Origin of the sequence: Mesorhizobium sp. WSM4898 (assembly GCF_029625845.1) — a bacterium.
Lineage (GTDB): Bacteria > Pseudomonadota > Alphaproteobacteria > Rhizobiales > Rhizobiaceae > Mesorhizobium.
In genome coordinates this window covers 333035-388644 of record NZ_JARTVQ010000001.1, presented here as the reverse complement: position 1 = coordinate 388644, position 55610 = coordinate 333035, and the positions used below count along the sequence as shown (strand labels likewise).

Genomic DNA, 55610 nt, shown 5'->3' with positions numbered 1-55610 from the left:
CGGGCGGCGCCTGCCAAGATGGCGCCGATCGGGGCAGGCACGGTGACGTATGGCGCCTCGATCCAGCCCTGGCGGGAACCCGCCATGCCGCAGATGATGACCGGCAGGGACTCCGGCGCGCCCATGGCGGCGAGATGGCCTTCCAGCACCGTCGCAAAACCCTTTTCGCGCGCGGTGATCAGGCCGTCGTCGCCGCGCCGCTCGGCGAGCACCTGACCCGCGCCGTCAAGCAGCCAGGCCCTGAGCCTGGTCGTGCCCCAGTCGAGGGCGGCGACCGCAGGCGCGCCGCTCACAGCACGCCTCCGTCGACGATCAGCATTTGCGCGGTCAGCATGCGCGAGGCGTCCGACGCCAGGAACAGCACCGTACCGACAATGTCGTCGGGCTGCATGGGCTGCTTGATGCATTGCTTGGCGACATGGGCGTCAAGCGCCTGCTCGGTGACCCAAAGCTCGCGCTGGCGTTCGGTGATCACCCAGCCGGGCGCAACCGCGTTGACGCGGATGCCGTCGGCGCCGAGCTTGCCGGCAAGACCTTTGGTGAGGCCGAGGATACCGGCCTTGGCGGCGGTATAAGCCGGCAGGTCGGGATGGTTGATGAGGTAGGACGTGGAGCTGAAATTGATGATCGAGCCGCGGCCGGCGCGCTTCATGCCCGGCGCCACCGCCTGGGCGGTGAAGAAATGCGGCCGCAGGTTGATGGCCAGGTTGTTGTCCCAGAACTCGACCGTGACATCCTTCACCTCATGGCGATCGTCGAGCGCGGCGTTGTTGACCAGCGCCGTGACATCGCCATGCGCTTTCGCCGCCTTCGCTGCCGCGGCGCGCAGCGCCTCGACGTCGCGCAGATCGGTCTTGAGATAGAGCGGACGCCGGCCAAGCTCCCTCTCCAGACGGTCGGCCAGCGCCGTGCTGGGCTTGTCGGCGATGTCGATGAAGGCGACCTTGGCGCCTTGCCGCATGAAGCCCTCGGTCAGCGCCGCGCCGATGCCGGAACCGCCGCCGGTGATCAACACCGAGGCGCCGTCGAGGTCGGCGAAACGCGCCGATGGCATCATGATTTCTGTCTCCCTTTGGCCGGCGCGCATCCTAGCCATGCCGGCCCCGGGAGCAAGGGTGAAAAGGCGATTTCGGCGGCAATATGTCTGACAAAATAGCAGCCGCGCTTCCGTGAGGCGCAGACGGGTCGGCTTGGATCGCAGGTTGGTCGATCAGATCGCCTTGGCGCGCAGCGCGCCGCGATAGGAATCGCGCAGATAGCCAAGCGTGGCGTCGGCATCGACGGGCTTGCCGAACAGATACCCCTGGCCACCCGCGCAGCCGAACTGGACGAGGCGGTCGGCCTGCGCTTCCTCCTCTATGCCTTCGGCCACAACGTCCATGCCGAGTCCTTCGCACATGGCGAGAATGGCACGGATGATGTGTTCCGAGGGGCGGTCTTCGAGGATCGAGGAAACGAAGGCGCGATCGATCTTCAGCTTGTCGAAATGGAATTCGCGCAGGCGTCCGAGCGACGACTGGCCGGTGCCGAAATCGTCGAGCGAGACGCGGATGCCGACGCGGCGCAGATCCTCGACGATCTTCTCGGCCGAAGCCGGGTCGGTCATCAGGCCGGTTTCGGTGATCTCGATCTCCAGCCGGCGCGGATCGAAGCCGGTGCGGTCGAGGATCGCCAGGATATGCAGGCCGGTGTTCTGGTCGACAAGCTGCGAGGGCGACAGGTTGAAGGACAGGAACAGGTCCTTCGGCCAGTTGCGCGCCGCCTCGGTCGCCTTGCGCAGCACCAGCTGCGACAGCGGGCCGATGATGCCGCGCTCCTCGGCGATGGGAATGAACACGCTCGGCGGCACCATGCCGAGATCGCGGTCGGTCCAGCGAGCCAGCGTCTCGAAGCCGATGGTGCGGCGACTGGTGAGGTCGACGATCGGCTGGAAATGCGGCTCGACCTCGCCGGCCGAGACGGCGCGGCGCAGCGCCTGCTCGATGCGGGTGACGCGCTTGGCGGCCTCCTCCATCTCGCGGGTGTAGACGACGACGCGGCCGCGGCCCGAGCGCTTGGCGTGGTAGAGCGCGGTCTCGGCCTTGTTGATCAGGATCTCTGTGGTCTCGTCGCCGGAATAAAACAGCGAGCAGCCGACCGAAGCCGACAATCTGGCGGTGCGCTCGCCGACATCATAGGGTGCCGACAGGATCTCGATCAGCATGCGCGACTTCTCGGCCGCCTGCTCCTCGCTGAACACCATCGGGTAGAGGAAGGCGAACTCGTCGGCGCCGATGCGACAGACGGTGGAATAGCCATCCATCGAGGCACGCAAGCGCATAGCCACCTGGATCAGGATGTCGTCGCCGGCCTTGTGGCCGAACAGGTCGTTGATCGGCTTGAAGCCGTCGAGGTCGAGGATGCCGACGGTGAATGGCGCGGGATCGTCGGCGCGATCGCTGATCAGGCGATCGACCTTGTCGTAAAAGCGACGATGGTTGCCAAGCCCGGTCAGCGGATCGGTGAAGGCCAGATCCGCGTTTTCCCTGCCTGGCTGCCCGGTGCCAAACGTCGTTTGCATCATGTCCCTGTTCTGATGGGGAATTTGTAACCAGACTGGCAGCAAAGCGTTTAGGAAAGGTATCGGAAAATCGATTTTCTGAAGTTGCGGAAAGGGTCTTGGCGCCACGCCTAGCGGTCCAGGGTCTTTGGCGATGGAGGCTTAAACCGGGTATTAACAGCTTCAATAAATAGTCAAGCGGCCCGGAGACGCCGGCATTGGCGCGGCTGGTCGGCTGGGCCCGGGCACCGGAGACAGGCATGCCGCACGAGGTCCGCAACGAGCCGGCGATCGCCGTGCTCCTGCCCTGCTACAATGAGGAGCTGACAATCGGCGAGGTCGTGCGGCGCTTCCGCGAGACGCTGCCCTCCGCGACTATCTATGTCTACGACAACAATTCGAAGGACATGACCGCGCTCAGGGCTCGGGCGGCCGGCGCGGTCGTCGTGCGCGAACCGCGTCAGGGCAAGGGCAATGTCGTGCGCCGCATGTTCGCCGACATCGACGCCGACATCTATGTGATGGCGGACGGCGACGGCACCTACGCGCCGGAAGATGCGCCGGAGCTGATCAACACACTCTTGACCGAGCGCTCGGACATGGTGGTGGGCACCCGGCGGGGCGTCACCGACGACGCCGGCCGCTCCGGCCACGCCTTCGGCAACCGCATCTTCAACCGGCTCTACAAGGGCCTGTTCGGCGCCGATTTCACCGATATCTTTTCCGGCTACCGGGTCTTTTCGCGGCGCTTCGTCAAGAGCTTCCCGGCGGTTTCCGGCGGCTTCGAGATCGAGACCGAGATGTCGGTCCATGCCTCGCAGCTCAAGCTGCCGGTGAACGAGATGGCGCTCGACTACGGCCGCCGCCCGGAAGGCTCATCGTCGAAGCTGTCGACTTTCCGCGACGGCGCCAGGATCCTGTGGATGTTCGCCATGTTGGTGAAGGAGACGCAGCCGCTGCGTTTCTTCGGCACGTTTGCCCTGTTCTTCCTGGCGGCCAGCATCGGGCTGATGATCCCGGTGCTGATCGAGTTCGCCGAGACAGGACTTGTTCCGCGCATGCCGACCTGGGTGCTGTCGGTTGGCCTGCTCCTCTTGTCCATGCTGGCGATGGTCACCGGGCTGATCCTCGATTCGGTGTCGCGCGGCCGGGCCGAACAGAAGCGCATCTTCTATCTTTCCATCCCTGCCGGCCGCATCGAGCGACGCGCGGGCTTCAACGGCGAGGCCTCCCCGAAGAGGGAGCCGGGCAAGGCCTCGCGAGCCGCCTGATGGTCCGGCTTGCCCGCTTCGTGCTTGCCGGCGGCATCGGCTTCGTTGCCGATGCGGCCGCGCTCTGGCTGCTGCTTTCCGTCACGCCGCTCGGACCGCTGGCGGCGCGCGTGCTGTCGATCGGCTTCGCGCTCACCGTCACCTGGCAGATCAACCGGCATCTGACCTTTGCGCCGTCGAGCCGAGGCATCGCGCAGGAAGGCGCGCGTTACGGCGGCGTCGGCGTCGCCACCAGCATCGTCAATTATCTCGTCTATTGTGCCCTTCTGTTCGCGCTGCCCTCCCTGCCGCCGCTGGCGGCGCTGACGGTCGCCTCGCTGGTCGCGATGGCGCTGTCCTTCGTCGGCTATTCCCGGCTGGTCTTCGACCGATAATCTCTGGCCGATTGGCAGAAGCCGCCGATTTCCCTATATCGGCGGCAGAGATTGCCGGAGACCCGAGATGCCGTTGAAAATCGCCGTCCAGATGGACCATGTCTCGACGGTGTCGATCGCCGGCGACACCACGTTCGCGCTGTCGCTGGAAGCGCAGCGGCGCGGCCACCAGCTTTTCCACTACACGCCCGACCGGCTGTCGATGCGGGACGGCAAGGTGTTCGCGCGCGCCGAGGAGATGCAGGTGCGCGACGAGAAGGGCAGCCATTATTCGCTAGGCGAGCCGGTGCGCACCGATCTGTCGGAGATGGACGTGGTGCTGCTCAGGCAGGACCCGCCCTTCGACATGAACTACATCACCACCACCCACATTTTGGAACGCATCCATCCGAAGACACTGGTGATCAACGACCCGGCCTGGGTGCGCAACAGCCCGGAAAAGATCTTCGTCACCGAATTCCCGGACCTGATGCCGGAAACGCTGATCACCAAGGACCCCCAGGAGGTGGCCGCCTTCCGCAAGGAGTTCGGCGATATCATCGTCAAGCCGCTCTACGGCAATGGCGGGGCGGGGATCTTCCATCTGCACGAGGCCGACCGCAACCTTGCCTCGCTGCTCGAAATGTTCGGCCAACTGTTTCGCGAGCCCTATATCGTTCAGCGCTATCTCAAGGACGTGCGCAAGGGCGACAAGCGCATCATCCTGATCGACGGCGAGCCGGTGGGCGCCATCAACCGCGTGCCGGCCGAGCACGATTCGCGCTCCAACATGCATGTCGGCGGCCGCGCCGAGAAGACCGAGCTGACGGAGCGCGAACGCGAGATTTGCGCCCGCATCGGGCCGGCGCTCAGGGAACGCGGCTTCATCCTCGTCGGCATCGATGTCATCGGCGACTACATGACCGAGATCAACGTCACCTCGCCGACCGGCGTGCGCGAGGTGCGGCGCTTCGGCGGCGCGGACATTGCTGCCCTGTTCTGGGACTGCGTGGAAGGAAAGCGGAAGTAGCGCCCCTCAGCTGCCCCTGAGCGGGACCGTATGTTCCCGTAATGTTCTTGCTTAAGCTGCAAATCTGTGGTTGTCTAACCTGATCCCGCTCGCCGCCTGATCGCAGGACCGGCGAGCGAGCCGGTTCCGGGGGCTTGAGACAAGATGGTAGCGCGGGTTCGCACGGTGGCTTTCCAGGGCATCGAGGCCGTGCCGGTCGATGTCCAGGTGATGATCGCGCCGGGCAAGGTCGGCATGCAGATCGTCGGCCTGCCGGATAAGGCGGTGGCAGAGAGCCGGGAACGCGTGCAGGCGGCGCTTCATGCCTCCGGCCTGTCGATGCCGTCGAAGAAGGTGACGGTGAATCTCGCGCCGGCGGACCTGCCCAAGGAAGGCAGCCATTACGACCTGCCGATCGCGCTCGGATTGATGGCCGCACTCGGCGCCATTCCGGGCGATATGCTGGCCGGCTATGTCGTGCTCGGCGAATTGTCGCTCGACGGCACCATCGCCGCTGTCGCCGGCGCGCTGCCGGCGGCGATCGGCGCCAACGCCGAAGGCAAAGGCCTGATCTGTCCGTTCGCCTGCGGGCCGGAGGCAGCCTGGGCCGGCAAGGATTTCGATATCCTGGCGCCGCGCAGCCTGATCGCCATCGCCAACCATTTTCGCGGCACCCAGGTGCTGTCGCGTCCCGAGGCAGGCATCCAGGTCGCCGCGCGCGATCTGCCGGACCTTGCCGACATCAAGGGCCAGGAAAGCGCCAAGCGGGCGCTGGAAGCGGCGGCGGCGGGCGGCCACAATCTCCTGATGGTCGGACCGCCGGGCTCGGGCAAGTCGATGCTGGCGCAAAGGCTGCCCTCGATCTTGCCGCCGCTGGCGCCGAAGGAGCTGCTCGAAGTCTCGATGATCGCGTCGGTGGCGGGCGAGCTCGGCGAAGGCAAGCTGACAGACCGACGGCCGTTCCGCGCGCCGCATCATTCGGCGTCGATGGCGGCAATGGTGGGCGGCGGCTTGCGCGTGCGGCCGGGCGAAGTGTCGCTTGCGCATCACGGCGTGCTGTTCCTCGACGAGTTCCCGGAATTCACGCCGCAGACGTTGGACGCGCTGCGCCAGCCGCTGGAGACCGGCGACTGCGTGATCGCGCGCGCCAACCACCGCGTCACCTATCCGGCGCGCATCCAGCTGGTGGCGGCGATGAACCCGTGCCGCTGCGGCATGTCGGGCGAGCCCGGCTATCGCTGCCTGCGCGGCGAGCGCTGCCGCACCGAATACCAGGCGCGCATTTCCGGCCCGCTGCTCGACCGCATCGATCTCAGGATCGAAGTGCCGGCAGTCTCGGCAAGCGACCTGATCCGGCCGGACAAGGCCGAGGCCAGTGCCGCTGTGGCGCAGCGCGTGGCGCGCGCCCGGGCCATGCAGCGCGAGCGGCTGGAAAGGCTGGGTGCGGCGGCCACCACCAACGCGCACTGCCCGCCTTCGGTCGTCGAGGCGATCGCCAGGCCCGACGCCGCCGGGCTGACGCTGCTCAAGGACGCCAGCGAAAAGCTCGCCTTCTCGGCGCGAGCCTATCACCGCGTGCTGAAGGTCGCGCGGACGCTCGCCGATCTCGACGCCAGCGAAACCGTCGGCCGCATCCATCTCGCCGAGGCGATCTCCTACCGCATGAGCGCGGAGCGCATGGCGCAGGCGGCGTAAGGTCCCTGGCGAGCTTCGCGGCGCTACCCCGCCCGGTCCTTCGCCTTCAGCTCCAGCCTGCGCGCATGCAGCACCGGCTCGGTGTAGCCGTTGGGCTGGACTGTCCCCTTGAACACCAGGTCGCAGGCGGCCTGGAAGGCGATCGACTTGTCGAAGTCGGGCGCCATCGGCCGGTAGAGCGGGTCGCCGACATTCTGGCGGTCGACGATCGCCGCCATGCGCTGCAGCGAATCCCGGACCTGGATCTCCGAGCACACCTTGTGGCGCAGCCAGTTGGCGATGTGCTGCGAGGAAATGCGCAGCGTGGCGCGGTCCTCCATCAGGCCGACATCGTTGATATCGGGCACTTTCGAGCAGCCGACGCCCTGATCGATCCAGCGCACGACATAGCCGAGAATGCCTTGCGCGTTGTTGTCGAGCTCGCGCTGGATCTCGTCCGGCGTCCAGTTCGGCCGCACCGCCACGGGCACCGACAGGATGTCGTCGAGCCTGGCCTTCGGCCGGCTCCTCAGCGCCGCCTGCACGGCGTGCACATCCACTTTATGATAGTGCGTGGCGTGCAGCGTCGCCGCGGTCGGCGAGGGCACCCAGGCGGTGTTGGCGCCGGCCTTGGGGTGCGCGATCTTTTGCTCGAGCATCGCCGCCATCAAATCCGGCATCGCCCACATGCCCTTGCCGATCTGGGCGTGGCCGGCGAGGCCGCATTCCAGGCCCGTATCGACGTTCCACGCCTCATAGGCGGAAATCCAGGCCGCCTGCTTCATGTCGCCCTTGCGGATCATCGGGCCGGCTTCCATCGAGGTGTGGATCTCGTCGCCGGTGCGGTCGAGGAAGCCGGTGTTGATGAACACGACGCGCTCCCTTGCGGCGCGGATCGCTTCCTTGAGGTTGACGGTGGTCCGCCGCTCCTCGTCCATGATGCCCATCTTGATGGTGTTCTTGGCCATGCCGAGCAGGGCCTCGACGCGATCGAAGATTTCCACGGCGAAGCCGACTTCCTCCGGCCCGTGCATCTTGGGCTTCACCACATACATCGAGCCGGCGCGGGAGTTGGCGCGGCGGCCGTTGTCGCCGACATCGTGCAGCGCGATCAGCGCGGTGAGCGCCGCGTCCATGATGCCTTCCGGCACCTCGTTGGCGTCGCGGTCGAGGATCGCCGGATTGGTCATCAGGTGGCCGACATTGCGCACCAGCATCAGCGAGCGTCCGGGCAGCAGCAGCTGGCCGCCATTCGGCGCCGTGTAGCGGCGGTCCGGATTGAGCTTGCGGACAAAGCACTTGCCGGCCTTGGTGATCTCTTCCGCCAGATCGCCCTTCATCAGGCCGAGCCAGTTGCGATAGACGACGACCTTGTCCTCGGCATCGACCGCGGCGACCGAATCCTCGCAATCCTGAATGGTGGTCAGGGCGGCCTCGAGGACGACGTCGGCAATGCCGGCCGCATCGGTCTTGCCGATCTGACTGGCATGGTCGACGACGATCTCGATATGCAGGCCGTTCTTTACCAGAAGCACGGCTTCCGGCGTGGCGGCGTCGCCGCGGTAGCCGACGAACTGCTTCGGGTCGGCAAGCGTGGTGGCGCCGGCGCCTTCGCCGACCTTCAGCGCGCCGTTCGCCACCGAGAGCCCGTTGATGCCGGCCCATTTGCCGGTGGTGAGCGGCACGGACTGGTCGAGGAAGTCCCTGACCCAGGCGATCACCTTGGCGCCGCGCGTGGGATTGAACGCCTTGGCTCTTTCGGCACCTGCGGTCTCGGGAATGGCGTCGGTGCCGTAGAGCGCGTCATAAAGCGAGCCCCAGCGCGCATTGGCGGCATTGAGCGCATAGCGCGCGTTCATCACCGGCACGACCAGCTGCGGCCCGGCGACGACCGCGATCTCCGGATCGACATTTTCGGTCGAGACGCTGAAGGCCGGGCCTTCCGGCACCAGATAGCCGATCTCCTCGAGGAAAGTTCTGTACACCTCCATGTCGACCGGCGCGCCGTTGGCGCGGTACCAGTCGTCCAGCCTCTCCTGCATGGCGTCGCGCTTGGCGAGCAGCGCGCGGTTCTTCGGCGCGAGGTCGTGGACGATGGCGGAAAAGCCCTCCCAGAACTTTTCCGGATCGATGCCGGTGCCGACTGCTGCCTCCTCGGCGACGAAGTCATGGAGCTCCCGGGCAATCTGCAACCCGGCGATCTCGATGCGGTCGGTCATCAGCACGTCTCCAGATGGGTAGGCTTTGCCGGGGCTTTGACATGTTTGGGGTTCAAGGGTCAATTCGGCTTAGGGTGAAGGTGCGGCGCGGTTTCCCTTCTCCCCTTGTGGGAGAAGGTGGATCGGCGCGCAAGCGCCGAGACGGATGAGGGGTGTTCCAGCGGAATGCGGCGCTGGTGTTCCCTGGAGCACCCCTCATCCGTCGCCTCCGGCGACACCTTCTCCCACAAGGGGAGAAGGGGGAAGGCGCGCTCACACCGCAATCCTTGGGCGCCCTGAGGCCACCGCCACCACATGCGCCTCGATGAACATGCGCTGGTTCTCGACCGTCGAGACCTTGAATTCGGTGGAAACGTCGATTTCGGCGCTGTCGGTGCCGGCATTTTTCGCGCGTTCGGCAACGATCGCCCGCACGTCGGCTTCCGCCGCGGCGATCGCCTTCTCCTCCTCGGTGAAGTCGCGCACCGTCTGCCCCGAGGCGAGCCGGAAAAGCCCTTCCCTGGGCTGGCTGACGCGGGCTTCGGCCGAGACCCGCACCTGGCCGACGACCGCGCCGAGCGCGTTGGCGACGTCGGTGTCCTCCGGCACGATGCAGCCATTGCCGATCAGCGGCGGCAGGCCGGCATAATGCAGCGGCGCCGAGGCGCCGAGGCCGATCACCGGCCGGTCGAGCGCGACGCTGAAGCGGGCGATGCCGGGATGCGCGTCGACGGCGCGCTGCACCAGCGCATGCGCGACCGTCGCGGCGCCGTCCAGCCCGTCCTCGGCGAAGGCGGTTTCGAGAATATATTCGGCCGACCAGCGCGTCAGCGTGACGAGCACGCGCTGGGCGAGCGCTTCCGGCGTCGCGGCGATCGCCTGGCCGCGGCCGTCGCGGCGGCGGGAAAACAGCTCGGCGCCGAGGCGGGCGGCGGCGGGATCCCAGTTCGACTGCTTGCCGAGCACATGGGCGGCGTCGGACGGCGTGAAGCCGCAAATGTGCACCAGGCCGCGCGCCACCAGCCGGTTGAGCGTGGCGTTCTGGGCGTTGGAGCTGAGCAGCCGGTCAAGCGCCAGCGGGGTGGCGCCGATCGCGTCGTAGAGTTTCGCTTCCGGCGCGGTGAGGCCGGCGGCGAGGCGATCCGGCACGCCGGTGCGCACGGCAAAGCGCCCGTCCATGCGGCCGGGATTCGGCGCGCGCAGCTGCCGCTCCAGCTCGGCGGTGACCGCCTCGCCATGCGCCAAGCCGGCCAGCGCCAGCGGCACCAGGCGGCGCGGCCCGAGCAGGATCTTGGGGTCGAGCGCGCCGTCCTCCAGCGCTACTTCGGAGTCGCCGCCGAGGCCGAAGGTGCGCATGGCGACGGCTTCGACCATGGTGCGGAAGCCGCCGACGGTGGCGCCTTCCGGATCGAGCCGCGGCCGGCCGCTATCCAGCACGGCGACGTCGGTGGTGGTGCCGCCGATGTCGGAGACCATGGCGTCGTCGAGCCCGGTCATGTGGCGGGCGCCGACCAGGCTGGCGGCCGGGCCGGAGAGGATCGTCTCGATCGGCCGCTGGCGGGCGAAGGCCGCCGACACCAGCGCGCCGTCGCCGCGCACCACCATCAAAGGTGCGGCGATGCCGCGCTGGCCAAGAAAGCCTTCGGTCGCCGCGACCAGCCGGTCGATCATCGAGATCAGCCGGGCGTTGAGCAAAGTGGTGAGCGCGCGGCGCGGACCGCCGAGCTTGGCCGAAAGCTCGTGGCTGGCGGTGACCGGCAGGCCGGTTTTTTCGCGGATCAGGTCGCGCGCGGCGAGCTCATGCGCCGGATTGCGGGTGGCGAAATAGGCGCAGACGGCGAAGCCCGACACCGAACCCCCAAGCTCCGGCAAGGCCGCCTCGAGGCCGGAAAGATCGAGCTTGGCGGCATTGCCGTGCACGTCGTGGCCGCCGGGGCAGAACACCACCGGATCGCTGCCGAGAGCCGTCTTCAGCCCGTCGCGGGCAAGGTCGGCCTCGGAAAAGCCGATCATCACCAGCGCCACGCGCCCGCCCTGGCCCTCGACCAGCGCGTTGGTGGCCAGCGTGGTCGACATCGACACCAGCTTGATCGCGGCCGGGTCGGTGCCGGATTTCTCCAGCACCGCGTCGACCGCGCCGGAAATGCCGACGGCGAGGTCGTGGCGCGTGGTCAGCGCCTTGGCCTTGGCCAGCACCTTGCCCTTATCTGGGTTGTCCAGGGGCCCGCCCTCCTCCGACCACAGCACGGCATCGGTATAGGTGCCGCCTGTGTCGATGCCGAGGAAGAGCGGTTTTGGCTTGGCGGTCATTTGGCGGTGGCAAGTCCGGGCAAGAGGTTTGGTGCCTGCCCCTTAGCCGATACGGGCCGGCGGATAAAGGCGGGAGCGATGGGCCAAGGAAGGGGCAAGCTCCCTTCTCCCCCTGTGGGAGAAGGTGGATCGGCGCGCAGCGCCGAGACGGATGAGGGGTGCTCCAGCTTGGCAAATACGCCCATCGGCATCATCGCCAAGGCTGCAGATCTTCGTCCCGCACATAGGCAATGATGGTATCGCAGACAGCATCGAGGTCCTTCAGAACGTCGTCATTCCAGAACCTCAACACGCGAAATCCCTTTGCCTTCAATTCGGCGTCGCGCTCCTGGTCGTGGGGCGAGCCCGCATGCTGACTGCCATCGATTTCGATGATAAGCCGAGCCTCGGCGCAAACGAAGTCGGCGACGAATCTACCCACTGGCACCTGCCGGCGGAACTTGATCTTGTCGAGACGGCGGCCGCGCAGCTCCTGCCACAGACGGTCCTCCCCCTCTGTCGACTCGCGGCGCATCCGACGAGCGAAATTGCGCTTGGCCGGGGTTACGGGTTGATGCGGCATGGCGGAAGACTCGGCCTCATTTCGTCCAATTCTCCAACATCGCACTCCGTCCAACACCCCTCATCCCGTCTCGGCGCTGCGCGCCGAGCCACCTTCTCCCACAAGGGGAGAAGGGAGGTGCCCTACTCCGCCAGATCCACCGTCTCCGTCGAATGCTCGACGCAGATGAAGCAGCAGGTGTCGCAGGGCTGGTCGTTGTCGGGGCCGACGCCGGCGGTGACGGAATCGTTGCCGACCACCCAGGCGCCCCAGCAGATGTGCTCGCCGGGCTCGCAGGAGATCGGCACGGATTTGCGCGCCTGCGGGCGGATGAGGAAGACCTTGTCGCCGCCCGGCCAGACTTTCTTGCTGTCGCGGCTGAACAGCTCCAGCGCGACGCCGTCCGAACGCTGGTTGCGGACAAAGACCGACATGTCGGCGGCGAAGGCCGGCGCGGTGAGGAGAAGAGCGGCGAGCAGAGCGCGAATCATGGCGAGGGTTCCCGAGGGAGAGTAGAGCACGGGAAGCACCGGTAATCTCCCCCTCGAGGGGAAATGGCCGCGAAGCGGTCAGAGGGAGTCCTTGCGCGTAGAACGCCGACCTCATCTCGTGCCGCACGGCGTTGGCGCTCCACGCGCGGCGACCCCCTCTGTCGCCTTTGGCGACATCTCCCCCTCGAGGGGGGAGATCAGCGCCTCACCACCACGTGCGGCGCGAATGTCTTCACCGCCTCGATCAAGTCCTGGTCGTGGATGTCGAGCGAGGAGATCTCCATGTGCACGGTGGTCTTGCCGAAGGGCATCAGGCCGAAGGCATTGGCGGCGGCGTATTTGATCGCGTCGGGCGGCTCCTCGGTGAGCTCGAAATTGAGCATCGCCGCACCCTTGCCGCCGGAGGCGAGGCGCACGCTCCGCACCTTGTTCCACGGCACCAGCACGTCGCCGGCGCGAGCATCGCGGAAGCCGCGCTGATCGAGGGTGACCTTGACCGAATTGTCGAAGGCGCCGCGCGAAATGAAGACGCCGAGCGCCAGGAAGGCGACGCCGAGCAGCCCGATCCACAGCACATGGCCGCCGGAGGTCCCCGAGGCGACGCCCTGCAGCGCCCCGAAGCCAAAGATACCGCCGATCAGGAACGGTCCCACCGCCGGCAGGATCTTGCCGGAGGCGCTGTTGCGGATTTCAAGCGGCGCGGCCATTTTTCGGCCGCTCACCGTTCCGGTTTCAGCAGCGTCGAGATCCACCCGATGAAGGTGAGGACCAGGAACGGATAGCCGGCGGCGGGCAAAGGCGCCGATGTGGGCAAAAGCGGCGCGCCCCAGAGCATCATCACCGCCGACACGACGAAGAGCACGGCCGCGACGAAAGCGGTGAGTCGCATCCACAGCGCGAAGGTTTTTGGCGCGCTGACCATGACCAGCCCCGCCGCCCAGAGGCAAATGCCGCCGACATAGGACGGCACGCTGGCCTCAAGGCCCGCCGCATTGCCGGCCAGAAGCAGGCTTTCGCCGGCAAGGAAAGTGAGGAAGCCGGCCGCGACAAGGTCATTGCCGAGCCGCTGGTATTTCACCACGAGCAGTGCCGCCGCCACGACGACACCCACGCCGTCGATGGTCCACAGCGTCTCGCGCAGCGCATCGCTGGCAACGAAGGTACCCGCCATGCCCAACGCGCCGCCGATGGCGAGGCCGATCGCGGCAATGGTGTCCGAGGTGGAGCGCATGTGATGTCTCCCCAAGCTGGGGAGGCAGGATACGTCAAGGTGGGAGGATCTCCAACGGTCTAGAGTTTTTGCAGCAACCTCGCGGCCAACGATTTTACGCGAGCCTTCTTCCCTTCATATGTTGCCACTACTAAAAGACCAACATCAGCCTGCTCTAGAGAAATCGAACTTAAATTGATGTCGGAAAATACGTCAATCCACCGATCAATCATCACATCATTCAGGAGTTTCACAAGAATTAACTTGTCCTCCGAAAGACGGCCATCTAAATAAAACTTCCATCTGTCGGCAGAAATTCCATTTATTACCTGATCTGCGTATGGTTGAGCGCTCCAACTAACTCCATACTGATTGCCGATCTTTACACAGAGAGCCGCAGTAACACATTGGGCAACCGCAGGGCCAGGAATCGATGTGCCTAAGTTCGCAAGTTCGCGCATAGGAGCCGGTTCGTTGTAGAAGTTATTTGGCCCGTTATGCGCAGCGATTACGCTACTAGCAATCCTTATGAAGGTGTTTGAACGCAGGTTTTCAGGAACATAGTCAAAACCTTTCACCGCCACCAAAACACTATGAAGACCTGATATCGTCTGTCTTTTTCCTTCGTTAAATTGCTCAGCATAGGCTTGACCGACTTGCCATTTCTCCGGACTTTTGAGTTGCGGCCAAAGTTCAGGGATTAATACTTGTGCATTCCTTACGGTATGCTCAAGCTCAGCGCCCTTAGCCGACTTAAATAGCGATAGCAAGACGCCGATAGCAGTTTTTATAAAGAAATAGGGAGAAGACTTTAACTTCAACAACTGATGGGAGGTTCCAGTCAAAGTTTCGGCGGTGAGAGTATCTCTGAAGGCTTTAAAATCTTCCGCGGCTGAAATTTTCTCATGGGCGAGGACGCCTTGAACGCATATCCTAAGGCATGAAATGGCGTCCTCTTTCGTCATTTCTTCCGTTATTTCGTTTCCATCCGCATCTGCGGAGCTAGCAAAATAGTTGACAATTGTTTGTGACTGGAGAAGCCGCGTTGTTTGCAACTTGCTAAGCATGCCAATATCGCGAGCTAGAGAAATTGCCTCGGCGTCCGAGACTTCGGTGGCAACATCTGAAAACTCATCGATATCAGGGCGCTGCAACAATTCCCCTATGAACGATACGCCAAATGTACGAGGCAGCAATCTCATAATTCCCAGCGTTGAAATTCATCGCGATCTGTGCGCGTTCTTTCGATTTCAGCTGCAGAGCGTGGCCCGCCAGAGTCGGGGCATCCGAGATGCCATCCAACGCGATCGTCGGGTTGGCCTCTTTCCAAAGTTGAACGCTGCCGTCGCTCATACAGGGGCACCCTCATAAATCGTGAAGCCGTCTTGCGACTGAAATAGTGCGCATACGAACGCTGATCCAACAAGCTGTTTGACGCCCTCAAAAGCCCGACGTCTGGCACCCCCAACCACGGTTGGAAGGGGCGATGCGCTTCGATAGAACCCTCGGTAAGCTACCACCCCACCACTGGTATCAAAGACCACGATGCCGTCACATGATAGAAAGCCAGCGAGTAGCTCCTCAAGCCGATTTAGCTGTGTGATTGACTCAGCGCTCCCGATTGTCAGGTAACTGCGAAACGCATCCATAAAATCGAGGCTCGGCTCTATCAAAACCACGTCCGCAATCTCGGGCGGCTTCTTCTCATTGAAATTCTCGCAACATACGACAATCGTCCCATGAGAGCCGACAACCGCCCTCCTGAGCAAATTCGCGAAGTAGAAAATGAATTTTTCCTTGATTTCGTCAGCAGCGATCGACCTCGCGCAATTTTTGGCAAACGGCTCAAAATGGTCGTCGCTAGACGTTGCGACCTCTTGGCGAGTCGTAGAAAATTCAAAATGGTATGCACTTCCCTTAGAGCCAATTATTTCGATCGTGCCAACGTGTATCCGGTGAACGAGAAGGGCGAATTCTCTGGACAAAAGAGACATACTATCTCTTAGAGAGAATGAAGTCGGTGACCGGTCAAAGCTAAATACACCATACTCCACCTTTGCGTCAGATATTCGTGATATATATAAATGCCAATTCCTACCGCAGAGAGGTGCGCAGTCCTTCAGAATAGTTTTGCCTGCTTCAATTCCAAATTCAACCTCTCCAATTTTATAGAAAATAGATCCCGGCAATACAGATAATACACTTGAGATGTTTTGGCAAAAAATGGCCGATATTTCTATTTCCCTGCCTTCCTCTTTGTAGTTTAGTATCTTACCAGCCAGGTATGAGATGAGCTTTTGTGACGGGCCGCAACTGAGCTTTTCGTCGTCGAAAATTTCGGATATGGCGCTTATGGTCTGCTGTCGAAAAGAAACTGTAGCTAGTCTCTAGTTCGAAGAATAAAGCAATGCAGGGACGGTATCGTTTTTGCGCGACCTTCTCAATCCCCATTAAATCCGTACGGACATATCCATTTCAGCGAACGCCCGCGTTTGTTGGCCTGGCACATGAGTGCGAAAACCTAAGAGAACAAAGCAAGAATTTTGGTGTACATTAGTAATTGCGAATCGAAACTGGAAAGGGTGCCTCCATGCCAGCATTCGGAATGTCCGCATTCTTGCGCATCGTCCACATGAATGTGCGGCCACAGCGAACTGAGCTTCGCCGAAGGTCTGTTCCAAGAGATGGAGGCTACGACTTTCATAGCAGCCTTCGTCGGCTGTCTCAGCGTTTGATGTCAGGCGAGCCGTTAGAAGATGTCGTGGAGGCAACTCTGGCAATTATTCAACTGCCGGAAAGACAATCAGCTCAACTCGGCCTGCAGCGACTGGCGGCTTGGCGAGCCCAATATCCAGGCGCTGTCTTGGAAATTGCCCCTATAACGGTGCAAAGCCCTGAGGAGCGGTTTTCCGTAACCTACACTCCGAACTTTGGGCTTCAGATTGGAGACCGTTCTGTCGCAATACATGTTTGGAACACGGTAAAGCCGCGTCTTGAAGAGCGGTTGGTTCGAGCGGTTCTATCGCCATTTCAACCTGCCTATCAGGCCACGGTTAGTTCGCCGGACGATATCGCAGTTCTGTGCTTGCGCACAATGCGGCTCATTCGCCTTGGTGACGCTTCTGACGTTGCGGGACTAGGCCAACTGATCTTTGCAAGCGTAGACGGTATTTTTCGGGAGATCGAAGCGACACGCGAAGGCCCTCGGCCTCCCTCCGAAGATCATCCTGCACCGCCCCCGGGAGAATAGCCTCCACCGCGCAGTTCCAGCGCCGCGCTGTCGGGGGGCCCGCTGCCTGCCGGCAGCTCCCCCGCTTTCGAAACCTGCCATCGATTCACTGGATCGATGGCTTGGCGCGCTACGCGCGCCAACCGGCTTCTCAATCGCCCATCTTCAGCGCCTGGATAAACGCCTCCTGCGGGATATCCACCTTGCCGAACTGGCGCATCCGCTTCTTGCCCTCTTTCTGCTTGTCGAGCAGCTTGCGCTTGCGGGTCACGTCGCCGCCGTAGCATTTGGCGGTGACGTCCTTGCGCAGCGCCGAGACGGTCTCGCGGGCGATGATGCGGCCGCCGATGGCCGCCTGGATCGGGATCTTGAACAGGTGCTGCGGGATCAGCTCCTTCAGCTTCTCGCACATGGCGCGGCCGCGCTTTTCCGCCGCCGAGCGGTGCACCAGCATCGACAGGGCGTCGACCGGCTCGTCATTGACCAGGATCGACATCTTCACCAGGTCGCCCTCACGGTAGTTGGTCAAATGATAGTCGAACGAGGCGTAGCCCTTGGAGATCGACTTCAGGCGATCGTAGAAGTCGAACACCACCTCGTTGAGCGGCAGGTCGTAGGTGAGCATGGCGCGCTTGCCGACATAGGAGAGATCGGCCTGGATGCCGCGCCTGTCCTGGCACAGCTTCAGGATGCCGCCGAGATAGTCGTCGGGCGTAAGAATCGTGGCGCGGATCCACGGCTCCTCGATCGAGGCGATCTTGACCACGTCGGGCATGTCGGCCGGGTTGTGCAGTTCCTTCGTCGTGCCGTCGATGAGGTTCATGCGGTAGACGACCGACGGCGCGGTGGCGATGAGGTCGAGGTTGAACTCGCGCTCCAGCCGCTCCTGGATGATCTCGAGGTGCAGCAGCCCGAGGAAGCCGCAGCGGAAGCCGAAGCCGAGCGCGGCGGAGGTCTCCATTTCGTATGAGAAGGAGGCGTCGTTGAGGCGCAGCTTGCCGACGGCGGCGCGCAGATCCTCGAAATCGGCGGCGTCGACCGGGAACAGGCCGCAGAACACCACCGGCTGCGCCGGCTTGAAGCCGGGCAGCGCCTTTTGCGTCGGGCGGCGGTCCTCGGTGATGGTGTCGCCGACGCGGGTGTCGGCCACTTCCTTGATCGAGCCGGTGAAGAAGCCGAACTCGCCGGGGCCGAGCTCGTCGACATTGACGCGGGCCGGCTTGAAGACGCCGGTGCGCTCGACGAGATATTTTGCGCCGGTGCCCATCATGCGGATGGTCTGGCCCTTCTTCATCACGCCGTCGATGATGCGCACCAGAACGATGACGCCGAGATAGGCATCGTACCAAGAGTCGACCAGCATGGCTTTCAGCGGGGCGGCGATGTCGCCCTCGCGCGGCGGCGGCAACTGGTGGACGATCGCCTCCAGCACGTCCGGCACGCCGAGGCCGGTCTTGGCCGAGATCATGACGGCATTGGAGGCGTCGAGGCCGATCACCTCCTCCACCTGCTCGCGGATGCGCTCGGGCTCGGCGGCCGGCAGGTCGACCTTGTTCAACACCACGACGATCTCGTGGTTGTTGTCGATGGCCTGGTAGACGTTGGCCAAGGTCTGCGCCTCGACCCCTTGCGAAGCGTCGACCACCAGCAGCGAGCCCTCGCAGGCGGCCAGCGAGCGCGACACCTCGTAGGCGAAGTCGACATGGCCGGGGGTGTCGATGAGGTTCAGCACGTAATCCTCGCCGTTCCTGGCGCGGTAGTTGAGCCTGACCGTCTGGGCCTTGATGGTGATGCCGCGCTCGCGCTCGATGTCCATCGAGTCCAGCACCTGCTCCTTCATGTCGCGCTCCTCCAGCGCGCCGGTGAGCTGGATCAGCCGGTCGGCAAGCGTGGATTTGCCATGGTCGATATGGGCGACGATGGAGAAATTGCGGATGTGGTCGAGGGGCGTCGTCATGCGGCGCGCTTTAGCAGGGGCGGGTTTAAGGGGCAAGCGGTGGGCCCGGGGAGATCGGAGCAGAGCAGGCAAACACGCTCGCCAATGTCTGAACACGGCCAATGATCGGAGGCCGGCGCTGCCCCTCATCGCCCTGCCGGGCACTTCTCCCCGTAAGTGACGGGGAGAAGGGGCTGGCCGCCGCCTCGGTACCTTTCTTGCAGCGTTCCAAATTGGCGAAATCGTCGATGGGGGCGCCCCTCTCCCCGTTACCATACGGGGAGAGGGGCCGGCAGGCAGGTGAGGGGCAGCGCAAGCGTTTGAAGGCTAGGACGCCTCCGCGCAAAAATTCAAATCTACTTAAACTTTCATGCACTCATTTTGGGCATATCTCCACCTCTGGTGGCAGGCAGGTTGCATTGCCGGTGTGTATGGGGTTGGGGCATGTTCTCGTCGGCAAGAGATTTCGTTCGATCGCAAGGCGGCTCGATGCTGCCGATGATGGCGCTGTTGGCGATCCCGCTGCTGCTCGCGGTCGGCTTTTCCGTCGACTACACCTCGGCGGTGACGACCAGGAGCAACATGCAGCAGGCGCTGGACGCCGCGATCCTGTCGATCACCACGCTGCCGACCACCACCTCGAAGGCCGACCGCCAGACGGCGCTGCAGCAAGCCTATGTCGCCAATAGCGGGCTGGGCGACGCGACGCTCACCGCCGTCAACGTCGCCGCCGACGGCACGGCGACGTTCAGCGCCACGGCGGCCTATCCGATGCCGACCAGTTTCATGCAGATCGCGAGGATCAATTCGGTCGATGTCGGCGTCGGCTCCTCGGTGCGCAAGGCGCCGGCGCTGGTGCAGTCCACCTTCAAGGTGACGAAGGTGTCGGGCTACTGGAACAAGACGATGACCCTCTACGGCACCCAGTTCGGCCAGACCAAGGCCAAGCCGCTGATGACGATCAGCTATAACTACAACGGCTATGGCGACCCGAAGGGCTACGGCACAACCACGGTGAGCACCATCAACGGGTCGACGACGACCGTGGTGCAGAAACAGGTCTGCACGACCTCGACGGTCGACAATTTCAACAATCTGCCGAGCGGGGCGATCACCCAGACCAGCGGCAGCAACAAGTACGTCACGACCTGCGCCGATACCTTCTATCCGGCCAATGGCGCCGGCGCGGTGATCGATGTCAGCCAGATGGACCAGCTCTATCTGCAAATGGACGTTCCCTCGGGCAACCCGAAGGTGCTGAAGTCGAACGATCCCAACACCTCGAACCGGCTCTACATCGGCAGCAGCCAGACGAATATGCCCGAGGTCGCGACCGGCCAGAAAGTCGACATCTTCACCTCGGTGCCCTGCGGCCAGACCGGCTACCAGGCCTGGGAAGACGGCGGCAACCCTGTGCCGGCGCCGGTTTCCAATGCCGACTTCTTCTACAATGTGACCGGCAAATGCGCCTTCAATCAGCGCCCGTCCGAGACGGTGCTGACGCAGTAGCGCCCTCCCTTCTCCCCCTTGTGGGAGAAGGTGTCGCCGAAGTCGACGGATGAGGGGTGCTCCAGCTTGGCGGCGCCTTAAGTCTAGACAAGAATCTAGCAGACGCGCTCGCGAGCGTCTCACTCCGCTGGAGCGCCCCTCATTCGTCTCGGCGCTGCGCGCCGATCCACCTTCTCCCACAAGGGGAGAAGGGGAAGGCGCCTCTCAATCACAAACCGGTGAAGCTGTAACGAAGTCCTCCGCGGCGGCGAAATGGGAGCATTGCCCCGCTACGGAGACTGCTTCCCATGACCGGATTGAAGACAAGGATCGGCCTGCTTGCCGGCGCGACATTTGCTGCGCTTGCCGCCACGCTCGATGCCGCTTCCGCCGAGCCGCTTACCGTGGTCGAGCTGTTCACCAGCCAGGGCTGCTCGTCCTGCCCGCCGGCCAATGCCAATCTGATCAAGGTCAAGGATCGGCCGGGCGTGCTGGCGCTGTCCTTCAACGTCACCTACTGGGACTATCTCGGCTGGAAGGACATTTTCGGCCGGCAGGAATTCACCCAGCGCCAGGTCGCCTACGAGCCGCCGCTCGGCCATGACGGGCCGTTCACGCCGCAGGTGGTGGTGAACGGCAGCGCCGACGCCGTCGGTGCGGCGCCCGGCGAGATCGAGCGGCTGATCTCGACAACCCCGCACGCCAAGGGTCCGGCGCTCTCGCTCGGCGACGGCAAGGTGAGCATCGGCGCCGGCACGGCGCCCGGTGGCGCGGCCGATGTCTGGCTGGTGCGCTACGCACGCGGCGTCGTCGAGGTGCCGGTGGCGCGCGGCGAGAACACCGGACGCACGCTGCCGCATGCCAATGTCGTGCATTCGCTGCAGAGGCTCGGCCGCTGGAACGGCGAGGCGACGACGCTGCCGCTGCCTACGGCACCCGGGGGCTTGAGCACGGCAGTGCTGGTGCAGACGCCGGACGGCGGGCCGATCCTGGCCGCCGCGGCAAACTGATTTTTCTTTTCGCGCGGGCCGCATCAGAGCGGCAACGCTTAACCAAAGGCCCGCATCTGCGCGCCAAACCCAAGGAGAACTAGCATGACCAGATTCCTCACGCTGCCGACGCTGGCTTTCGCGCTTGCCGCTGCCGCGTTCGTTGCCGGCGCCCGTGCCGACGACACGACCGACGCGATGAAGCCAGCCAATGCGATGGCGACGGAAAGGATGAAGCCGGCGACCGATGCTATGATGCCGACCGGCGCGATGAAGCCCGCGGATAAAATGAAGCCCGATGCGATGGCGACCCAGGCGATGAAACCCGCCACGGATGCCATGAAGCCCGCGGATGCGATGAAGCCTGCCGACGCGATGGCGCCGGCGCAATAAGTCAGCGGCCCGGTCTCTTGGCAACAATCGCCATCGGCCATAAGCCGCCGCACGGCAAAGTGAGAAACCAGCGGCGGCTTGCTTCGTATATAGTGGAACAACGAACAAGGAGATCCGACATGAACGGCATCGACAAAAAGGCGGCGCGGCGCTCGCTGGCCCCGCTTGCAGCGCTGGTGCTGCCGGCGGCCGCGGCCGTCTTCTGGCAGACGCCGGCGCGTTCGGCCGAGGACGCGGTGGTGATCCCGCCGCCGGTTTTGGATGAAAAGGCCGCCAGCGGCAGGGAGAAAGCGATCTTCGCCGGCGGCTGCTTCTGGGGCGTGCAGGGCGTGTTCCAACACGTCAAGGGCGTCAGCAAGGCCGTCTCCGGCTACGCTGGCGGCAGCGCCGAGAACGCCGTCTACGAGGTCGTCGGCACCGGCCGCACCGGCCACGCGGAATCGGTCGAGATCACCTACGATCCGTCGAAGGTCACCTATGGCCAATTGCTGCAGGTCTATTTCTCGGTCGCGCACAATCCGACTCAGCTCAACTACCAGGGGCCGGACCAGGGCACGCAGTACCGCTCGACCATCTTTGCCGAGAACGACGAGCAGAAGAAGATCGCCGAGAGCTACATCGCCCAGCTCGACAAGGCCAAGGTGTTTTCGAAGCCGATCGTGACGACGCTTGAGACGGGCAAGACCTTCTATCCGGCCGAGGATTACCATCAGGATTTCCTGACGCTGAACCCGACCTACCCTTATATCGTCTACAACGACCTGCCGAAGATCGAGAATTTGAAAGCGCTGTTTCCCGCGCTCTACAGCGAGAAGCCGGTGCTGGTGCTGGCAAGTAGCAAAAGCTGAGGATGACCATCTTAGGCCTTCTCCCCGTCACTATACGGGGAGAAGGTGCCGGCAGGCGGATGAGGGGCGGCGCCGGCATTTGCAGGAACGGGCCGCCGCTCTGCTTGACAGGTTTGCGCTGCCCCTCATTGCCCTGCCGGGCATTTCTCCCCGTATGGTGACGGGGAGAAAGACGCCGTCACCAACGCCTCTCCTCAATCGTAGGTCAGATCCGTCGCCTTGCCGCCGAACACGCGATAGGCGTAGAACGAATAGAAAATAATGATCGGCAGCACGACGACGGTGCCGACCAGGATAAAGGCCAGGCTCTCCGGCGCCGAGGCGGCCTGCCAGATCGTCAGCTTGTCGGGCACGACATAGGGATAGAACGACCAGGCGAGCCCGGCGAAACCGAGCGCGAAGATGGCGGCCAGGGTCAGGAAGGGCCGCAGCGCATGCCGGTCGTCGGGCTTGGGCAGATGAAACGTCTGCCGCCACAGCCACAGGAACAAGAGCGCCGATACGATCGGCAGCGGCGACAGATAGAGGATCTCCGGCCAGAGGAACCATCTGTCGAAGATGCGCGGGCTGGCGAAGGGCGTCGCCAAAGAGACCGCGACCATGCCGAGCGCCGTCAGCACCAGCGTGACGCGCAGCCAGCGCACCGCCTTTCCTTGCAGGTCGCCCTCGGTCTTGTAGATCAGCCAGGCCGAGCCCATGGCGGCGTAGGCCGCCGACAGGCAGAGCGCGACCAGCGCGCCGAAGGCCATGCCGCCAATGCCGACATCGAGGCCGAGCACATAGACGCCGAGCATATAGCCCTGCGCCAGCGAGGCCATGGTGGAGCCGAGAAAGAAGATGCGGTTCCAGCGGTGCTTCTTGCCGGCCGGCACCTTGGCGCGGAAATCGAAGGCAACGCCGCGCAGGATCAAGCCGACCAACAGCAGGAACACCGGGATATAGAGCGCGGTGAGGATGGTGCCGTGCGCCATCGGGAAGGCGACCAGCAAGAGCCCGACCGCCAGCACCAGCCAGGTCTCGTTGGCGTCCCAGAACGGGCCGATCGCGGCGATCATCGTGTCCTGCTCGGCATCTTCGGCGCCTGCGAACAGGATGCCGATGCCGAGATCGAAACCGTCGAGAATGACGTAGATCAGGATGGCGAGGCCCATCAGGCCGGCGAAGATCAGCGGAAGCGCGGTGGGCCAGTCGAAGGTCATCTTTCTTTCCTCCAACCGAGATTGGTCCGACAGACGGCCATACTGTTTGAAGCAATTGTCTCAGATCGATTGCGAAGGTTGGCGCTGCCCCTCATCGCCCCGCCGGCCGCAACGCCAGGGGCAGCGCCGACCTCAGAAGAAAGGCCCGCATCGAACCGACCGTACCGCTTGTCTTGCTCCTGCATGTTCACTCTCCGGCGGCCGGCTGCGACATCGCGGCGTTCATGACGCCGGGCAACGGCGAGGTGTCGCCTTCCTTGGCCGCCTTCAGCGCGAGATGCACCAGCACGCCGAGATAGGCGATCAAGAGCAGCACATAGAGGATGAGATAGACGGCCAGGGTCAGCGCGACATGGCTGCCGGCGACCGGGCCGACGGCATCGGCCGTCTTCAATATCCCGGTGACCAGCCAGGGCTGGCGGCCGATCTCGGTCGTGTACCAGCCGGCCAGCGTCGCCAGCCAGCCGGAGAGCGCCATCGGCACCATGATCAGGGCCAGCGGCTTAGGCAGGTTGCGGCGACGCTTGAGAAAGAAGGCTGCCGACCAGGAGACGATGAGCATCAGGATGCCGGTGCCGACCATGACGCGGAAACCCCAGAACACCGGGAAGACCGGCGGGTGGTTGCCCGGATAGTCGTTGAGGCCGGGTACGACGCCGCTTGTGCTGTGGCGCAGGATGAGGCTGGCGCCGTCGGGAATGGCGAGCTCGATCCTGTTTTCCTTGGCCGCCTCGTCGGGCAGCGCGAACAGCACCAGCGGCACGTGGGCGCCGGTGTTCCAGTTCGCCTCCATGGCGGCGATTTTCTGCGGCTGGTGCTCGAGCGTGTTCAAGCCGTGCTGGTCGCCGGCAAAGATCTGGATCGGAATCAGGATGGCGGCGGCGAAGACGCCGGTGCGCAGCGCCTTCCACATCGATTCCGAGCGGTCGCCATAAAGGTAGCGCAGCGCCGAGCAGCCGGCGATCAGGAACGAGACCGTGAGCCCGGAGGCGAGCAGCATGTGGACCAGGCGGTAGGGCATGGACGGATTGAAGATGACCGCCCACCAGTCGAGGGCATGCGCCTTGCCGTCGATCATCTCGAAGCCGGCCGGTGTCTGCATCCAGGAGTTCAGCGCGATGATCCAGAAGGCGGAAACCGTGGTGCCGCCCGCCACCAGCACGGTCGCCAGGGTGTGAATGCGGTTGGAGACGCGGCGGAAGCCGAACAGCATGATGCCGAGGAAGGCCGCCTCGAGAAAGAAGGCGGTCAGCACCTCATAGGCAAGGAGCGGCCCGGCGATGTTGCCGACCGTTTCCATATAGCCCGGCCAGTTGGTGCCGAACTGGAAGCTCATGGTGACGCCCGACACCACACCCATGGCGAAGGACAGCGCGAACACCTTCACCCAGGTGAAATACGCGCGCATCCAGGCCGAGTCGCCGGTCGCGTTGTAGCGGAGCTTGAAGAAGAGAAGCACCCAGCCAAGTGCAATGGTGATCGCCGGAAACAGAATATGGAACGAGATATTCGCGCCGAACTGGATGCGCGACAGGATGAGCGGGTCCATGCTGGGCTCCGGCTGCAATTCAGGCTTGAAGGATAGGCTTCGAACGCGCATCGGTCAAAGCGGCGCGGCGTCACGCGAGGCGCGTTGTCGCAGCGTCGGGCGGTCATGGACAGACGCACCGCGTGACCGCTTGCCGGCGCTGTTGGAGGCCGCGAGCGGCGGCGACTGTCGAGAACTGTCAGGAGCACGGTCGATTGCCGATTTGCATAAAACGACATCCGACCTATATCAGGTCACGTTTTCCAGCCGGCCATATTTCAGCATGTCACCCATCATCTCCATCTCCGGCGTCACGAAAACCTATGCCACCGGTTTCAAGGCGCTGAAGGAAATCAACCTCGACATCGAGCGCGGCGAGATCTTCGCGCTGCTCGGGCCGAACGGCGCCGGCAAGACGACGCTGATCTCGATCGTCTGCGGAATCGTCAACCGCTCGTCGGGCAGCGTCACCGTCGATGGTCACGATATCGGCAGGGACTACCGCGCGGCGCGCAGCCTGATCGGGCTGGTGCCGCAGGAGCTCACCATCGACGCCTTCGAGACGGTCTGGGCGACGGTGAACTACAGCCGCGGCCTGTTCGGCAAGGCGCCCGACAAGGCTTTCGTCGAGAAGGTGCTGCGCGATCTCTCGCTGTGGGACAAGAAGGACGCCAAGGCCATCACGCTATCGGGTGGCATGAAGCGCCGGCTGATGATTGCCAAGGCGCTGTCGCACGAACCGCGCGTGCTGTTCCTCGACGAGCCGACGGCGGGCGTCGACGTCGAGCTGCGCCAGGACATGTGGGCGATGGTCAGGCGGCTGCGCGAGGACGGCGTCACCATCATTCTGACGACGCATTACATCGAGGAGGCCGAAGCGATGGCCGACCGGGTCGGCGTCATCAACCGCGGCGAGATCATCCTGGTCGAAGGCAAGGCCGAGCTGATGCGCAAGCTCGGCCGCAAGCAGATGACGCTGGAGCTGCGCGCGCCGCTCGCCGCGTTGCCCGAGGGCCTGTCGCGCTATGCGCTGGAGCTGTCGGCGGACGGCAACGAACTCACCTACACCTATGACAGCCAGAGCGACCGGCCGGGCGTCGCCTCGCTGATCCGCGATCTCGAGGCCGCAGGCATTCAGTTTCACGACCTCGATACCAAAAACAGCACGCTCGAAGAGATCTTCGTCAATCTGCTGAGGCAAGAGCCATGAACCGCCACGCGGCTATGAACCTTCGTGCAGTGTGGGCGATCTACCGGATGGAGATGGCGCGTGCGTTCCGCACGGTGCTGCAGAGCATCGTCTCGCCGGTGATCTCGACATCGCTCTATTTCGTCGTCTTCGGCTCGGCGATCGGCTCGCGCATCACCGAGATCGACGGCATCAGCTACGGCGCTTTCATCGTGCCGGGGCTGATGATGCTTTCGCTTTTGACGCAGTCGATCTCGAACGCGTCGTTCGCGATCTATTTCCCGAAATTCGTCGGCTCGATCTACGAGCTCTTGTCGGCGCCGGTCTCCTATCTCGAGATCATCATCGCCTATGTCGGGGGCGCGGCGACCAAATCGATCATGCTCGGGCTGATCATCTTGGCGACCGCGGCGCTGTTCGTGCCGCTCAGGATCGAGCACCCGTTCTGGATGATCGCCTTCCTGGTGCTGACGGCGGTGACCTTCAGCCTGTTCGGCTTCATCATCGGCATCTGGGCCAAGACCTTCGAGCAGCTGCAGCTGGTGCCGCTGCTGATCGTCACGCCGCTCACCTTTCTGGGCGGCAGCTTCTATTCGATCCATATGCTGCCCGGCATCTGGAAGACGATCACGCTGTTCAACCCGGTCGTCTACCTGATCAGCGGGTTCCGCTGGAGTTTCTACGGCAAAGCGGACGTCTCGGTCGGCGTCAGTCTCGGCATGACGCTGGTGTTTTTGGCCGCCTGCATCGCAATCGTGGCGTGGATTTTCAGGACCGGGTATCGGCTGAGGAATTGACGAACAGGGCTTGCTTCAAATCGCCTTGATCAGCCGCAGCAGTCCAAGCATCTCCATCAGCGTTCCCTTGCGGAAGGCAATGTAAGTCGGCTCCTCCAGCCCGTGGAAGCGGCGCTTGAAGGCGGCCTGGCCCTGCAGGTTGAAGCGCGAGCGGTTGACCCAGGGCGACTCGTAGGCGCGCCGGAAGGTGCTGCGCCAGAAGCTCGATTCGGCAAAGCCGCTCGGCTCGACGTCGAGCAGCGGCGACAGGCCAAGCGTGACCACCGAAACGCCCTCCTCGCGAAAGCGATCGACGGCGAATTTGGTCAGGCCGATCTCGGCATGCGGCGTGGCGTCGACCTGCTTGCGCTTGAAGGCGGTGGTATAGCCGATGACCTCGCCATTGCTGAACAGCGGATCGAAATCGAGGATGGCGACGAGCTCACCCTGCGGGCCGTGAAGGACGAAGCGGCGCATGTCGGCGCCGAGATGGTCGGCGAAAGGGCGGTTCAGGAAGCCCATCTCCCAACGTTTGACGATGCGCTCGCCGCGCCAATTCTCGGACAGCCGCGAAACCTCGTCGAGCAGCATGTTGGCCCTGTCCTCGGCGAAGGTGAAGCCCTTCTTTGCCAGCCAGCGCTCCGAATAGCGCACGGTCTCGTTGCGCTTGCCGGAGAAATCATGCGCCGGCAGCTGCAACCTTGTGTCGACGCCCAGCCGATTGATCTGATAACCGAGCCCGGCCAGCACCTTTGCCGTGGCGGCGCTTATCTGAACGAACCAGGGGCCGCCGGCGGCCTCGACGAAGCGCTTGATGTAGCCTGGCCGGTCCGGCGGATCGACGACCGGATCGCCAAGCGCGAAATGGTGCTTCATCTTGGTGCCGAATGCGATGTAGCCATCGCCTTCGCTGAAGTAGGACAGCTTTTGCTGCACGGCGGTGGAATAGGCGAGCGAGAAGTCGCCATGGCGCCGCACCAGCGCCAGGCGCTCGAGATGCGACAGCTCGCGCCGCGGCACCTTGGGCGCCGCGCCGTCAAGAAACCTGTCGATATGGATGCGCAGGGATGGCATCAAGCGTCCGCATGCCGATGAAGAAGGACCCGGAGCCCACGGGCCTCGAATCAGTCGCCTTGGCGCGACGGATCGGTCATGTCGCGCCAGCGCCATATAGGATGCTATCGGCGGCGGATGAAGAGGGAATGTCTATCGGCCAAAGCCGGCGCTCCGGCTGCATCGTGAAACCATATTGCCAATTTCCATGCAATGTTATATATCATGTTATCCGTTGTGTTCCGGCAGTTCGACGATGGAAGATGTTCTGAGGTCCCTCGGCTTTCTCTGCCTCGGCAGCAGGCTGAAGCGCATTGGCGAGCAGTTGCAGGCCGACACGCAGCGCGTGCTCGATCGCCTGGATGTGCGGATCCAGTCGAGTCAGTATCCGCTGCTCGCCGCGCTCGATAGGCTGGGGCCGCTGCCGGTCGGCGAACTGGCGCAGTCGCTCGGCATCGCGCAGCCGGGCGTGACGCGGGCCGTGTCGCTGCTCACCGAGCTCGGCCTGGTCGAGGTCGCACAATCGGATGACGACCAGCGGCGCCGGATCGTCTCCCTCTCAGCGGACGGCCAGCGGCTGGTCGACGCCGCGAAGCAAGACGTCTGGCCGCGCATCGAGGGCGCGGTCGCGGAATTGTGCGCGGACCTCTCCGGGCCGCTGCTTGGCCAGATCGCCGCCATCGAGGATCGACTGGCCGCGACCCCGCTCGACCGCCGGGCGGAAAAGGCCAAGGCAGTGGCGCCCAAGGCCGTCGCACAATGAAACATGTTCTCGACCGTCCGATCTGGAGCGCGTTGGCGACGCGCCACCAGGCCTTTGCGGAAGGCGATACCCTCGCCAGGCGGTACCGGCCTTCGATCGTTCCCTTCGCCGCCACAGCCGCGGACGATGCGGAAAGCCTGCAATCTCTGGGCAAGCTGCTCCCGCCGCTTGAAAGCGCCATCCTGGTTCAGACGGACCCGATCGCTCTGCCTTCGGAACTTGCCGCGGTTTCGACCGCGTCCCTGGTGCAGATGGTTGCCGAGCAGCCGCTTGAGGCGGTCTCCGACGAGCGCGTGCAGCGACTGACGCCGGACGATGCGGCCGAGATGCTCGCTTTGGCATCGCTCACCAAGCCCGGCCCGTTCACGCTCGAAGCCTTGAGCCTCGGCGAGTTCTGGGGCGTGAAGATCGACGGCAGGCTCGCGGCGATGGCCGGCGAGCGCATGAAGCAGCCCGGCTACTCCGAGCTCAGCGGCGTGTGCACGCATCCGGATTTCCGCGGCGGCGGCCTTGCCAGGCTGCTGTCGCTGTTCGTGGCGAACCGGATCATGGCGCGGGGCGAGGTTCCATACCTGCACGCCTATGACAGCAATGCTCCAGCCATCGGCCTCTACGAGGCCATCGGCTTCCGGTTGAGAACCACCCTGAACATGGCCGTGGTCCGAGGCGTGGAGTAATCGCAAGATGAGGAAGGGTCGCGGATCACCGCAACCCTTCCCCTGCTTAAGCGAGTCGCCAATCAGACCGCGATCTTGCCGCCGCCCTGCTTGGTGATGGCAACGACCGCCGGACGCACCGGCATGTCCGGCTTGAAGTCCGGCCAGCGGGTCGATGGATCCTCGTAATAGGAGGGGCGGCCAAAAGCTTCCCAGTCCTCGCCGCCGTCGCCCGGATGCTGGACGGCGACGAAGGCGGTCTGGTCATCCGGCGCGAATAGCGGGCCGCACATCTCGGCGCCGATCGGCACGCGGAAGAACAGCTTTGAGGTCGCCCGCGCCGCGCCCTCGGTGTCGACCGCCCACAGGCCGTCGGTACGGCCGGTGGCCTTCGGGCCCTGGCCGTCGGTCGCGACCCACAGGCGGCCGGCCGAGTCGACGGCACAATTGTCCGGCATGCCGAACCAGCCATTGGCGGTGGTGGCAGTCGAGAAGGTGGCGCCGACATCGGCCACCGAAGGATCACCGCACTTCAGCAGCACTTCCCACTTGCCCTTGGTGGCGGCGAAGTCGCCGCCGTCTTCGACGATCTCGATGATGTGGCCGAAGGCGTTCGCCGCGCGCGGATTGGCGGCGTCGACCTGGTCGGCCTTGCGCTTGGAATTGTTGGTCAGCATGACATAGACCTTGCCGTTGCCGGCATTGGGCTGGATGTCTTCCGGCCGGTCCATCTTGGTGGCGCCGAGCAGGTCGGCGGCGCGACGCGTCTCGATCAGAACGTCGGCCTGGCTGGCGAAACCGTTTTCCGCCGTCAGCGGACCTTCGCCGAACACGATCGGCATCCATTCGACCGAGCCGTCCTCGGCGAATTTGGCGACATGCAGTGTGCCCTCGTCGAGCAGGTTCATGTTGGCGGCGCGGTCGTTCGGATTGAACGTGCCTTTGGTGACGAATTTGTAGACATAGTCGAAGCGCTCGTCGTCGCCGAGATAGAAGACGACGCGGCCATCCTTGGTCACGATCGATTCGGCGCCTTCATGCTTGAAGCGACCCATGGCGGTTCGCTTCCTCGGCACCGAATTGGGGTCATTGACGTCGACCTCGACGACCCAGCCGAAGCGGTTGGGCTCGTTCGGTTCCTTGGCGAGGTTGAAGCGATCGTAATGCGCGCCCCATTCATAGGCGCCCTCCGGAATGCCGAGACGCTTGTAGTTGGCGGCCTCCTTGTGGCCTTCCGGCAGCTCGCCCGAGAAATAGCCGTGGATGTTCTCCTCGGCCATCACATAGGTGCCCCAGGGCGTGACGCCGCCGGCACAGTTGTTGAGGGTGCCGAAGACCTTGGTGCCAGACGGGTCGGCATTGGTCTTGACGCGATCATGGCCGGCTACCGGACCGGACAGCGCCATTTCGGTGGTGGACATGATGCGGCGGTTGAGCTTGCCGTCACGCACCACCTGCCATTTGCCGCCCTCCTTGCGGATCTCGACGATGCTGCCGCCGTGCGCCGCCATCTCGACATCGACGTGCTCCTTGCTGAGCGGCGCCACCTCGGCGGCCTTCTTGCCGTCCTTGTCGACGATCTTGACGATGCCGGGGAACATCAGATGCGGGTTGGTGTATTCGTGGTTGACGACCAGCAGGCCATGCTCGGCCGAGCCGTCGATCGGGATATAACCGATATAGTCGTTGTTGTAGCCGAACTGTCTTGCCTGGGCTTCGGCCGATTGTTTTGCCGGGTCGAATTCCGGCGAATCGGTAAAGAGCGGGTCGCCCCAGCGCAAGAGCACGTCGGCATCGTAGCCCGGCGCGACGTGGTGCTTGTCGTCGATGCCGGCCTCGAGCTCGTCGAATTTGAAGGCCGAGGCCTCGGCGGCGCGCGCCTCGTCTGCCGCGACGAGCGCCAGCGGGCTCACGGTGGCGGCGATGGCCGAGACAGCCAGCGAGCCCTTGAGGAAGTCGCGGCGCGAGAAGCGCGCGGCGATGATCTCGCCCATCGTGCGGTTGTCGGTAGGATTGACGGGCGGGCCGTCATTCTCCTCGAGCTGGCTGGTACGGAAGCGGATCTCAGGTTGGGTCATGGGCTCCTCTGGCTCTTGAGGTGGCTGGAACGGGTAACCGGTCGATCCCTATAGGCGGCCGATCACATTTTCGTGACATCAGCCCCATTGAGCAATGCCAATTTGCCGGCTGATGACTGTTCGCCCACGCATTGGCGCCACACGAGGCCCACGCCACACGGCGAGCAGACTCCCGAGCGCGCTCGGCGCAAGGACGCCAACCATGGCTGCGGGGCTTGCCTTGCGAGATTCCGCCTTCGATCCCGTCGCAGCGTAGCTTGCCCGACGCCATCAGCTTGACGGCTTCGCGCGCTTCGGAAACAAAAGCGGCGAGCGGCGCGGCGAAGGCCGCTTCGGGAGGGATGAACGTGAGTCTCTGGGGACTGGCGCAGCTTGGCGTTTCGACTGTGATTTTCCTGCTGGCCGCGATGGCGGCCAAACAATGGGGATTGGCGCCGAGTCTCGGCAAGATCGTGCTGACGCTGGCGCTCTATTCCGCCGGCAATCTGATCATGCTCAGGCTGATCCGCGAATTCGGCATGTCGGTGTCGTTCAGCCTGTCGGCAGTGATCCAGCTGGTCTCAGTCAATGTCGTGGCGCTGGTCTTCTTTGGAGAGCGCCTCAACACTTTCCAAGCGACAGGCGTCGTGCTGGCGATCGCGGCCGTCGCGCTGATCACGCTCGGACCCTATATGCAGCGGCTGTAATTGGAGCAGGCCCGGCATGAAATCGACCGCCAAGGCGCTGCTCAACAGAATAGAATTCCCGGTGCTTGCGGCCGGGCTGGCCATCGCCTGCGGGCTATGGGGCCTGGTGGAACTCATGGGCGTGGCGCGCGCCACGACTCCGCATGCGTTGGACACGGAAATCCTGCTCGCCTTCCGCCATGCCGGGCAGCCGGACAGCCCGATCGGTCCGCTTTGGCTGCAAGGCGCGGTGCGCGATATCACCGCGCTCGGCAGCACCAGCGTGCTGGTGCTGATCACGACTGCGGTGATCGTCTATTTTCTGCTGATGCGCCGACCGGCGACCGCACTGTTCGTGTTCGTTTCGGTGGCGGGCGGTCAGGCGGCGTCCAGCCTGCTCAAGTTCGAGGTCGACCGGCCCCGCCCCGATCTCGTCTCGCATCTCGTCAACGAGACCTCGCTCTCCTTTCCGAGCGGCCATGCGATGCTGTCGGCGGTGACCTATCTCACGCTGGGCTCGCTCGCCGCGCGTTTCCTACCGAACCGCAGGACGAAGATCTTCGTGCTCGGCCTCGCCGTGCTCACCACGGTGCTGGTCGGAACCAGCCGCGTCTATCTCGGCGTGCATTGGCCGTCCGACGTGCTTGCCGGCTGGTGCGCCGGCTTTGCCTGGGCCATGTTGTGCTGGGTTGCAGCGCGCCTGCTGCAGCGGCGCAAAGTGGTGGCGGACAGCGAATGAGTACTCATGTTTCAACTGTTTGTTATGATGCTTGAAACATCATGATCTTTGGATTATCCATTGATACTGCAGACTCAGACAGGGGTTCTGGCCGATGATCACTGCCGCGCAGATGCGCGCCGCGAGGGCGTTGGCCGGTATCGACCAGAAAACGCTCGCCGAGCGCGCCGGGGTTTCGCTTCCGACCATCCAACGCATGGAAGCGAGTGAAGGTGTCGTCAGAGGCGTGGTCGATACGCTGATGAAGGTCATCCAGGCACTCGACGAGGCCGGGGTGGAGCTGATCGGCGAGAACCAGGCCAGCGAGCGCGGCGGCAGGGGCGTGCGTCTCAAGCCTGCCACGCCGCAGAACTCCCAAGGCTGAGCCGCACAAGAAGTCGCGACGGCGACCGCCGACAGCCCTGCCGACGATCCCGCCGCCCTTACGGAGCGGAAGGCAGTCCATGGATCAGGTCCGGCGGTCAATCCACCCCCAGGCGCGGCCGTCCTTTGCCGAGCTGTTCACGCCCAAGCTGGTCACGGTGCTGCGCGAAGGCTACACGCTGGCGCATTTCAGGGCTGACGCCGTCGCGGGGTTGACGGTGGCCATCGTGGCGCTGCCGTTGTGCATGGCGATCGCCATCGCGTCCGGCGTGACGCCGGAGCGAGGCCTCTACACCTCGATCGTTGGCGGCTTCATCATCTCCGCGCTTGGCGGCAGCCGCTTCCAGGTCGGCGGTCCGGCCGGCGCCTTCATCGTGCTGGTAGCGGCGACGGTGGCGCGCGTCGGCGTCGACGGGCTGCTGCTCGCAACGATGATGGCGGGCGTCTTCCTGCTCGCCATCGGCTACCTCAGGCTTGGCACCTACATCAAGTTCATTCCCTATCCCGTGACCGTCGGCTTTACCGCCGGGATCGCGGTCATCATCTTCTCCGGGCAGATCGTCGAACTGCTCGGGCTGAAACTCGGCGGCAAGGAGCCCGGGCCGCTGGTGCCGAAGCTGACCGTGATCGGCGAGGCGATCGGCACGATCAGTCCGGCCGCGACCTTCGTGGCGATGCTGACTGTCCTAACCATTGTCTTTTTGCGGCGCTGGCAGCCGAGATGGCCCGCGATGCTGATCGCCATCGGCGTCGCCTCGCTGGTCGTGGCGCTGTTCGCCCTGCCTGCGGAAACGATCGGCACGAGGTATGGCGGCATCCCGCGGAACCTGCAATGGCCAGCCCTGCCGCCGGTCAGCTTGGAGAGGATGATCCACGTGCTGCCGGACGCGATCGCCTTCGCGCTGCTCGGAGCGATCGAGTCGCTGCTCTCGGCCGTGGTCGCAGACGGCATGAGCGGAAGGCGGCACCGCTCCAATTGCGAACTGGTGGCGCAAGGCTTCGCCAACATCGCGTCAGCCTTGTTCGGCGGCATATGTGCCACCGGCACGATCGCTCGCACGGCCACCAACGTGAGGGCCGGCGCGCATGGCCCCGTCTCCGGCATGCTGCATTCGGCGATCCTGCTTGTCCTGATGCTGGCGGCGGCGCCCTTGGCCAGCTACATCCCGCTCGCCGCATTGGCCGGCGTACTCGCCGTCGTGTGCTGGAACATGTTCGAGAAGCAGGCTTTCCTCACGCTGCTCAGAGCCTCGCGTGGCGACGCGCTGGTGCTGATGGCGACGTTCCTGATCGTCATCTTCCGCGATCTGACGGAAGGCATCGTCGTCGGCTTCGCGCTCGGGTCGATCCTGTTCATCGATCGCATGGCCAAGTCCATCGCCGTCGAGGCCGATCTGCCGCTGGTGCCGGAGGACGTCGCCGATCGCGCCGCCACTTATGATTCAAGCCAGGCGGCCGACGCCGATACCGTCATCTATCGAATCTCCGGGGCCTTCTTCTTCGGTGCCGCCTCGACCGTCGGCGCCGTGCTCGACCGCATCGCAGACCAGCGCAAGAATTTCATCCTCGATTGCTCGGCGGTGCCGTTCCTCGACTCGACGGCGGCAAACGTCCTCGAGGGCGCCGCGCACAAGGCCGGAAGCGCCGGCGTGCGCTTCATCATCGCGGGTGCCGCGCCGCAGACAAGGCGCATGCTGATCAACCACGGCCTCAAGCGGCCGCTGGTCACCTATGCCGCCTCGATTCGCGACGCGCGGGCGCAGCTGAAAGCACAATCGCAGTCCGCGTAGAGCGACATGTTCTCTCAAACTGCCGCTTCGATCGGCTCGGCAAGTTTCGGGTTGGCGCGCGCCGCGATCAGGCAGCCGGCGACGATCAGGCAAGCCCCGGTCAGCGTGGTCCAGGCCACCTCCTCGCCGAAGAAGAACCAGCCGAGCGCGATCGCCCAGATGAAGGCCGAGTATTCCGTCGGGATGAGATATTGCGCTTCGGCGCGGGCGTAGGCCCAACTCATCAGGAATTGGCCGGCAAGCGACAGCATCGCCACCCCGACCAGGTGAAGCCACAGGTCACTCGGCAGCGCGACGGCGAGCCACGGCGCGGCGAGACCAAGGATGACCGCGATGCAGAGGTTCTGGAACAGCATGATCTCGACCGGCTTGGCCAACAGCGCCTGCCGCCGCGCGAGGATCAGATTGTAGCCATAGAACACAGTCGATACGAGCACCGCGGCCGTGCCCAGGAGCGCATCCTGCGAGTGGCCGGCCTGCCCGAACTGGCCGGCCAGAATGATCGCGACGCCGGCGATGCCGGCCAGCGACGCCCACACCGCCTGGCGCCGGATTCTCTCGCCCAGCAACAAGGCTGCGAGAAAAAGCGCAAACAGGGGCGCGACAAAGCTGAGCCCGATCGCCTCGGCGAGCGGCAATCTGGCGAGACCCCAAAAGAACGAAACCAGGACGATGCCGACGACCGCGGCGCGCAGCGCATGCAGCCCCAGCACCGGAAGAGCCGGCTTCGAGCGCGGCCCCGCCGACCAGGCCGCGCCCGCGATCAAGGTCGAGACCAGGCTGCGCCACAGCACCGTGTTGTACACACCGACCGCGATGACCAGGGACTTCATCGCCGCGTCCATCCCGGACAAAAGGAAGATCGCCAGTGCGCATACGAGCACCGGGACCATTGGCGACACGGCGGCGCCGGTCAGGCTGGATGTCTTCACGGCTTGGCCCATGTGACGGTTGCTGCCGGATATCCCGGAGCGAGCGGCTGAACCAGATGGCAGCCGCGTCGATATGGCGGTCCAGCCCCGATCGACCTCGTTCCCGCCGCAATCGTCCTCAGTCGAGCTTCAGCGCCGCGACCGCGCCTTCGTTCATCAGCGGAACATAGATGGTCGAGTTGCCGTCGGTGCCGATATCGGCGCTGCCCGGCTTGAAAGTGGCGATCGCTTCCGGCGCGCCGCCGCCCTTGTAGCGATAGAGCGTGCCGGTCATGTAGGCGGTGGCATAGATCGTGTCGCCGATGGCGATGACGCCGTCGAGGTCGGCAAAGTTTTGCGCGCCCGGCAGCGGCGTCACCTTCTTGCTGGCGAGGTCGACGGCCAGCAGGCCGCCCGGCGCCGCCGTGCTGAAATCGGGCTTGATGCCCCTGCCCCAGGACGCGACGATCAGCCGGTCGCCATCGGCGAAGACGCCATTGGGCGAGGCGAGCAGCGCATCCTTGATGAACAGCTCCGGTTTGTCGCCGTCGATACGGTAGATCGTGTCGGCGAGCATATCGGTAAAATAGACCTTGCCCGAGGCATCGGCGGTCATGTCGTTGAGGAAGACGGCGCCGGGCACATCGATGGTAGAGACCAGCTTGCCGCTGGCGAGGTCGACGACGCGGACCTTGGTGATGTCGGCGGCGTAGAGCTTGCCGCCGGCAATCGCCATGCCCTTGGGCGCGTCCATGCCGTCCACCCAATGGCGGCTGATGACCTTGCCGTCCAGCGACAGCAGCGACAAATAGCCGTTGCCATCAGCTTCGCCCGGATTGCCGACGATGTTGGAGACGACGATGCGCTTGTTGGCGGCATCGACCAGCGCCGATTCCGGCTGCTCGAAGCCGCCGGCGCGCCAGATCTCGCCGGCCTCGGCGGTGGCAGCCGTTGCGATGCCGGCGATGGCGAGAAAGGTCGAAGCGATGAGGTTTTTCATGATGCTCTCCTGTGTTGACGGCCAAGAGCTAGGTTTTTCGATACTTTTCCGGAAGCCAGTTCGAGCGTAGTATCGAGGAGCGATACGAATTCGCGCAAACGAGGTGCATTCCATGAACGGGCCGATCTTCGAGGCGCTGAAACGGACATTGAAGGCCAAGGGCCTGACCTACCGGGCGCTGGCCGAGCGCATGGGCGTTTCCGAGCCGACAGTGAAGCGCATCTTTCATGAGCGCAACTGCAAGCTCGATCGGCTGATACAAATCTGCGCCGCTGCGGACGTGGAACTGGAGAATGTGCTGGGCTCGATGAACCGGGGACCGGGACCGGCCAACCACGTCGCGCCGGAGATCGAGCGGAAGCTCGCCGCGCGGCCGGCGCTGCTCTTCGTCTTCATCATGCTGTCCGAAAAATTCACGCCAGAAGGCATCATGCGCTCACAGGGTCTCAGCGAAGCATCTATGTTCCTCTACCTGCGCGACCTGGAAGAGCTTGGGCTGGTGGCGCTCGGGCGCGGCCTGTCGGCAAGATTGCTGGTCGAGACACCGATCCAGTGGGATTTCGAGGGTCCGCTGCGGCCGCATTTCGAGACGACCAACAAGAATTTTGTCGGCTGGGCGATAACCCATCTGGAACGCGAAGCGACCTTCGTCAGCTTCTCGCGGCGCATGCGGCCGGAAACGGCGGAGATGGTGCGGCGCGAGGCGGAGGACTTGGCGGAGCGTGCCAGGCTGCTTGCCCATCACGACCAGCACACCACGCCGGAAGAGCAGCTCATCGGCTACAAATGGACCTTCGCCTTCGGCGCGACGCCGTTTCCGGCGATCATGCCGATCGGGCCGCATCCGCGCGATGCCGGCGCTCGGACGGATGCCGGGGCGAAAGCAAGGCGGCCGCTGCCGGCATAGGCGTCAGGCCGCGACCGGGCCGGCTTCCTCATGCGGCGGCGCGAGGTCGTCGCGAGCCTTGCGCGCGAGCTTTCTGGCCGACCGCTTGGGGCTGTCGCCGAACAATTCGGCGGCATCGGCAAGACAGGTCTTGCTGAGGCTTTTTTCCGCACGCTTCAGCAGCTTGCGCAGAAGCCTGGTGTCTTCGGGCGGACCGAGCGGCTCGCCAGCGGCGACGAGCAGCGCGCGCATGACGAAGACGTCATGCAGCTCGCCCAGCCGTTCGCCAAGCTTGTCAACCGCCTTGCGGCGCGCCTTGATCGGCGCCGGCCACAGGCGGCCGAGCAGCGACAGATGCATCGAATGCGTCTTGCACGCCTTGCGCAGGTCGTGAAAGTCATCGGCCTCGCCGCGCGAGCTCGCCTTATCCAGCGCCTTTTTCGCCCGCCGCAAGGCGGCGCGGGCGCCTTCGGCCAGTATGTCGGCCGCCTGCTCGGGCTGATCGGGGAGCGACAGCCTGTCGATACGCTCCAGCCCTTCCCGGCAGGCAGCGACCGCGGCGTTTATGGCAGCGTCGAGACCGGGGCCGGCATGGAGCTCGTGCTGGCGCAGCACCAGCCGCTCGCGGACGGGTTCGAGCTCGCCGGCCGCGGTTTCATCCGGAAAAGCGGAGCCCAGACGGTCGATGGTCTCGATGAGAGCGGTCGCCTCGCGCGGGCCGGCAAGCAGCGCCGACACCTGCTTGTAGCATTCGTTCTCGGTCTGGCAGAACGGTTCGTCTCCGGAACGAACCAGGCGCAACAAGGCGCGCACGCCCTTAAGCCGCTTACGGCACTTGTGCAGTCCCTGCTCCGGCTTGTCGCGCGCCGTCTCGAGTTGGCCAAGCGCCTTGCCGATCTCGTCAGCCAATATGCGCCTGACCTCGCCGGTCAGCGGCAAGCGCGGATCGATGCGAAAGCTCATGCGGCTATCTCCGGAATCCCGCCGAGGGCCAGCGACGCGTTGTAAAACCTCGACTCACCGGTGACCTCGCGACCGAGCCAGTCGGGCAGCATTTCGTCAGGCACGTCCTCCGGCGTCTCCAACTCCGCGACCACCAGCCCCGAGAGCACTCCGCCGAACACATCGACTTCATAGAGATAGCCGCGGTGCCTAACATGGTGACGTGTCTTCTCGATGACACGCCCGATCGCGAAGGCCATCAATTCCTCGGCCTCGGCGAGCGGGATCGGATATTCGAATTCGTCGCGCTCGCGCGTCTTGTTGCCGAACTTCAGCGTCAGCGCGGCGGAGCCTCCGTCGCTGATGCGTACGCGAACCGTGCGTCCAGGCTGCGCGGCGACGTAGAACTGACGAATGCGGATATGCGCCTCGACCAGGCTGCGCCAGGCGGGATCAGCGACCAGGAACTTGCGCTCGACTTCCTTGCCCATGGCCGCGCACTAAAGCCCGCCCGCAGGAAGATGGCAAGCCGCGTTGGAATTCAATTTGACTTTAATCAATCGATTGATTAAATAGGTGGAATGAGCAAACAAACGAACGCCAAAGGGCCGCAACGCGAAGTCTCTCCCGCCGATCAAACGCGCGCGGCGCTGGTGCAGGCCGCGCTGAAGCTGTTCGGCCGGCAGGGCTTCGACGGCACCTCGACGCGCGAGATCGCGGCCGAGGCCAAGGCCAATATCGGCTCGATCGCCTATCATTTCGGCGGCAAGGAGGGGCTGCGCGCCGCCGCCGCCGACTTCATCGTCGAGACCATCCAGGGGATCGCCGGCCAGGCGCTCGGCGCACCCCAGCCGGCGGCCCCTTCGAGCCCGGAAGCCGCCCGGGCGCAGCTCTTTGCCGCGCTGGCGCGGATGGTCGGCTTTGTCGTGGCAAGTCCCCAGGCCGGCGAGATCGTACAATTCGTACTGCGCGAGCTCTCACACCCGACGGCGGCGCTCGACCGCATTTATGCCGGCGTGTTCGAACCGACGCATCGCCGGCTGTGCCAGATCTGGGAGCAGGCGACCGGCGAACCGGCCGAGAGCGAGGCCACCAGGCTCACCGTGTTCACCATCATCGGGCAGGTCATCTATTTCCGCATCGGACGCGAGGCGGTGATGCGCAGGATGGGCTGGCGCGAGATCGGCGACAAGGAGGCCGCCAAGGTCGTGGCGGTCGCGACCGACAACCTCAGGGCAATGCTTGCGGCGCGCGACGCAGCCGCCGGCAGGAAGGTCAAATCATGAGCTTACTCTGTTCGCTGCCGCTCGCGGCCCAGCTGTTCGGCGCCTGCGCGCCGGCCGCCCCGCTTGCCGTCGGCTATGTCGAAGGCGAATATGTGCTGCTGGCGCCGATCGAAGTCGCGCAGGTCGAGACCGTGACGGTCAAGCGCGGCGACCGTGTCGAGTCGGGCGCGCCGGTGGTGACGCTGGAAAGCGCCGATGCCAAGATCGCCGTGGCGCAAGCCCAGGCCGCGCTCGCCCAAGCGCAGGCGCAGCTTGCCGACCTCAAGGTGGGCAAGCGGCCGGAAGAGATCGCCGTGCTCAAGGCGCAGGTGGACATGGCGAAGGCGCAGGCTGCCGACGCCAAACGCAAATATGACCGCGCCAGCGATCTCTACAAGCGCGGCACCGGCACCCAGGCCGATTATGACACGGCCTCGGCTTCGCTGGAGACCGCCAACGCGCAGGTCGGCCAGGCGGAGGCGAACCTTGCCGTCGGCGGCCTGCCGGCGCGGGCCGAAACGATCAGAGCTGCCGAGAACCAGGTCAAGCAGGCGCAATCGGAATTGGGGCAGGCCGAGTGGCGCCTGTCCAAGCGCGTGCTGGCGGCGCCTTCGCCCGGCCGCATCGACGACGTGATCCGCAATCCCGGCGATACGGCCGGACCGACCGCGCCGGTGATCTCGATGCTGCCGGACGGCGCGGTAAAACTCAGCGTCTATGTGCCGGAGACGGCCTTCTCCTCGGTCAAGGTCGGCACCCTGCTCAGCGTCCGTTGCGACGGCTGCGGGCCGGATTTGAAGGCACGCGTCAGCTATGTGTCGCCCGATCCCGAGTTCACCCCGCCGGTGATCTACTCGCTCGAGAACCGGCAGAAGCTGGTCTATCTCGTCGAGGCGCGGCCGGAGGGCGATGCCCATCCGCTGCAGCCCGGCCAGATCGTCGATGTCGACCTGGCGGATATTGACAGATGAACGTCATCGACGTCCGTGGGTTGGTCAAGCGCTTCGGCGACAAGACCGTCGTCAACCATGTCACGATGGCGGTCGCCGAGGGCGAGATCGTCGGTTTCCTCGGGCCGAACGGCTCGGGCAAGACGACGACCATCCGCATCATGTGCGGGCTTTTGACGCCGGATGCGGGCGAGGGCACGGTGCTCGGCTTCGACATCCTTACCGACGCGCTCAAGATCAAACGCGAAGTCGGGTACATGACGCAGAAATTCTCGTTCTACGAGGATCTGACGATCGGCGAGAATCTCGAATTCGTGGCGCGGCTCTACCAGCTGAAGCCGGTCGAGGAGTATGTCTCGCAAACGCTGCAGGAACTCGGCCTGACGACGCGCCGCAACCAGCTCGCCGGCACGCTTTCCGGCGGCTGGAAGCAGCGGCTGGCACTCGCTGCCTGCATCATGCACAAGCCGAAGCTGCTGCTGCTCGACGAGCCGACGGCTGGCGTCGACCCGAAGGCACGGCGCGAGTTCTGGGACGAGATCCACCGCCTGGCCAGCGGCGGGCTCACCGTGCTGGTCTCCACCCATTACATGGACGAGGCCGAGCGCTGCCACCGCATCAGCTACATCTCCTACGGCAAGATGCTGGCCACCGGCACCGTGGACGAGGTGGTGAGGAATGCCGGCCTTACCACCTTCGTGCTGCAGGGACCGCGGCTCGACCGCGTGGCCGAGGCGCTGCAGGGGCGTCCGGGCGTCGACCAGGTGGCGCCGTTCGGCGCCACGCTGCATGTCGTCGGCTCCGACAAGGCAGCCCTCGAAAAGGCGCTCGCCGATGTCGAGAAGGAGCACAAAGGGGTGACGGTGGCGCCGGGCGAGACCAGCCTGGAAGATGTCTTCATCCAGTTCATGTCCGGCTCGAAGGACAACATGGCATGAGAGATGGCGTGAGAGCGATCTTTTCCTTCTCGAGACTCGGCGCGCTGCTGATCAAGGAATTCATCCAGATGCGGCGCGACCGCATCACCTTCGCCATGATGCTGGGCGTGCCGCTGATACAGCTGGTGCTGTTCGGCTATGCCATCAACAACGACCCGAAGAGCCTGCCGGCAGCACTCGTCGCGACCAGCAGCGATCCCTACACGCGGGCGATGGTCTCGGCGCTGCAGACCACCGGCTACTATCGCTTCGACCATGTGGCGCAAAGTGCGTCGCAAGCCGAGTTCCTGATGTCGCGCGGCGATGTCGCCTTCGTCGTCACCATCCCGGCCGATTTCGCGCGACGGGTGGAGCGCGGCGACAATCCGCAGATCCTGATCGAGGCGGACGCCACCGATCCGGCGGTGGCGAGCGGTGCCATCTCGACGCTGAGCACCGTCGCCGGCCAAGCGCTGCTGAGAGCGCAAGGCATGCAGGAAGCGGCGAAGGAGGCGGCGCGCGGTCAGCTCGATGTCGTCGTGCACCGGCGCTACAATCCGGAAGGCATCTCGCAATACAACATCGTTCCCGGCCTGCTCGGCGTCATCCTGCAGATGACCATGGTGATGATGACCTCGATCGCGCTGACGCGCGAGACCGAGCGCGGCACGATGGAAAACCTTTTGGCCATGCCGTCCAGCCCGCTCGAGATCATGCTGGGCAAGGTGCTGCCTTACCTGGTGGTCGGCGCGGTGCAGGTGGTGGTGGTGCTGGCAGCGGCGAAGCTCCTGTTTTCCATTCCCTTCATGGGATCGCTGTCGCTCCTGCTCTCGGCGGTGCTGGTTTTCGTGCTGGCGCTGGTGCTGCTTGGCTACACGATTTCGACGATCGCGCGCACGCAGATGCAGGCGCTGCAGCTCACCTTCTTCTTCTTCCTGCCCTCGATCATGCTGTCGGGCTTCATGTTCCCCTATCGCGGCATGCCGGGCTGGGCCCAGATCCTTGGCGAGATCTTTCCGCTGACGCATTTTTTGCGCATCACCCGCGCCGTCATGCTGAAGAGCGCGGAACTGCCGGCTGTGGCGACCGAGATCGGCTGGCTGGTGGTGTTCGTGGCGTTGTTTGCCGGCGTTGCGCTGGTGCGGTTCCGGCGGACGCTGGATTGAGCGGCGACTGACCGATCAGGCCGCCGCCGCCATGATCTCCGCGTAGGTGCCGAAATCGACATTGCCGCCGGAAAGCACCACCGCCACGCATTTGCCGGCGAGATCGATCTCGCCGGACGCGAGCGCCGCGAGCGCAACGCAGCCGCCGGGCTCGACCACCAGCTTCAAGTACGCCATGGCGTCGCGCATGGCTTGCGCCGTGGCCTTGTCCGAGACGGCGATGGCGCCGGCGAGGTTTTTGCGGTTGATCTCAAAGGTGATGGCACCGGGCTCGGCGGTCAGGATCGCATCGCAAATAGAGGTGTGGCCAGGCTCATTCGAGACCCGGTCACCCTCGGCGAGCGAGCGGCGCGTGTCGTCGAAATGCTCCGGCTCGACCGCCCAGACTTGCGTCTGTGCCGAGGCGTCCTTCACCGCGACGGAAATGCCGCTCGACAGACCCCCGCCGCCGCAGGGCACGACAACTGCGTCCAGGCTGACGCCCAGCGCCTTCACCTGGCGCACCAGCTCCAGCCCGATGGTGCCCTGGCCGGCAATGATGGCCGGATCGTCGAAAGGCGGCACCAGCGCCATGCCCTTCTCGATATAGGGGCGAACGATGGTCATGCGGTCGTCCTTGAAGCGGTCGAAAGGCACCACCTCGGCGCCCATCTTGCGCACATTGCCGACCTTGAGCGCCGGCGCGTCCGCGGGCATGGCAATGACCGCCCTGACGCCGAACATGGCGGCCGAAGCGGCGACGCCCTGCGCGTGATTGCCGGACGAAAAGGCGACGACGCCGCGGCTGCGCTCTTCTTCGCTTAAGCACGACAATTTGTTGTAGGCGCCGCGGATCTTGAAGGAACCGGTGCGCTGCAGCGTCTCCGGCTTGAACAGGATGCGGCCGCCATAGCGCTTGTCGAGCTCCGGCGATTCGATCAGCGGCGTTTCGACGATCAGCCCGGAAAGCCTGGCGGCAGCGGCGTGGATGTCGGAGATGCCGGGGAGGGCGGTCATGGTGGGCCTCGTGAGAATGATGCACATATGCTGCACGGAAAACGCCGCGGCGCGCCAACGAAAAAATGTGATGGAGACAATATTGGCGATGATAGCGTCGACGGCCGTCACCTTCGTCAGTCTCAGGCGGAGCAAGGAGCGAAGCGACGCGGGAATCCATGTCGGCACCTTCGCGATGCGGGCAGCCGAAGCAGAACGGACACTCTTCGCAGGGTCCTCCAGAGCGCGCTCTCGCTTCTGCATTCCGTGATAGCGCTCGCGGCGTCATCCTCGGGTCAAGCCCGAGGATGACGAAGCGAAGGGCGGCCGCTGCTCACCCCAGCAGCGCGCGCGTCCGCTTCTTGCCGCCGAGCTTGCGCCAGCTGTTGAAACGATGCGTGGCGGCAGCAAAAGAGATCTTCATCTGCTGGGCGACCGTGTAGCGCGACTTGCCGTCGTCGAACATGCGGTAGCAGCATTCGACGCCTTCCTCGGTCAGCTTGCCGTCCAGCGTCTTGTTGTGCGGATTGGCGGGGTCGAATTTTTCGGCCTGCTGCTCGACCAGGCCTTTGAGCCGCTGCAGGTCGGCCTCGATGCTGGCGACGAGATCGAGAACCGGCTTTGGATCGAATGCGTGCGGGGGCTTCTTGTCCGTCATCCCGTGTTTCCTTCGTTTTTGGCTAATGCGTTCCATATAGGTGAACATTCGGCAATAATGAAGGGTGCGAGCGGAAAGCTGGATCGACGAATTCTGCCTGTCCCGCGGCGTTCGCGATTGACCCTCGGCAAACGATTCCCTAGTTTAGAATCGTTCTAAACTAGGGTGATTTTCTCATGCTTTCCCGTGTTTTCGGCTTTGGCCGCCGCTCCTTCGATTCGCTGTCGGAGCAGGAAATCCTGGCGCTGGCGATTTCGTCGGAGGAGGACGACGGACGCATCTACCGGGCCTATGCCGACGGGCTGGCACAAGAGTTTCCGCAATCGGCCAAGGTGTTCGAGGCCATGGCGGAGGAGGAAGACGGCCACCGCGATTCCCTCATCGAGCTTCACCGCAAGCGCTTCGGCGAGCGCATCCCGCTGATCCGGCGCGAGCATGTGCGAGGCTACTACGAACGCAAGCCCGACTGGCTGGTGCGGCCGCTCGGCATCGAGCATGTGCGCCGTCAGGCCGAGGACATGGAGCGGCAGGCTTATCGCTTCTATGTCGAGGCGGCCAAGCGCACCACCGATGCGTCGACCCGGAAGCTGCTCGACGAGCTGGCGGCGGCGGAACTCGGCCACGAGAACTCCGCGCATGAACTCGAACAGGAGCACGTCCCGGGCGAGGTGAAGGAGGAGGAAGCGACAACCGAGCAGCGCCAGTTCATCCTCACCTATGTGCAGCCGGGGCTGGCCGGGCTGATGGACGGGTCGGTGTCGACCCTGGCGCCGATCTTCGCCGCCGCCTTCGCCACCCATGCAACCTTCCAGACCTTCCTCGTCGGCCTCGCCGCCTCGATCGGCGCCGGCATCTCGATGGGCTTCACCGAGGTGGCTTCCGACGACGGCAAACTTTCGGGGCGCGGCTCGCCGGTGAAGCGGGGGCTCACCGTCGGCATCATGACGACGCTGGGGGGACTCGGCCACGCGCTGCCCTATCTCATTCCCTATTTCTGGACGGCAACGATCGTTGCCGCGATCGTCGTGTTCTTCGAACTGTGGGCGATCGCCTTCATCCAGAACCGCTACATGCAGACGCCGTTCTGGCGCGCCGCCTTCCAGGTGGTGCTGGGCGGCGCGCTGGTGTTCGGAGCGGGTGTGCTGATCGGCAATGCGTGAGGGCCGACCCACCTTCTCCCCTTGCGGGAGAAGGTGTCGCCGAAGGCGACGGATGAGGGGTGTTCCAGGGAACGCCGACGTCTCACTCCGCTGGAACACCCCTCAACCGTCTCGGCGCTGCGCGCCGATCCACCTTCTCCCACAAGGGGAGAAGGGAGAGCCGCGTTTCACCCATTCACTATGCGGCTGTCTTCGGGCGCTTCAGCCCTTTCATTTAGCCCGTAATCGCGCACCACATGGGCGATGCGCAGACGATAGCCGGCAAAGATGCCGCCACGGCCGGCCTTCTGCGCCTGCCGGTGCTCCTCGGTGTTGCGCCAGGCCTTGACGGCTTCCTCGTCGCGCCAGAAGGACAGCGAGAGCACGCGCCTCGGATCGGTCAGGCTCTGGAAGCGCTCGACCGAGATGAAGCCATCGATGCCGTCGAGCAGGGGCTTGAGCTCGGCGGCGATGCCAAGATAGGCGTCACGTTTTCCCTCCGCCGGCTCGACTTCGAAGATGACGGCGATCATGCCTCTATCCCTTCTTTGACCGTTACGTCGGTGCGAAAGACCTGCCTCGGGCCATGCGGTGCCGAGACCAGTTTCAGGAAGATCCGGTCTTCCTTGAGAATGAATTTCTCGCGCCGCGCGAACTCATAGTTTGCCTTGCCGGCCGGGTCGGCGGCAAGCCGCGCGCGATAGGCTTCGTAGGCCGCGAGGTTCTCGATGTTGTAGGCCGCGTAAGCCGTGGTGGCCGAACGCTCATGCGGCGCGAAATAGCCGATCAGCTCGCGCCGCAGCGCGGAATGGCCTGACCCCAGGCGCGCGCATATTGCTCGAACGCGGCCTTGCCGAAAGGGTCGATCTCGTAGCGGATGAAGCAGGTGACGGTCATTTCGGTCTCCTCGTCGATTGGCTTACTGGGTCGGTGGGCTTGCTGGCGGCGACGGTTCGACCACGGTCGAAACATCGCTTCACCGGCTGTGCTAGACGTTCTGGTGTCAGCAGCGTTTGCCGAGCTCCTTGAGCTCGCCTGAGAATAGTGCTTCCCTCACGGGAATGCTTCGATGAGGATCGAACTATGCGTGAAGGACCCGATATCGCCCGCATCGCCAGCCTGGTCGGCGACCCGGCCCGCGCCAACATGCTCAACGCGCTGATGGGCGGCACGGCGCTGACCGCGTCGGAGCTGGCGCTTGAAGCCGGCGTGTCGCTGCCCACCGCGTCCTCGCATCTGTCCAAGCTGATGGACGGCGGGTTGCTGACGCTGGCGAGCCAGGGCCGGCATCGCTACTACGGCCTTGCCGGCCCGCAGGTGGCGGGCATGCTCGAGGCGATCATCGGCGTCGCCGAGGCGGTCGGCCCGAAGCGGGTGCTGCGCCAGGAGAACGAGATCAGGCTGTCGCCGTCAGCCATTTCGCATTTCGCCGCGCTCGGCATCGAGATCGACAGCAAAGCGAAGCGGCCGATCTGCCGCGCCTGCCTCGACTGGAGCGTGCGGCGCTCGCATCTGGCCGGCGCGCTGGGCGCCGCCATCCTCGACAAGGTCATCGTCAAAAAATGGGCGCGGCGCGACAAGGACAGCCGCGCCGTGGTGTTCTCGCCGAAGGGCAAGCAGGAGTTCGAGAGGGTATTTCTGGCGTGACGGACTGGCCGGCTCGGCTGTTGGCTAAGCCCGCTTGAGCGGTTTGCCCAGCTTGAAGAAATCCGCCCACGGATCGGCCTTCTTCAGCTGCTTTAGCGTCGTGGCGTCGCCGAGCGGAAACGCATTGGGCGGCAGGCCCTTCTCGATCTCCGGCCAGGTCACCGGCATCGACACCGTCGCGCCCTTCTTGGCGCGCGAGGAATAGGGCGCGACCGTGGTCGCGCCGCGGCCGTTGCGCAGATAGTCGACGAAGATCTTGCCGGTGCGCGCCTTCTTCGACAGCGTCGCCGTGTAGCGGTCGGGCGCGGCCTGCTCCAGGGCGCGGGCGAAATCATGGGCGAAGTCCTTCACCTCGTCCCATTCGGCGGAGGGCTTGAGCGGCACCAGCACGTGATAGCCCTTGCCGCCAGACGTCTTGACCAGCGTCGGCAGCGACAGGTCGTTCAGCTTGGCTCGGATATCGAGGGCGGCGGCACGCACCGCCTCGACCCCGATGCCCTCGTCCGGATCGAGGTCGAAGATGATCTGGTCCGGCTTTTCCAGTTCGTCGACGGTCGAGCCCCAGATATGAACCTCGACGACGCCGTATTGAACAAGGGCTGCAAGCCCGTCGAAATCCCTGATGAACAAGATCTCCTCGCCGTCGGTCGGATCGTTCATCCTGGCGATCTTGTCGCTCATGCCCGGTGAGGCATGTTTTTGGAAGAAGCGCTGGCCATGGATGCCGTCGGGCGCCCGCACAAGGCTGAGCGGCCGGTTGACGACGAATGGCTCAATTCGCGGCCAGACCAGGGCGTAGTGATCGAGGAGATCCTGCTTGGAGACCTTTTCGTCGGGCCACAGCAGCTTGTCGGGATGCGACAGCTTCACCGAGGTCTTCGCCGTTCCGGCCGAGGTTTTTGTCTCGGTCCTGCCGCTGCTCGCCTTTGCTCCGCTTTTTGTCTTGCCGTCGGCTTGCTTCGGCTTTTCCTGCACCACGTCCTCCGCCGGCTTGTCCTCGCGCAGCCCCTGGAACGAGGCGTGGCGGATTATATGGTCGGATGTCCAGCTGCGGAACTCCACTTCGCCGACAAGCTCGGGCTTGACCCAGACGAGGCCCTTGCCCTTCGGCACGGCGGCAGAAAAAGGCGACTTCGTCGTCCTGAGGCTGTCGAGTTTTTTCTTAAGGTCCGCAGCCACCTTGCCGGAAAAGCCGGTGCCGACGCGGCCGGCATAGTTGAGCTTGCCGCCTTCATGATAGCCGACCAGCAGCGAGCGCAGGCCGCGCCCGGTCTTGTCCGAGGGCAAGTAGCCGCCGATGACGAATTCCTGGCGCAGCGTGCACTTCGACTTGATCCAGGTGAGGCCGCGGCCGCTGCGATAGGGCGCGTCGGCACGTTTCGACACCACGCCTTCGAGACCCATGCGGCAGACATGCTGCAGCATGACGCTGCCTGGTTCCGCAAAATGATCGCTGAAGCGGACGGCGGATTGCTCCGACCGCTCGCCGAGCAGTTCGGCCAGCGCCTGCTTGCGCTCGACCAGCGGCTCGCGGCGAAGGTCCTCGCCATTGAGCCGCATCAGGTCGAAGACGTAGTAGATGAAGCGGTCGGTGCGACCGGCCGAGAGATCCGCCTGCAGCATGGCGAAGGAGGACACGCCGCTGTCGGCCAACACGACGATCTCGCCGTCGATGATGGCGTCGCGGCATTTCAGTCCGGCAAGCTCGGCCACGACCGGACCTTCGAACTTCTTCGTCCAGTCAAGGCCGGTGCGGGTCAGCAGCCGAACATCGCTGCCGGCGATCTGCGCCTGCATGCGGTAGCCGTCGAACTTCACCTCATGCACCCATTCCTCGCCGGAAGGCGCATTCTTTTCGAGCGTCGCCAGCTGCGGCTCGACGAATTCGAGGCGTGGGGATTTTGCCTTGCCTGCAGCCGGCTTGTTGGAATGCCAGACCCTTGGTTTGGCGCCCTTGGCCGTCTTGCCTTCGCCGATCTCCTCGATGGTCAAGCCCGACTTTACCGATTGCGGCGCCTCTACAAGTATGTCTTCACCAGGGCGGGCGGCGGCGTCATTGGATTTGATCAGCAGCCAGTTGTCGCGCTTTTCGCGCGGGCGCGGCTTCAGCCTGACCAGATGCCAGCGGCCGTTGAGCTTCTGGCCTTCGAGCTCGAAGTCGATATGGCCCTTCTTCATGCCCTTGGCCGGGTCGCCGTCGGGGATCCACCGGCCTTCGTCCCAGACGAGGACGGAACCGCCGCCATATTCGCCCTTCGGAATGGTGCCCTCGAAAGACGCATAGTCGATCGGGTGGTCCTCGACATGCACCGCCAGCCGCCTCTCGTGCGGGTCGAGACTCGGTCCGCGCGTGACCGCCCAGCTCCACAACACGCCATCATGCTCGAGCCGAAAGTCATAGTGGAGCCGCGTCGCGGCATGCTTCTGGACAACGAAGATGCCGCCGGCGTCGGTCTTCTTGCCGGGCGCGAGCTGGCCGGCCGGCTCCGATGTTTTCCGGAAATCGCGCTTGGCGTGGTATTGCTCGAGGCCGGCCATGACATCGTGCTCCTATGCGGATCTGCGCCTGGACGTAGACGCCACGGCGACCTCCCTGGCAGGCGGGTGCCATCGCAACGGCCAAGGCTCCGCTTCGGTTCCGGGCAGGCGAAAGGCCGGCGGCTGTCCGCCGGCCTTTCGGGCTCACAACTAGCTATTCGGCAGCCTGGAGGTTGACCTTGCTTTCCGCAATCTCGGTGAGCTTGCGATCTGTCGCCTCTTCTTCCTTGAGGTTCTTGGCCAGCACATTGGCGCAGTCGCTGCGGCCGAGCTGCTTGGCCCAGGCGATCAGCGTGCCGTAGCGCGTTATCTCGTAATGCTCGACGGCCTGAGCCGAGGCGATCAGCGCGGCATCGAGGACCTCCTTGTCCTCCACGTCGCCGCTCACGTCGTCAGCCTCCTCGAGGATGCCGTCGATGGCGGGGCAGTTGACGGTCTTGGCCTTGACGCCATGCAGCTCGAATACCTGCTCGACCCGTTCGATGTGGCCTTTGGTCTGCGCGAGATGCTTCTCGAAACCGGCTTTCAATTGCGAATCGGTCGCCTTGTCGATCATCTTCGGCAGCGATTTCTCGATCTGTTTTTCGGCATAATAGATGTCGCGCAGCGTGTGGACGAAGAGGTCGTCCAGCGTCTTGATGTCCTTCGAAAAGAAACCCATGGCGGTTGCCTTCCATGTCTGGTGTTGTCTGGAAGTTGCGCGGCCGGTCCGCCGCCAACGCGGCCGGGTTCGGCCCCGGCCTTGATCGATCAACGTCACCGCGCAGGGCAGGTTCCTGCCGGCGGACGACGCCGCACGGAAATTTCAAGCCACCTTCGATGCGTGAAACAGAAGCGCGCCCAAGCGACATAGAGACGAAACATATGTGATGCAAAAGTCACACGAGCCGGAAAGGCGACAAAACCCGTGGAAACACCGCGAATCAGCCGCATTCCGGCCACGATGCAACGCGTTTCGGACCAGAAATTAACATGGCGTTCACCGACTATTCACGCCTCGAGGCTATGATCCCCGCAATTCGGAAGGGACATCCGAAAACGGGACAGGGACAGGGAAAATGAACTTCTGGAACCACATCGCCGGCTATGCCGCCGCCATCCGCGAATTCGTCGCGCCGACCTATCGGCCCGAGCGCTATTACATGCGCGGCCCGGGCCCGGCCTGCGCACGCCGCGGCAACCAGCTCGGCATCGGCACGCACTGACCACGATGCTCGACAGCCGCCACAACAGCCGGATCTGCAAGCCGGTCGCCGACACCCGCGCCACGACCTATCGTGACGAGCGCCCCGCCGTCATCGACGGCAGGCGTGCGACAACGCCGCGACTTTGACGCCGCCGCCGGCTGGCTTAGTGTCCCCCTAGCTTAGTGCCTAGGGGCACAAGCAGCCGGGGCCGACATGACCGACCTGTCCGAACAGAAACGTCCCCTCCTCCCAGGCCAAGCTTACGATGCCCGCCAGCCGCTGCTCGTGTTCGACGGCGTCTGTGTGTTCTGCTCGGGCTTCGTCCAGATCGTCCTCAAGATCGACCGGAACAAACGCTTCCGCTTGGCCACCGCGCAATCGCCGCTCGGCGAGGCGCTGTTTCGTGAGCACGGCCTGCCGACCGAGGATTACGACAGCAACCTCGCCATCATCGACGGCGCCGCCTTCACGAAGCTCGACAGTTTCGTCGCCGTCATGGCGGCGCTCGGCTGGCCGTGGCGCGCCGCGAGATTGCTGCTCGTCCTGCCGCGGCCGCTGCGCGACTGGCTGTACGACCGCATCGCCAAGAACCGCTATGCGCTGTTCGGCCGCAAAGACAGCTGCGAGATCCCCTCCGCCGAGCTGCGGCAGCGGCTGATCAGTTGAGATCGGAGGGTCGGATGAAGCTTCTGATTGTCCGCGGTTACGGCACCTTCGGCGGACGCATCGTGCAGTTGCTGGAGAGCGAGCCGCGTCTGACCTTGCTCGTCGCGGGCCGCTCGCTCGCCAAGGCCGAGGCCTATTGCAAAGGACGAGGCGGTACCAAGGCCAGGCTCGTGCCGGTGATTTTCGATCGCGACGCGGATTTTATCGCGGCTGGCTCGAACCGGCGCAGGCTTCGAGCGCGACCGTATCCCCGGCCGTCCCCCCAAGCTCGCGACAGCCCTTGGCCGTGCACAAGGTCCAGCCTCCCCCGGTTGCGCCGGAGGCCGCGAGCACCAGCCGCGGCTGTGGCCCGATCCGTGGCGCATAGACCCACCATCCGTCCCGCAGCACCGAGCCTTCCGGCGGCTCCATGCCGGCGCCGGAGCCCTTGACGCGCGCTTCGACGACGCGCAGACCTGCCGGCGTCACCTTCCAATCCTCTTGCCAGCGCGTCCGTTCCACCGAATGCGTCCAGGACAAGGTAAAGGCGGCAACGGCAAGCGTCACCGTCTTGCCGGCTGCGAGGATGCACAGGCTCATGCAGGGCCGGCCGCGGATGCCTGGCGCGCGCGCCAGCAGTGCCAGCCGATCCAAAGCAGCGCCAGCGCCCAGCCGGTTTCGTCGGTGAGCGGCAGCGCCGCCACCAGAAGCACGCCGGCGGCAAAGGCGACAAGGCGCTCCCACCAGGCCATGCGGCGGGCGAGGAAGCCGACGGCGGCGGCGCCCCAGAGCACGATGCCCATGCAGGCTTTGGCGACGATGTAGGCGACCTCAACCGGATAGCCGAACGAAGCCGCGATCGGGCCTGCATCCTGCAGCATCAGCGCCGGCGTGTAGACGGCCATGAACGGCACGACGAAACCGGCGATGGCGAGCTTCGTCGCCTGGATGCCGATCTTCAGCCCGCTTTCCTTGGCCATGGGCGCCGCGGCGAAAGCGGCGAGCGCCACCGGTGGGGTGAGATCAGCCATGATGCCGAAATAGAAGACGAACATGTGGCTGACGATGAGCGGCACGCCGAGCGACAGCAGCGCCGGGCCGGCGAGCGAGGAGGTGATGATGTAGTTGGGGATGGTGGGGATGCCCATGCCGAGCACCAGGCAAGTGAGCATGGTGAGCACCAGCGACAGAAAAAGGTTGTTCTCGCCGATGGAGATGATCCAGCCGATGAAGGTCGAAGCGATGCCGGTCAGCGTCAGCGTGCCGATGACGATGCCGACGATGGCGCAGGCGATGCCGACCGGCAGCGCGTTCTTCGCCCCTTCGGCAAGCGAGTCGACGCAGATGCGCAGCGTCTCGCGACCGCCCTTGAAAGTGACGCAGGCGACAATGAGCGCCGCGATGACGAGGCCGAGGATGTTGACGCCGAAGCGCATGAAGGAGGCGGCGGCAAGGCCGAGCGCCAGCCAGAAGACGACGCGGAAGGCGAACGGTCCGATCAGCGCCGCCAGCGGCGTGCCGAGGATCAGCACGATGGTCAGCGCCAGGCCCATGGTGCCGGCGAAGATCGGCGTATAGCCGGCGAAGAGCAGGTAAACCAGCACGGCAAGCGGCAGCACCAGCGGCCAGTGCTGCCGCACCGCATCCCAGGGATTGGGCAGCTCAGACTTGGCCATGCCGTGCAGGCCGGCCTTGCCCGCCTCCAGATGCACCTGCCAGAAACAGGCGCCGAAATAGAGCAACGCCGGAATGATCGCCGCCTTCACCACCCCGGCGTAAGGGACGTTCAGCGTCTCGGCCATGATGAAGGCGACCGCGCCCATCACCGGCGGCATGATCTGGCCGCCCATCGAGGACGTTGCCTCGACGGCGCCGGCGAAGGCCGAGCGGAAGCCGAAGCGCTTCATCAGCGGAATGGTGAACTGGCCGCTCGCCACGACATTGGCGACGCCCGAACCGGAGATGGTGCCCATCAACGCCGAGGAGAGCACGCAGACCTGGGCCGGACCGCCGCGCCAGGAGCCGACCAGGCCAAGCGCGAAATCGTTGAACAGCGCGATCATGCCGGCGCGTTCGAGGAAGGCGGCGAAGACGACGAAGATGAAGATGTAAGCCGCCGAGACATAGACCGGCGTGCCGTATATGCCTTCGGTGCCGAAGGCGAAGGTGTCGACGAGCTGGGCGAAATCGTAGCCGCGATGGATGAAGGGCGGCGGCAGGTGATTGCCGACGAAGCAATAGGCGAGGAAGATGAAGGCGATCACCGCGAGCGGCAGCCCCATCAGCCGCCTTGCCGCTTCGAAGACGAGCACCACCAGCAGCGTGCCGACGATCAGGTCCGGCGTGGTGAGGAAGCCGGAGCGGCGGATGAGGTCGGCGTAGAAGACCCAGTTGTAGAGGCCGGTGCCGAAGCCGAGCGCGCCGAGCGTCCAGAACGCGGCCTTCGCCGCTACGCCGGTGGCGCGCAGGTTGGCGATCAGGCCGAAGCCGAGCAGCAGCAGGAAGCCGACATGCATGGCGCGCACCACCTGGCTGGGCAGGCTGCCATAGGCGGCGATGTAGATCTGGAAAACGGAGAAGGCGACGGCAAGCAGGAAGGCCGCCTTGCCGGCGATGCCGCCGCCGAAGCCCGGCGGCAGGCCTTCGACCTGTTCTTCGGCGACAGGGAGATGAAAAGTGGTCGAATTGCCGTCGGTCGTTGTTCCAGACGTTGCTTTGCTCATCCGACGCGCTCCATAGCAGACTGCCGCGCCATCCTCGCTTACTTGATCAGCCCTTTTTCCTTGTAATATTTCTCCGCGCCGGGATGCAGCGGCACCGGCATGCCGTCCAGCGCCTTGGCCGGATCGATCGCCTTGGCGGCGGCATGGGCGGCGGCGAGCTGGTCGAGATGCTCGAACATCAGCTTGGTCATCTGATAGGCGGTCTCGTCGGAAACATCGGCCCGGGTGACAAGGAAATTGCCGACCGCGGCGGTGGCGACATCCTCGGTCTGGCCCTCATAGGTGCCCTTGGGAATGATCACCGAAAGATAGGGCGAGCCGATCTTGGCGACGTCCTCGGCCGGCACGGCGACGACGTTGATCGGCACCGAAGTTGCGAGATCGCGGATCGAGGCGACGCCCAGGCCCGCCGATTGCAGCGTGGCGTCGAGCTGCCGGTTCTTGATCAACTCGACCGACTCTGCGAATGGCAGGTACTCGACCCGTCCAAGATCCTCATACTTCAGCCCGGCGGCAGCGAAGATGGCGCGGGCGTTGAGCTCGGTGCCGGAGGCGGGCGCGCCGACCGACAGGCTCTTGCCCTTGAGGTCGGCGAGGGTCTTGATGCCGGACTCCTTGCTGGCGACGATCTGAATATAGTTCGGATAGATGGCGGCTATGCCGCGCAGCTTGTCGAGCTTGCCGGGGAAGCCGGCTTCGGTGTTGCCTTCGGCGGCGAGCTTGACGGAATCGCCGAGCGCGAAGGCAATCTCGCCCTTGCCCTGCTGCAGCAGGTTGAGGTTC

General features: G+C 64.4%; 54 protein-coding genes and 1 pseudogene (2 of these 55 running past the window's edge). 25 read left to right on the top strand and 30 right to left on the bottom strand.

The window, feature by feature from the left end; genetic code table 11:
• The 3 genes from P9228_RS01965 to P9228_RS01955 all read right to left on the bottom strand — a co-directional run.
• Window positions 1-293, bottom strand: the 5' portion of a protein-coding gene (locus tag P9228_RS01965; RefSeq protein WP_278052103.1) for a 2-dehydro-3-deoxygalactonokinase. Its footprint begins 643 nt before the window's first position; only the first 293 of its 936 coding nucleotides appear in the window; its start codon is at window positions 291-293; its stop codon lies beyond the left edge, outside the window.
• The gene (locus P9228_RS01960; protein ID WP_095799432.1) at window positions 290-1057 is read right to left on the bottom strand and encodes an SDR family oxidoreductase; all 768 of its coding nucleotides are present in this window, start codon (window positions 1055-1057) and stop codon (window positions 290-292) included. The genes P9228_RS01965 and P9228_RS01960 overlap by 4 nt, the downstream gene beginning before the upstream one ends.
• Before the next feature lie 153 nt (window positions 1058-1210).
• A complete protein-coding gene (locus P9228_RS01955) occupies window positions 1211-2560 on the bottom strand; it encodes an EAL domain-containing protein (protein ID WP_067324636.1) in 1350 nt (449 codons plus the stop codon).
• 239 nt (window positions 2561-2799) lie between these two features.
• Between P9228_RS01955 and P9228_RS01950 the strand changes: the two genes are divergently transcribed.
• The 4 genes from P9228_RS01950 to P9228_RS01935 all read left to right on the top strand — a co-directional run bounded on the left by P9228_RS01950 (window position 2800) and on the right by P9228_RS01935 (window position 6867).
• Entirely contained in the window at window positions 2800-3810 is a 1011-nt protein-coding gene (locus P9228_RS01950) for a glycosyltransferase (protein ID WP_278052102.1), read from the top strand.
• Window positions 3810-4184: a GtrA family protein gene (locus P9228_RS01945; protein ID WP_067323734.1), complete on the top strand. Its 375-nt coding sequence runs from the start codon at window positions 3810-3812 to the stop codon at window positions 4182-4184. The genes P9228_RS01950 and P9228_RS01945 overlap by 1 nt, the downstream gene beginning before the upstream one ends.
• 67 nt (window positions 4185-4251) lie before the next feature.
• Window positions 4252-5193, top strand: coding sequence for a glutathione synthase (gene gshB, locus P9228_RS01940; protein WP_278052101.1), 942 nt, complete (start codon window positions 4252-4254; stop codon window positions 5191-5193).
• A 144-nt stretch (window positions 5194-5337) separates the two neighbouring features.
• Complete coding sequence (locus tag P9228_RS01935; protein WP_278052100.1) at window positions 5338-6867, top strand: YifB family Mg chelatase-like AAA ATPase; 1530 nt, start codon at window positions 5338-5340, stop codon at window positions 6865-6867.
• Between the two features lie 23 nt (window positions 6868-6890).
• Here P9228_RS01935 and P9228_RS01930 read toward each other — a convergent pair whose 3' ends face one another.
• The 10 genes from P9228_RS01930 to lepA form a co-directional block, all read right to left on the bottom strand.
• Window positions 6891-9065, bottom strand: coding sequence for a malate synthase G (locus tag P9228_RS01930; RefSeq protein ID WP_278052099.1), 2175 nt, complete (start codon window positions 9063-9065; stop codon window positions 6891-6893).
• 252 nt (window positions 9066-9317) lie between these two features.
• Complete coding sequence (locus P9228_RS01925; protein WP_278052098.1) at window positions 9318-11354, bottom strand: hydantoinase/oxoprolinase family protein; 2037 nt, start codon at window positions 11352-11354, stop codon at window positions 9318-9320.
• A gap of 190 nt (window positions 11355-11544) precedes the next feature.
• Window positions 11545-11916 (bottom strand): DUF559 domain-containing protein, encoded by a 372-nt coding sequence (locus tag P9228_RS01920; protein ID WP_278052097.1) that lies wholly within the window; start codon window positions 11914-11916, stop codon window positions 11545-11547.
• 122 nt (window positions 11917-12038) lie between these two features.
• A complete protein-coding gene (locus P9228_RS01915; RefSeq protein WP_278052096.1) occupies window positions 12039-12386 on the bottom strand; it encodes a hypothetical protein in 348 nt (115 codons plus the stop codon).
• Between the two features lie 197 nt (window positions 12387-12583).
• Window positions 12584-13093, bottom strand: coding sequence for a hypothetical protein (locus P9228_RS01910; protein WP_278052095.1), 510 nt, complete (start codon window positions 13091-13093; stop codon window positions 12584-12586).
• An 11-nt stretch (window positions 13094-13104) separates the two neighbouring features.
• A complete protein-coding gene (locus tag P9228_RS01905; protein WP_278052094.1) occupies window positions 13105-13617 on the bottom strand; it encodes a hypothetical protein in 513 nt (170 codons plus the stop codon).
• A gap of 59 nt (window positions 13618-13676) precedes the next feature.
• On the bottom strand, window positions 13677-14750 hold the full coding sequence (locus tag P9228_RS01900; protein ID WP_278052093.1) for a hypothetical protein: 1074 nt from the start codon (window positions 14748-14750) through the stop codon (window positions 13677-13679).
• Entirely contained in the window at window positions 14737-14949 is a 213-nt protein-coding gene (locus tag P9228_RS01895) for a hypothetical protein (protein WP_278052092.1), read from the bottom strand. Before P9228_RS01895 ends, P9228_RS01900 begins: the two co-directional genes overlap by 14 nt.
• Window positions 14946-15590: a hypothetical protein gene (locus P9228_RS01890; protein ID WP_278052091.1), complete on the bottom strand. Its 645-nt coding sequence runs from the start codon at window positions 15588-15590 to the stop codon at window positions 14946-14948. Before P9228_RS01890 ends, P9228_RS01895 begins: the two co-directional genes overlap by 4 nt.
• Window positions 15591-16976: 1386 nt before the next feature.
• On the bottom strand, window positions 16977-18782 hold the full coding sequence (gene lepA, locus P9228_RS01885; protein ID WP_278052090.1) for a translation elongation factor 4: 1806 nt from the start codon (window positions 18780-18782) through the stop codon (window positions 16977-16979).
• Between the two features lie 423 nt (window positions 18783-19205).
• Here lepA and P9228_RS01880 point away from each other — a divergent pair, with 423 nt between their 5' ends.
• From P9228_RS01880 to msrA, 4 genes are all read left to right on the top strand, one after another.
• Window positions 19206-20270, top strand: a complete 1065-nt coding sequence (locus tag P9228_RS01880; RefSeq protein ID WP_278052089.1) for a pilus assembly protein TadG-related protein — start codon at window positions 19206-19208, stop codon at window positions 20268-20270.
• 287 nt (window positions 20271-20557) lie between these two features.
• A complete protein-coding gene (locus P9228_RS01875; RefSeq protein WP_278052088.1) occupies window positions 20558-21259 on the top strand; it encodes a DUF1223 domain-containing protein in 702 nt (233 codons plus the stop codon).
• A gap of 84 nt (window positions 21260-21343) precedes the next feature.
• Window positions 21344-21631 carry a hypothetical protein gene (locus tag P9228_RS01870; protein WP_278052087.1) on the top strand — a complete coding sequence of 96 codons (288 nt, stop codon included), beginning with the start codon at window positions 21344-21346 and terminating at the stop codon, window positions 21629-21631.
• A gap of 119 nt (window positions 21632-21750) precedes the next feature.
• Window positions 21751-22479, top strand: a complete 729-nt coding sequence (msrA, locus tag P9228_RS01865) for a peptide-methionine (S)-S-oxide reductase MsrA (protein ID WP_278052086.1) — start codon at window positions 21751-21753, stop codon at window positions 22477-22479.
• A 194-nt stretch (window positions 22480-22673) separates the two neighbouring features.
• On the opposite strand, the gene P9228_RS01860 is transcribed toward msrA, so the two are convergent.
• Complete coding sequence (locus P9228_RS01860; RefSeq protein ID WP_067323390.1) at window positions 22674-23678, bottom strand: cytochrome d ubiquinol oxidase subunit II; 1005 nt, start codon at window positions 23676-23678, stop codon at window positions 22674-22676.
• Window positions 23679-23865: 187 nt separating this feature from the next.
• On the bottom strand, window positions 23866-25227 hold the full coding sequence (locus P9228_RS01855; protein WP_278052085.1) for a cytochrome ubiquinol oxidase subunit I: 1362 nt from the start codon (window positions 25225-25227) through the stop codon (window positions 23866-23868).
• Between the two features lie 262 nt (window positions 25228-25489).
• Here P9228_RS01855 and P9228_RS01850 point away from each other — a divergent pair, with 262 nt between their 5' ends.
• Window positions 25490-26416, top strand: a complete 927-nt coding sequence (locus tag P9228_RS01850; RefSeq protein ID WP_095825060.1) for an ABC transporter ATP-binding protein — start codon at window positions 25490-25492, stop codon at window positions 26414-26416.
• Window positions 26417-26430: 14 nt separating this feature from the next.
• Window positions 26431-27192 carry an ABC transporter permease gene (locus P9228_RS01845; protein WP_067003307.1) on the top strand — a complete coding sequence of 254 codons (762 nt, stop codon included), beginning with the start codon at window positions 26431-26433 and terminating at the stop codon, window positions 27190-27192.
• Between the two features lie 15 nt (window positions 27193-27207).
• Here P9228_RS01845 and P9228_RS01840 read toward each other — a convergent pair whose 3' ends face one another.
• Window positions 27208-28245 (bottom strand): phosphatidylglycerol lysyltransferase domain-containing protein, encoded by a 1038-nt coding sequence (locus P9228_RS01840; protein ID WP_127403354.1) that lies wholly within the window; start codon window positions 28243-28245, stop codon window positions 27208-27210.
• Between the two features lie 235 nt (window positions 28246-28480).
• On the opposite strand from P9228_RS01840, the gene P9228_RS01835 reads away from it, so the two are divergent.
• Complete coding sequence (locus tag P9228_RS01835) at window positions 28481-28987, top strand: MarR family transcriptional regulator (RefSeq protein ID WP_278052084.1); 507 nt, start codon at window positions 28481-28483, stop codon at window positions 28985-28987.
• The gene (locus P9228_RS01830) at window positions 28984-29664 is read left to right on the top strand and encodes a GNAT family N-acetyltransferase (protein WP_278052083.1); all 681 of its coding nucleotides are present in this window, start codon (window positions 28984-28986) and stop codon (window positions 29662-29664) included. Before P9228_RS01835 ends, P9228_RS01830 begins: the two co-directional genes overlap by 4 nt.
• 62 nt (window positions 29665-29726) lie before the next feature.
• Here the strand turns inward: P9228_RS01830 and P9228_RS01825 are convergent, their stop codons facing one another.
• Complete coding sequence (locus P9228_RS01825) at window positions 29727-31721, bottom strand: PhoX family phosphatase (protein ID WP_278052082.1); 1995 nt, start codon at window positions 31719-31721, stop codon at window positions 29727-29729.
• Window positions 31722-32068: 347 nt separating this feature from the next.
• Here P9228_RS01825 and P9228_RS01820 point away from each other — a divergent pair, with 347 nt between their 5' ends.
• The 4 genes from P9228_RS01820 (at window position 32069) to P9228_RS01805 (ending at window position 35278) form a co-directional block, all read left to right on the top strand.
• Window positions 32069-32407: a hypothetical protein gene (locus P9228_RS01820; protein WP_067003308.1), complete on the top strand. Its 339-nt coding sequence runs from the start codon at window positions 32069-32071 to the stop codon at window positions 32405-32407.
• A gap of 16 nt (window positions 32408-32423) precedes the next feature.
• Window positions 32424-33125 (top strand): phosphatase PAP2 family protein, encoded by a 702-nt coding sequence (locus P9228_RS01815; protein WP_278052080.1) that lies wholly within the window; start codon window positions 32424-32426, stop codon window positions 33123-33125.
• Between the two features lie 94 nt (window positions 33126-33219).
• Window positions 33220-33489, top strand: coding sequence for a helix-turn-helix transcriptional regulator (locus P9228_RS01810; RefSeq protein WP_067003144.1), 270 nt, complete (start codon window positions 33220-33222; stop codon window positions 33487-33489).
• 79 nt (window positions 33490-33568) lie between these two features.
• On the top strand, window positions 33569-35278 hold the full coding sequence (locus P9228_RS01805) for a SulP family inorganic anion transporter (protein ID WP_278052076.1): 1710 nt from the start codon (window positions 33569-33571) through the stop codon (window positions 35276-35278).
• Between the two features lie 14 nt (window positions 35279-35292).
• On the opposite strand, the gene P9228_RS01800 is transcribed toward P9228_RS01805, so the two are convergent.
• Both P9228_RS01800 and P9228_RS01795 read right to left on the bottom strand, forming a co-directional pair.
• Window positions 35293-36222, bottom strand: a complete 930-nt coding sequence (locus P9228_RS01800; RefSeq protein WP_278052074.1) for a DMT family transporter — start codon at window positions 36220-36222, stop codon at window positions 35293-35295.
• Between the two features lie 106 nt (window positions 36223-36328).
• Window positions 36329-37189, bottom strand: coding sequence for an ATP/GTP-binding protein (locus P9228_RS01795; RefSeq protein WP_127213833.1), 861 nt, complete (start codon window positions 37187-37189; stop codon window positions 36329-36331).
• A 112-nt stretch (window positions 37190-37301) separates the two neighbouring features.
• Here P9228_RS01795 and P9228_RS01790 point away from each other — a divergent pair, with 112 nt between their 5' ends.
• The gene (locus P9228_RS01790; protein WP_127324876.1) at window positions 37302-38096 is read left to right on the top strand and encodes a helix-turn-helix transcriptional regulator; all 795 of its coding nucleotides are present in this window, start codon (window positions 37302-37304) and stop codon (window positions 38094-38096) included.
• A gap of 3 nt (window positions 38097-38099) precedes the next feature.
• Here the strand turns inward: P9228_RS01790 and P9228_RS01785 are convergent, their stop codons facing one another.
• Together P9228_RS01785 and P9228_RS01780 are read right to left on the bottom strand one after the other, a co-directional pair.
• Complete coding sequence (locus P9228_RS01785; RefSeq protein WP_278052066.1) at window positions 38100-39038, bottom strand: CHAD domain-containing protein; 939 nt, start codon at window positions 39036-39038, stop codon at window positions 38100-38102.
• Window positions 39035-39508: a CYTH domain-containing protein gene (locus P9228_RS01780; protein ID WP_278052064.1), complete on the bottom strand. Its 474-nt coding sequence runs from the start codon at window positions 39506-39508 to the stop codon at window positions 39035-39037. The genes P9228_RS01785 and P9228_RS01780 overlap by 4 nt, the downstream gene beginning before the upstream one ends.
• A 90-nt stretch (window positions 39509-39598) precedes the next feature.
• On the opposite strand from P9228_RS01780, the gene P9228_RS01775 reads away from it, so the two are divergent.
• Genes P9228_RS01775 through P9228_RS01760 form a run of 4 tightly spaced genes read left to right on the top strand, consistent with a single transcriptional unit; the run spans window position 39599 to window position 43315 of the window.
• Window positions 39599-40303, top strand: coding sequence for a CerR family C-terminal domain-containing protein (locus P9228_RS01775; protein WP_278052062.1), 705 nt, complete (start codon window positions 39599-39601; stop codon window positions 40301-40303).
• On the top strand, window positions 40300-41253 hold the full coding sequence (locus P9228_RS01770; protein WP_095799517.1) for an HlyD family efflux transporter periplasmic adaptor subunit: 954 nt from the start codon (window positions 40300-40302) through the stop codon (window positions 41251-41253). The genes P9228_RS01775 and P9228_RS01770 overlap by 4 nt, the downstream gene beginning before the upstream one ends.
• Window positions 41250-42170: an ABC transporter ATP-binding protein gene (locus P9228_RS01765; protein WP_278052058.1), complete on the top strand. Its 921-nt coding sequence runs from the start codon at window positions 41250-41252 to the stop codon at window positions 42168-42170. Before P9228_RS01770 ends, P9228_RS01765 begins: the two co-directional genes overlap by 4 nt.
• A gap of 8 nt (window positions 42171-42178) precedes the next feature.
• Window positions 42179-43315, top strand: coding sequence for an ABC transporter permease (locus tag P9228_RS01760; RefSeq protein WP_067003310.1), 1137 nt, complete (start codon window positions 42179-42181; stop codon window positions 43313-43315).
• Window positions 43316-43330: 15 nt separating this feature from the next.
• On the opposite strand, the gene P9228_RS01755 is transcribed toward P9228_RS01760, so the two are convergent.
• Entirely contained in the window at window positions 43331-44311 is a 981-nt protein-coding gene (locus P9228_RS01755) for a threonine/serine dehydratase (protein ID WP_278052056.1), read from the bottom strand.
• A gap of 313 nt (window positions 44312-44624) precedes the next feature.
• Window positions 44625-44948, bottom strand: coding sequence for a hypothetical protein (locus P9228_RS01750; protein ID WP_278052054.1), 324 nt, complete (start codon window positions 44946-44948; stop codon window positions 44625-44627).
• 176 nt (window positions 44949-45124) lie between these two features.
• Here P9228_RS01750 and mbfA point away from each other — a divergent pair, with 176 nt between their 5' ends.
• Window positions 45125-46108 carry an iron exporter MbfA gene (gene mbfA / locus P9228_RS01745; protein WP_067003167.1) on the top strand — a complete coding sequence of 328 codons (984 nt, stop codon included), beginning with the start codon at window positions 45125-45127 and terminating at the stop codon, window positions 46106-46108.
• A gap of 167 nt (window positions 46109-46275) precedes the next feature.
• Here mbfA and P9228_RS01740 read toward each other — a convergent pair whose 3' ends face one another.
• Both P9228_RS01740 and P9228_RS01735 read right to left on the bottom strand, forming a co-directional pair.
• The gene (locus P9228_RS01740) at window positions 46276-46620 is read right to left on the bottom strand and encodes an antibiotic biosynthesis monooxygenase (protein ID WP_067003170.1); all 345 of its coding nucleotides are present in this window, start codon (window positions 46618-46620) and stop codon (window positions 46276-46278) included.
• Window positions 46617-46984: pseudogene (locus P9228_RS01735) on the bottom strand (NIPSNAP family protein). The gene P9228_RS01740 and the pseudogene P9228_RS01735 overlap by 4 nt, the downstream one beginning before the upstream one ends.
• Before the next feature lie 186 nt (window positions 46985-47170).
• Here P9228_RS01735 and P9228_RS01730 point away from each other — a divergent pair.
• The gene (locus P9228_RS01730; protein ID WP_278052045.1) at window positions 47171-47734 is read left to right on the top strand and encodes a helix-turn-helix transcriptional regulator; all 564 of its coding nucleotides are present in this window, start codon (window positions 47171-47173) and stop codon (window positions 47732-47734) included.
• Between the two features lie 24 nt (window positions 47735-47758).
• Here the strand turns inward: P9228_RS01730 and ligD are convergent, their stop codons facing one another.
• Both ligD and P9228_RS01720 read right to left on the bottom strand, forming a co-directional pair.
• Entirely contained in the window at window positions 47759-50272 is a 2514-nt protein-coding gene (gene ligD / locus P9228_RS01725) for a DNA ligase D (RefSeq protein WP_278052044.1), read from the bottom strand.
• A gap of 154 nt (window positions 50273-50426) precedes the next feature.
• On the bottom strand, window positions 50427-50933 hold the full coding sequence (locus tag P9228_RS01720) for a ferritin-like domain-containing protein (protein WP_067003177.1): 507 nt from the start codon (window positions 50931-50933) through the stop codon (window positions 50427-50429).
• A 397-nt stretch (window positions 50934-51330) separates the two neighbouring features.
• On the opposite strand from P9228_RS01720, the gene P9228_RS01715 reads away from it, so the two are divergent.
• Complete coding sequence (locus P9228_RS01715) at window positions 51331-51477, top strand: hypothetical protein (protein ID WP_082953820.1); 147 nt, start codon at window positions 51331-51333, stop codon at window positions 51475-51477.
• Between the two features lie 195 nt (window positions 51478-51672).
• Complete coding sequence (locus tag P9228_RS01710; protein WP_095799522.1) at window positions 51673-52125, top strand: DCC1-like thiol-disulfide oxidoreductase family protein; 453 nt, start codon at window positions 51673-51675, stop codon at window positions 52123-52125.
• Window positions 52126-52326: 201 nt separating this feature from the next.
• On the opposite strand, the gene P9228_RS01705 is transcribed toward P9228_RS01710, so the two are convergent.
• The 3 genes in view from P9228_RS01705 to P9228_RS01695 are tightly spaced (at most 38 nt apart) and all read right to left on the bottom strand, a layout consistent with a single transcriptional unit that may run on beyond the window.
• A complete protein-coding gene (locus P9228_RS01705) occupies window positions 52327-52704 on the bottom strand; it encodes a DUF1850 domain-containing protein (protein WP_127216016.1) in 378 nt (125 codons plus the stop codon).
• Window positions 52701-54827: a TRAP transporter permease gene (locus P9228_RS01700; protein WP_278052035.1), complete on the bottom strand. Its 2127-nt coding sequence runs from the start codon at window positions 54825-54827 to the stop codon at window positions 52701-52703. The genes P9228_RS01705 and P9228_RS01700 overlap by 4 nt, the downstream gene beginning before the upstream one ends.
• Window positions 54828-54865: 38 nt before the next feature.
• Window positions 54866-55610, bottom strand: partial view of a TAXI family TRAP transporter solute-binding subunit gene (locus P9228_RS01695; RefSeq protein ID WP_067003186.1) — the 3' portion only. The gene runs 215 nt beyond the window's last position; only the last 745 of its 960 coding nucleotides appear in the window; its start codon lies beyond the right edge, outside the window; it ends in the stop codon at window positions 54866-54868.

Excerpts from the sequence above, each read along its gene's own strand:
- P9228_RS01780 (WP_278052064.1), bottom strand. The coding sequence starts at position 39,508 with ATGGGCAAGGAAGTCGAGCGCAAGTTCCTGGTCGCTGATCCCGCCTGG.
- P9228_RS01870 (WP_278052087.1), top strand. The coding sequence starts at position 21,344 with ATGACCAGATTCCTCACGCTGCCGACGCTGGCTTTCGCGCTTGCCGCT.
- P9228_RS01785 (WP_278052066.1), bottom strand. The coding sequence starts at position 39,038 with ATGAGCTTTCGCATCGATCCGCGCTTGCCGCTGACCGGCGAGGTCAGG.
- P9228_RS01790 (WP_127324876.1), top strand. The coding sequence starts at position 37,302 with ATGAACGGGCCGATCTTCGAGGCGCTGAAACGGACATTGAAGGCCAAG.
- P9228_RS01795 (WP_127213833.1), bottom strand. The coding sequence starts at position 37,189 with ATGAAAAACCTCATCGCTTCGACCTTTCTCGCCATCGCCGGCATCGCA.
- P9228_RS01800 (WP_278052074.1), bottom strand. The coding sequence starts at position 36,222 with ATGGGCCAAGCCGTGAAGACATCCAGCCTGACCGGCGCCGCCGTGTCG.
- P9228_RS01815 (WP_278052080.1), top strand. The coding sequence starts at position 32,424 with ATGAAATCGACCGCCAAGGCGCTGCTCAACAGAATAGAATTCCCGGTG.
- P9228_RS01960 (WP_095799432.1), bottom strand. The coding sequence starts at position 1,057 with ATGATGCCATCGGCGCGTTTCGCCGACCTCGACGGCGCCTCGGTGTTG.
- P9228_RS01720 (WP_067003177.1), bottom strand. The coding sequence starts at position 50,933 with ATGGGTTTCTTTTCGAAGGACATCAAGACGCTGGACGACCTCTTCGTC.
- P9228_RS01830 (WP_278052083.1), top strand. The coding sequence starts at position 28,984 with ATGAAACATGTTCTCGACCGTCCGATCTGGAGCGCGTTGGCGACGCGC.
- P9228_RS01945 (WP_067323734.1), top strand. The coding sequence starts at position 3,810 with ATGGTCCGGCTTGCCCGCTTCGTGCTTGCCGGCGGCATCGGCTTCGTT.
- ligD (WP_278052044.1), bottom strand. The coding sequence starts at position 50,272 with ATGGCCGGCCTCGAGCAATACCACGCCAAGCGCGATTTCCGGAAAACA.
- P9228_RS01805 (WP_278052076.1), top strand. The coding sequence starts at position 33,569 with ATGGATCAGGTCCGGCGGTCAATCCACCCCCAGGCGCGGCCGTCCTTT.
- P9228_RS01840 (WP_127403354.1), bottom strand. The coding sequence starts at position 28,245 with ATGCCATCCCTGCGCATCCATATCGACAGGTTTCTTGACGGCGCGGCG.
- P9228_RS01810 (WP_067003144.1), top strand. The coding sequence starts at position 33,220 with ATGATCACTGCCGCGCAGATGCGCGCCGCGAGGGCGTTGGCCGGTATC.
- P9228_RS01845 (WP_067003307.1), top strand. The coding sequence starts at position 26,431 with ATGAACCTTCGTGCAGTGTGGGCGATCTACCGGATGGAGATGGCGCGT.
- P9228_RS01765 (WP_278052058.1), top strand. The coding sequence starts at position 41,250 with ATGAACGTCATCGACGTCCGTGGGTTGGTCAAGCGCTTCGGCGACAAG.
- P9228_RS01770 (WP_095799517.1), top strand. The coding sequence starts at position 40,300 with ATGAGCTTACTCTGTTCGCTGCCGCTCGCGGCCCAGCTGTTCGGCGCC.
- P9228_RS01895 (WP_278052092.1), bottom strand. The coding sequence starts at position 14,949 with ATGAGCGACGGCAGCGTTCAACTTTGGAAAGAGGCCAACCCGACGATC.
- P9228_RS01700 (WP_278052035.1), bottom strand. The coding sequence starts at position 54,827 with ATGAGCAAAGCAACGTCTGGAACAACGACCGACGGCAATTCGACCACT.
- P9228_RS01730 (WP_278052045.1), top strand. The coding sequence starts at position 47,171 with ATGCGTGAAGGACCCGATATCGCCCGCATCGCCAGCCTGGTCGGCGAC.
- gshB (WP_278052101.1), top strand. The coding sequence starts at position 4,252 with ATGCCGTTGAAAATCGCCGTCCAGATGGACCATGTCTCGACGGTGTCG.
- P9228_RS01875 (WP_278052088.1), top strand. The coding sequence starts at position 20,558 with ATGACCGGATTGAAGACAAGGATCGGCCTGCTTGCCGGCGCGACATTT.
- P9228_RS01915 (WP_278052096.1), bottom strand. The coding sequence starts at position 12,386 with ATGATTCGCGCTCTGCTCGCCGCTCTTCTCCTCACCGCGCCGGCCTTC.
- msrA (WP_278052086.1), top strand. The coding sequence starts at position 21,751 with ATGAACGGCATCGACAAAAAGGCGGCGCGGCGCTCGCTGGCCCCGCTT.
- lepA (WP_278052090.1), bottom strand. The coding sequence starts at position 18,782 with ATGACGACGCCCCTCGACCACATCCGCAATTTCTCCATCGTCGCCCAT.
- P9228_RS01715 (WP_082953820.1), top strand. The coding sequence starts at position 51,331 with ATGAACTTCTGGAACCACATCGCCGGCTATGCCGCCGCCATCCGCGAA.
- P9228_RS01750 (WP_278052054.1), bottom strand. The coding sequence starts at position 44,948 with ATGACGGACAAGAAGCCCCCGCACGCATTCGATCCAAAGCCGGTTCTC.
- P9228_RS01935 (WP_278052100.1), top strand. The coding sequence starts at position 5,338 with ATGGTAGCGCGGGTTCGCACGGTGGCTTTCCAGGGCATCGAGGCCGTG.
- P9228_RS01955 (WP_067324636.1), bottom strand. The coding sequence starts at position 2,560 with ATGCAAACGACGTTTGGCACCGGGCAGCCAGGCAGGGAAAACGCGGAT.
- P9228_RS01705 (WP_127216016.1), bottom strand. The coding sequence starts at position 52,704 with ATGAGCCTGTGCATCCTCGCAGCCGGCAAGACGGTGACGCTTGCCGTT.
- P9228_RS01930 (WP_278052099.1), bottom strand. The coding sequence starts at position 9,065 with ATGACCGACCGCATCGAGATCGCCGGGTTGCAGATTGCCCGGGAGCTC.
- P9228_RS01775 (WP_278052062.1), top strand. The coding sequence starts at position 39,599 with ATGAGCAAACAAACGAACGCCAAAGGGCCGCAACGCGAAGTCTCTCCC.
- P9228_RS01860 (WP_067323390.1), bottom strand. The coding sequence starts at position 23,678 with ATGACCTTCGACTGGCCCACCGCGCTTCCGCTGATCTTCGCCGGCCTG.
- P9228_RS01890 (WP_278052091.1), bottom strand. The coding sequence starts at position 15,590 with ATGTCTCTTTTGTCCAGAGAATTCGCCCTTCTCGTTCACCGGATACAC.
- P9228_RS01740 (WP_067003170.1), bottom strand. The coding sequence starts at position 46,620 with ATGATCGCCGTCATCTTCGAAGTCGAGCCGGCGGAGGGAAAACGTGAC.
- P9228_RS01880 (WP_278052089.1), top strand. The coding sequence starts at position 19,206 with ATGTTCTCGTCGGCAAGAGATTTCGTTCGATCGCAAGGCGGCTCGATG.
- P9228_RS01710 (WP_095799522.1), top strand. The coding sequence starts at position 51,673 with ATGACCGACCTGTCCGAACAGAAACGTCCCCTCCTCCCAGGCCAAGCT.
- P9228_RS01835 (WP_278052084.1), top strand. The coding sequence starts at position 28,481 with ATGGAAGATGTTCTGAGGTCCCTCGGCTTTCTCTGCCTCGGCAGCAGG.
- P9228_RS01920 (WP_278052097.1), bottom strand. The coding sequence starts at position 11,916 with ATGCCGCATCAACCCGTAACCCCGGCCAAGCGCAATTTCGCTCGTCGG.
- P9228_RS01950 (WP_278052102.1), top strand. The coding sequence starts at position 2,800 with ATGCCGCACGAGGTCCGCAACGAGCCGGCGATCGCCGTGCTCCTGCCC.
- P9228_RS01905 (WP_278052094.1), bottom strand. The coding sequence starts at position 13,617 with ATGCGCTCCACCTCGGACACCATTGCCGCGATCGGCCTCGCCATCGGC.
- P9228_RS01825 (WP_278052082.1), bottom strand. The coding sequence starts at position 31,721 with ATGACCCAACCTGAGATCCGCTTCCGTACCAGCCAGCTCGAGGAGAAT.
- P9228_RS01855 (WP_278052085.1), bottom strand. The coding sequence starts at position 25,227 with ATGGACCCGCTCATCCTGTCGCGCATCCAGTTCGGCGCGAATATCTCG.
- P9228_RS01910 (WP_278052095.1), bottom strand. The coding sequence starts at position 13,093 with ATGGCCGCGCCGCTTGAAATCCGCAACAGCGCCTCCGGCAAGATCCTG.
- P9228_RS01755 (WP_278052056.1), bottom strand. The coding sequence starts at position 44,311 with ATGACCGCCCTCCCCGGCATCTCCGACATCCACGCCGCTGCCGCCAGG.
- P9228_RS01850 (WP_095825060.1), top strand. The coding sequence starts at position 25,490 with ATGTCACCCATCATCTCCATCTCCGGCGTCACGAAAACCTATGCCACC.
- P9228_RS01925 (WP_278052098.1), bottom strand. The coding sequence starts at position 11,354 with ATGACCGCCAAGCCAAAACCGCTCTTCCTCGGCATCGACACAGGCGGC.
- mbfA (WP_067003167.1), top strand. The coding sequence starts at position 45,125 with ATGCTTTCCCGTGTTTTCGGCTTTGGCCGCCGCTCCTTCGATTCGCTG.